General features: G+C 53.7%; 52 protein-coding genes and 4 tRNA genes (2 of these 56 cut by a window edge). 31 read left to right on the plus strand and 25 right to left on the minus strand.

Annotation, left to right across the window (positions count from 1 at the left end):
- The 3 genes from MWU64_RS03340 to MWU64_RS03350 all read left to right on the plus strand — a co-directional run.
- Positions 1-561, plus strand: partial view of a glutamine--tRNA ligase/YqeY domain fusion protein gene (locus tag MWU64_RS03340; protein ID WP_247060951.1) — the 3' end only. The gene continues 1,119 nt to the left of window position 1, outside the view; 561 of the gene's 1,680 nt are visible here — the last part of the coding sequence; the start codon falls outside the window, past its left edge; its stop codon occupies positions 559-561.
- Entirely contained in the window at positions 561-1,946 is a 1,386-nt protein-coding gene (cysS, locus tag MWU64_RS03345) for a cysteine--tRNA ligase (protein WP_247060953.1), read from the plus strand. The genes MWU64_RS03340 and cysS overlap by 1 nt, the downstream gene beginning before the upstream one ends.
- Before the next feature lie 150 nt (positions 1,947-2,096).
- On the plus strand, positions 2,097-4,268 hold the full coding sequence (locus tag MWU64_RS03350) for a malate synthase G (protein ID WP_247060955.1): 2,172 nt from the start codon (positions 2,097-2,099) through the stop codon (positions 4,266-4,268).
- Between the two features lie 94 nt (positions 4,269-4,362).
- Here MWU64_RS03350 and folD read toward each other — a convergent pair whose 3' ends face one another.
- On the minus strand, positions 4,363-5,220 hold the full coding sequence (gene folD / locus MWU64_RS03355; RefSeq protein WP_247060964.1) for a bifunctional methylenetetrahydrofolate dehydrogenase/methenyltetrahydrofolate cyclohydrolase FolD: 858 nt from the start codon (positions 5,218-5,220) through the stop codon (positions 4,363-4,365).
- A gap of 236 nt (positions 5,221-5,456) precedes the next feature.
- Between folD and MWU64_RS03360 the strand changes: the two genes are divergently transcribed.
- From MWU64_RS03360 to MWU64_RS03405, 10 genes are all read left to right on the plus strand, one after another.
- Positions 5,457-5,533: transfer RNA gene (locus tag MWU64_RS03360), tRNA-Pro, on the plus strand.
- A 33-nt stretch (positions 5,534-5,566) separates the two neighbouring features.
- Positions 5,567-5,643 (plus strand) — tRNA-Arg (locus tag MWU64_RS03365).
- A 92-nt stretch (positions 5,644-5,735) separates the two neighbouring features.
- Positions 5,736-5,811: transfer RNA gene (locus MWU64_RS03370), tRNA-His, on the plus strand.
- A gap of 57 nt (positions 5,812-5,868) precedes the next feature.
- Positions 5,869-5,953: transfer RNA gene (locus MWU64_RS03375), tRNA-Leu, on the plus strand.
- Between the two features lie 220 nt (positions 5,954-6,173).
- A complete protein-coding gene (gene tig, locus MWU64_RS03380; RefSeq protein ID WP_247060973.1) occupies positions 6,174-7,478 on the plus strand; it encodes a trigger factor in 1,305 nt (434 codons plus the stop codon).
- 162 nt (positions 7,479-7,640) lie between these two features.
- A complete protein-coding gene (gene clpP, locus MWU64_RS03385) occupies positions 7,641-8,276 on the plus strand; it encodes an ATP-dependent Clp endopeptidase proteolytic subunit ClpP (protein ID WP_247060979.1) in 636 nt (211 codons plus the stop codon).
- Between the two features lie 76 nt (positions 8,277-8,352).
- Positions 8,353-9,636, plus strand: coding sequence for an ATP-dependent Clp protease ATP-binding subunit ClpX (clpX, locus tag MWU64_RS03390; RefSeq protein WP_199006820.1), 1,284 nt, complete (start codon positions 8,353-8,355; stop codon positions 9,634-9,636).
- 172 nt (positions 9,637-9,808) lie between these two features.
- Positions 9,809-12,226 carry an endopeptidase La gene (gene lon / locus MWU64_RS03395; protein WP_247060980.1) on the plus strand — a complete coding sequence of 806 codons (2,418 nt, stop codon included), beginning with the start codon at positions 9,809-9,811 and terminating at the stop codon, positions 12,224-12,226.
- A 237-nt stretch (positions 12,227-12,463) separates the two neighbouring features.
- The gene (locus MWU64_RS03400) at positions 12,464-12,736 is read left to right on the plus strand and encodes an HU family DNA-binding protein (RefSeq protein WP_114333466.1); all 273 of its coding nucleotides are present in this window, start codon (positions 12,464-12,466) and stop codon (positions 12,734-12,736) included.
- Between the two features lie 154 nt (positions 12,737-12,890).
- Positions 12,891-14,738: a SurA N-terminal domain-containing protein gene (locus tag MWU64_RS03405; protein ID WP_247060982.1), complete on the plus strand. Its 1,848-nt coding sequence runs from the start codon at positions 12,891-12,893 to the stop codon at positions 14,736-14,738.
- Between the two features lie 41 nt (positions 14,739-14,779).
- Here MWU64_RS03405 and hexR read toward each other — a convergent pair whose 3' ends face one another.
- Complete coding sequence (gene hexR, locus MWU64_RS03410) at positions 14,780-15,661, minus strand: transcriptional regulator HexR (RefSeq protein ID WP_247060984.1); 882 nt, start codon at positions 15,659-15,661, stop codon at positions 14,780-14,782.
- A 178-nt stretch (positions 15,662-15,839) separates the two neighbouring features.
- On the opposite strand from hexR, the gene zwf reads away from it, so the two are divergent.
- From zwf to MWU64_RS03425, 3 genes are read left to right on the plus strand one after another with little or no spacing between them, the layout of a single operon-like run.
- Entirely contained in the window at positions 15,840-17,312 is a 1,473-nt protein-coding gene (gene zwf / locus MWU64_RS03415; RefSeq protein WP_247060986.1) for a glucose-6-phosphate dehydrogenase, read from the plus strand.
- Entirely contained in the window at positions 17,299-18,018 is a 720-nt protein-coding gene (pgl, locus tag MWU64_RS03420) for a 6-phosphogluconolactonase (protein WP_348645541.1), read from the plus strand. Before zwf ends, pgl begins: the two co-directional genes overlap by 14 nt.
- Positions 18,018-18,677, plus strand: coding sequence for a bifunctional 4-hydroxy-2-oxoglutarate aldolase/2-dehydro-3-deoxy-phosphogluconate aldolase (locus MWU64_RS03425; RefSeq protein WP_247060988.1), 660 nt, complete (start codon positions 18,018-18,020; stop codon positions 18,675-18,677). The genes pgl and MWU64_RS03425 overlap by 1 nt, the downstream gene beginning before the upstream one ends.
- 8 nt (positions 18,678-18,685) lie before the next feature.
- Here MWU64_RS03425 and pyk read toward each other — a convergent pair whose 3' ends face one another.
- A complete protein-coding gene (gene pyk / locus MWU64_RS03430; protein ID WP_247060990.1) occupies positions 18,686-20,134 on the minus strand; it encodes a pyruvate kinase in 1,449 nt (482 codons plus the stop codon).
- 122 nt (positions 20,135-20,256) lie between these two features.
- On the opposite strand from pyk, the gene edd reads away from it, so the two are divergent.
- Positions 20,257-22,083, plus strand: coding sequence for a phosphogluconate dehydratase (gene edd, locus MWU64_RS03435; RefSeq protein ID WP_247060992.1), 1,827 nt, complete (start codon positions 20,257-20,259; stop codon positions 22,081-22,083).
- A gap of 31 nt (positions 22,084-22,114) precedes the next feature.
- The gene (locus MWU64_RS03440; protein ID WP_247060993.1) at positions 22,115-22,723 is read left to right on the plus strand and encodes a uracil-DNA glycosylase family protein; all 609 of its coding nucleotides are present in this window, start codon (positions 22,115-22,117) and stop codon (positions 22,721-22,723) included.
- Here MWU64_RS03440 and phaC read toward each other — a convergent pair.
- Together phaC and MWU64_RS03450 are read right to left on the minus strand one after the other, a co-directional pair.
- On the minus strand, positions 22,720-24,516 hold the full coding sequence (phaC, locus tag MWU64_RS03445; RefSeq protein ID WP_247060995.1) for a class I poly(R)-hydroxyalkanoic acid synthase: 1,797 nt from the start codon (positions 24,514-24,516) through the stop codon (positions 22,720-22,722). The two genes, MWU64_RS03440 and phaC, sit on opposite strands and share 4 nt — an antisense overlap.
- A 76-nt stretch (positions 24,517-24,592) precedes the next feature.
- A complete protein-coding gene (locus MWU64_RS03450) occupies positions 24,593-24,952 on the minus strand; it encodes a phasin family protein (RefSeq protein ID WP_247060997.1) in 360 nt (119 codons plus the stop codon).
- A 314-nt stretch (positions 24,953-25,266) separates the two neighbouring features.
- Here MWU64_RS03450 and MWU64_RS03455 point away from each other — a divergent pair, with 314 nt between their 5' ends.
- Genes MWU64_RS03455 through MWU64_RS03470 form a run of 4 tightly spaced genes read left to right on the plus strand, consistent with a single transcriptional unit; the run spans position 25,267 to position 29,855 of the window.
- A complete protein-coding gene (locus MWU64_RS03455; RefSeq protein ID WP_247060999.1) occupies positions 25,267-26,067 on the plus strand; it encodes a C39 family peptidase in 801 nt (266 codons plus the stop codon).
- 54 nt (positions 26,068-26,121) lie between these two features.
- Complete coding sequence (locus MWU64_RS03460; protein WP_247061001.1) at positions 26,122-27,132, plus strand: transporter; 1,011 nt, start codon at positions 26,122-26,124, stop codon at positions 27,130-27,132.
- Between the two features lie 39 nt (positions 27,133-27,171).
- Complete coding sequence (locus tag MWU64_RS03465; protein WP_247061003.1) at positions 27,172-28,797, plus strand: outer membrane protein transport protein; 1,626 nt, start codon at positions 27,172-27,174, stop codon at positions 28,795-28,797.
- A gap of 20 nt (positions 28,798-28,817) precedes the next feature.
- Entirely contained in the window at positions 28,818-29,855 is a 1,038-nt protein-coding gene (locus MWU64_RS03470; protein WP_247061005.1) for a MalM family protein, read from the plus strand.
- 7 nt (positions 29,856-29,862) lie between these two features.
- On the opposite strand, the gene MWU64_RS03475 is transcribed toward MWU64_RS03470, so the two are convergent.
- From MWU64_RS03475 to MWU64_RS03485, 3 genes are all read right to left on the minus strand, one after another.
- Positions 29,863-30,897 carry a polysaccharide deacetylase family protein gene (locus tag MWU64_RS03475; protein ID WP_247061007.1) on the minus strand — a complete coding sequence of 345 codons (1,035 nt, stop codon included), beginning with the start codon at positions 30,895-30,897 and terminating at the stop codon, positions 29,863-29,865.
- A 34-nt stretch (positions 30,898-30,931) separates the two neighbouring features.
- Positions 30,932-31,531 (minus strand): DNA-J related domain-containing protein, encoded by a 600-nt coding sequence (locus MWU64_RS03480; protein WP_247061009.1) that lies wholly within the window; start codon positions 31,529-31,531, stop codon positions 30,932-30,934.
- Between the two features lie 81 nt (positions 31,532-31,612).
- The gene (locus tag MWU64_RS03485) at positions 31,613-32,290 is read right to left on the minus strand and encodes a TetR/AcrR family transcriptional regulator (protein ID WP_247061011.1); all 678 of its coding nucleotides are present in this window, start codon (positions 32,288-32,290) and stop codon (positions 31,613-31,615) included.
- A gap of 42 nt (positions 32,291-32,332) precedes the next feature.
- Between MWU64_RS03485 and ttcA the strand changes: the two genes are divergently transcribed.
- A complete protein-coding gene (gene ttcA, locus MWU64_RS03490) occupies positions 32,333-33,244 on the plus strand; it encodes a tRNA 2-thiocytidine(32) synthetase TtcA (protein ID WP_247061013.1) in 912 nt (303 codons plus the stop codon).
- A gap of 3 nt (positions 33,245-33,247) precedes the next feature.
- On the opposite strand, the gene MWU64_RS03495 is transcribed toward ttcA, so the two are convergent.
- The 9 genes from MWU64_RS03495 to ccoN all read right to left on the minus strand — a co-directional run bounded on the left by MWU64_RS03495 (position 33,248) and on the right by ccoN (position 41,846).
- A complete protein-coding gene (locus tag MWU64_RS03495; RefSeq protein WP_247061015.1) occupies positions 33,248-33,937 on the minus strand; it encodes a sulfite exporter TauE/SafE family protein in 690 nt (229 codons plus the stop codon).
- 8 nt (positions 33,938-33,945) lie between these two features.
- Positions 33,946-34,182, minus strand: coding sequence for a cbb3-type cytochrome oxidase assembly protein CcoS (gene ccoS, locus MWU64_RS03500; protein WP_247061017.1), 237 nt, complete (start codon positions 34,180-34,182; stop codon positions 33,946-33,948).
- A 9-nt stretch (positions 34,183-34,191) separates the two neighbouring features.
- Positions 34,192-36,600, minus strand: a complete 2,409-nt coding sequence (locus tag MWU64_RS03505) for a heavy metal translocating P-type ATPase (RefSeq protein ID WP_247061019.1) — start codon at positions 36,598-36,600, stop codon at positions 34,192-34,194.
- Positions 36,597-37,112: a FixH family protein gene (locus MWU64_RS03510; RefSeq protein ID WP_247061021.1), complete on the minus strand. Its 516-nt coding sequence runs from the start codon at positions 37,110-37,112 to the stop codon at positions 36,597-36,599. Before MWU64_RS03510 ends, MWU64_RS03505 begins: the two co-directional genes overlap by 4 nt.
- Positions 37,113-37,156: 44 nt before the next feature.
- Positions 37,157-38,584: a cytochrome c oxidase accessory protein CcoG gene (gene ccoG, locus MWU64_RS03515; RefSeq protein ID WP_247061023.1), complete on the minus strand. Its 1,428-nt coding sequence runs from the start codon at positions 38,582-38,584 to the stop codon at positions 37,157-37,159.
- A gap of 130 nt (positions 38,585-38,714) precedes the next feature.
- Positions 38,715-39,605: a cytochrome-c oxidase, cbb3-type subunit III gene (gene ccoP / locus MWU64_RS03520; protein WP_247061025.1), complete on the minus strand. Its 891-nt coding sequence runs from the start codon at positions 39,603-39,605 to the stop codon at positions 38,715-38,717.
- Positions 39,602-39,787, minus strand: coding sequence for a cbb3-type cytochrome c oxidase subunit 3 (locus tag MWU64_RS03525; protein ID WP_247061027.1), 186 nt, complete (start codon positions 39,785-39,787; stop codon positions 39,602-39,604). The genes ccoP and MWU64_RS03525 overlap by 4 nt, the downstream gene beginning before the upstream one ends.
- 4 nt (positions 39,788-39,791) lie before the next feature.
- Complete coding sequence (gene ccoO, locus MWU64_RS03530; protein ID WP_247061044.1) at positions 39,792-40,400, minus strand: cytochrome-c oxidase, cbb3-type subunit II; 609 nt, start codon at positions 40,398-40,400, stop codon at positions 39,792-39,794.
- A 15-nt stretch (positions 40,401-40,415) separates the two neighbouring features.
- Positions 40,416-41,846, minus strand: coding sequence for a cytochrome-c oxidase, cbb3-type subunit I (ccoN, locus tag MWU64_RS03535; RefSeq protein ID WP_247061050.1), 1,431 nt, complete (start codon positions 41,844-41,846; stop codon positions 40,416-40,418).
- A 221-nt stretch (positions 41,847-42,067) separates the two neighbouring features.
- Between ccoN and MWU64_RS03540 the strand changes: the two genes are divergently transcribed.
- Positions 42,068-42,718: an alpha/beta family hydrolase gene (locus MWU64_RS03540; RefSeq protein ID WP_247061052.1), complete on the plus strand. Its 651-nt coding sequence runs from the start codon at positions 42,068-42,070 to the stop codon at positions 42,716-42,718.
- Here MWU64_RS03540 and MWU64_RS03545 read toward each other — a convergent pair.
- The gene (locus tag MWU64_RS03545) at positions 42,703-44,523 is read right to left on the minus strand and encodes a diguanylate cyclase (RefSeq protein ID WP_247061054.1); all 1,821 of its coding nucleotides are present in this window, start codon (positions 44,521-44,523) and stop codon (positions 42,703-42,705) included. The two genes, MWU64_RS03540 and MWU64_RS03545, sit on opposite strands and share 16 nt — an antisense overlap.
- Before the next feature lie 169 nt (positions 44,524-44,692).
- Between MWU64_RS03545 and rlmM the strand changes: the two genes are divergently transcribed.
- Positions 44,693-45,769, plus strand: coding sequence for a 23S rRNA (cytidine(2498)-2'-O)-methyltransferase RlmM (gene rlmM / locus MWU64_RS03550; protein ID WP_247061056.1), 1,077 nt, complete (start codon positions 44,693-44,695; stop codon positions 45,767-45,769).
- 5 nt (positions 45,770-45,774) lie between these two features.
- Here the strand turns inward: rlmM and MWU64_RS03555 are convergent, their stop codons facing one another.
- Complete coding sequence (locus MWU64_RS03555; RefSeq protein WP_247061058.1) at positions 45,775-46,068, minus strand: antibiotic biosynthesis monooxygenase family protein; 294 nt, start codon at positions 46,066-46,068, stop codon at positions 45,775-45,777.
- An 82-nt stretch (positions 46,069-46,150) separates the two neighbouring features.
- On the opposite strand from MWU64_RS03555, the gene tusA reads away from it, so the two are divergent.
- Entirely contained in the window at positions 46,151-46,393 is a 243-nt protein-coding gene (gene tusA / locus MWU64_RS03560) for a sulfurtransferase TusA (protein ID WP_247061060.1), read from the plus strand.
- 15 nt (positions 46,394-46,408) lie between these two features.
- Here the strand turns inward: tusA and dsbD are convergent, their stop codons facing one another.
- The gene (gene dsbD / locus MWU64_RS03565; protein WP_247061062.1) at positions 46,409-48,292 is read right to left on the minus strand and encodes a protein-disulfide reductase DsbD; all 1,884 of its coding nucleotides are present in this window, start codon (positions 48,290-48,292) and stop codon (positions 46,409-46,411) included.
- A gap of 122 nt (positions 48,293-48,414) precedes the next feature.
- Between dsbD and MWU64_RS03570 the strand changes: the two genes are divergently transcribed.
- The 3 genes from MWU64_RS03570 to pdxB are packed head-to-tail and all read left to right on the plus strand — an operon-like array spanning position 48,415 to position 51,477.
- Positions 48,415-49,005: an elongation factor P hydroxylase gene (locus MWU64_RS03570; RefSeq protein ID WP_247061065.1), complete on the plus strand. Its 591-nt coding sequence runs from the start codon at positions 48,415-48,417 to the stop codon at positions 49,003-49,005.
- A complete protein-coding gene (locus MWU64_RS03575) occupies positions 49,002-50,300 on the plus strand; it encodes a DEAD/DEAH box helicase (RefSeq protein ID WP_247061067.1) in 1,299 nt (432 codons plus the stop codon). The genes MWU64_RS03570 and MWU64_RS03575 overlap by 4 nt, the downstream gene beginning before the upstream one ends.
- A gap of 22 nt (positions 50,301-50,322) precedes the next feature.
- Entirely contained in the window at positions 50,323-51,477 is a 1,155-nt protein-coding gene (gene pdxB / locus MWU64_RS03580) for a 4-phosphoerythronate dehydrogenase PdxB (RefSeq protein WP_247061069.1), read from the plus strand.
- Positions 51,478-51,550: 73 nt separating this feature from the next.
- Here pdxB and htpX read toward each other — a convergent pair whose 3' ends face one another.
- The 3 genes from htpX to MWU64_RS03595 all read right to left on the minus strand — a co-directional run bounded on the left by htpX (position 51,551) and on the right by MWU64_RS03595 (position 54,225).
- A complete protein-coding gene (htpX, locus tag MWU64_RS03585; protein ID WP_247061071.1) occupies positions 51,551-52,432 on the minus strand; it encodes a protease HtpX in 882 nt (293 codons plus the stop codon).
- 93 nt (positions 52,433-52,525) lie between these two features.
- Positions 52,526-52,999, minus strand: coding sequence for a hypothetical protein (locus tag MWU64_RS03590; RefSeq protein WP_247061073.1), 474 nt, complete (start codon positions 52,997-52,999; stop codon positions 52,526-52,528).
- 11 nt (positions 53,000-53,010) lie between these two features.
- Positions 53,011-54,225: a pyridoxal phosphate-dependent aminotransferase gene (locus tag MWU64_RS03595; RefSeq protein ID WP_247061075.1), complete on the minus strand. Its 1,215-nt coding sequence runs from the start codon at positions 54,223-54,225 to the stop codon at positions 53,011-53,013.
- Positions 54,226-54,480: 255 nt separating this feature from the next.
- Between MWU64_RS03595 and MWU64_RS03600 the strand changes: the two genes are divergently transcribed.
- The gene (locus MWU64_RS03600; RefSeq protein WP_247061077.1) at positions 54,481-54,966 is read left to right on the plus strand and encodes a glutathione peroxidase; all 486 of its coding nucleotides are present in this window, start codon (positions 54,481-54,483) and stop codon (positions 54,964-54,966) included.
- Positions 54,944-55,432, plus strand: coding sequence for a MarR family transcriptional regulator (locus MWU64_RS03605; RefSeq protein WP_247061079.1), 489 nt, complete (start codon positions 54,944-54,946; stop codon positions 55,430-55,432). Before MWU64_RS03600 ends, MWU64_RS03605 begins: the two co-directional genes overlap by 23 nt.
- On the opposite strand, the gene MWU64_RS03610 is transcribed toward MWU64_RS03605, so the two are convergent.
- Positions 55,386-57,377: an ATP-binding protein gene (locus MWU64_RS03610; RefSeq protein ID WP_247061081.1), complete on the minus strand. Its 1,992-nt coding sequence runs from the start codon at positions 57,375-57,377 to the stop codon at positions 55,386-55,388. The two genes, MWU64_RS03605 and MWU64_RS03610, sit on opposite strands and share 47 nt — an antisense overlap.
- A 39-nt stretch (positions 57,378-57,416) precedes the next feature.
- Positions 57,417-57,671: the 3' portion of a hypothetical protein gene (locus MWU64_RS03615; protein ID WP_247061083.1), read on the minus strand. The gene runs 516 nt beyond the window's last position; only the last 255 of its 771 coding nucleotides appear in the window; the start codon falls outside the window, past its right edge; the stop codon is at positions 57,417-57,419.

Consider the following 57,671-nt stretch of genomic DNA (forward strand, 5'->3'; position numbering starts at 1 on the left):
AATCCGGATATGGGCGAGCGTGAAGTCACCTGGAGCCAAGTGCTGTACATCGACCGTGAAGACTTTGCACAAGAGCCTCCGCGTAAATGGAAGCGTTTGGCTCCGGATCAGGCTGTGCGTCTGCGCGGTGGCTACGTGATGACCTGCAAAGAAGTGATTCGCGACGACAGCGGCGAGATTGTTGAGCTCAAGTGCGAGTACGATCCGAAGACCTTGGGCGTTAACCCGGAAGGCTACAAGCCGAACGGCGTGATTCACTGGGTGTCGGCTGCAGACAGCGTTGAAGTGCGCATTAATCAGTACGACCGCTTGTTCAATCATGAGGCACCCGATAGCGACAAAGAAGGTGACATGATGGATCACATCAACCCGGATTCTCTGGTGGTGCTTGAGGGCGCAAGGGTTGAGAAAAGTTTGGCGACACCGCGCACCGACCTGCCATACCAGTTTGAGCGTGAAGGCTACTTTTTCTGTGATCAGGAACTGACCGAAAGCGCCGGCAAGCCAGTGTTCAACCGCACCGTGACCTTGCGGGATTCCTGGGGCAAGGGAGGTAAATAATGCGCATCTACAACACGCTCACGCAAAAAAAAGAAGAGTTTAAGCCGATCGAGCCGGGCAAGGTGCGCATGTATGTGTGCGGTATGACCGTGTACGACTACTGCCATCTGGGGCATGGGCGTGTGCTGGTGGCGTTCGACGTGATCAGCCGTTACCTGCGTCATCGTGGCTATGATGTGCACTACGTGCGTAACGTTACCGATATCGACGACAAGATTCTGCGCCGCGCTGATGAGAACGGTGAGGTGTATACCGATCTGACCGAGCGCATGATCGATGCGATGCACGAAGACGAAGCACGTTTGGGAGTACAGTCTCCGAACGAAGAGCCGCGCGCCACAGCCTTTATCAGCGAAATTATCTCGATGATTGAAACGCTGATCGAAGGTGGCCACGCTTACGCAGCTGACAATGGCGATGTGTATTTTTCCGTGGAGTCGTTCCCGGATTACGGCAAGCTCAGCAAGAAAAAGCTAGAGGACTTGGTAGCGGGAGCGCGAGTCGGTGTTCAGGAAGCCAAGCGCAGCCCGGCGGACTTTGCGTTGTGGAAGGCCGCGAAAGAAGGTGAGGTGAGCTGGCCTTCGCCTTGGGGCGACGGCCGCCCCGGCTGGCACATCGAGTGTTCCGCCATGTCCACCAAGTGCCTGGGTGATACCTTTGATATACATGGCGGCGGGCCGGATCTGTTGTTCCCGCACCATGAAAACGAAATCGCCCAATCCGAATGTGCCACTGGTCATAAATTTGTGCATACCTGGATGCATGCGGGCGCGATTCGCGTTAACAAAGAGAAGATGTCCAAGTCGTTGGGCAACTTCTTTACCATTCGCGAGATTCTGGAAACCTATCCAGCGGAAGTGGTCCGCTACTTCCTGGTGTCTAGTCATTACCGCAGCCAGGTAGATTACTCCGCAGACAGTCTTGCAGAGGCGAGTCGGACGCTGACGAAGCTCTATCATGCCTTGCGAGGCGTTAAGCCGGCTTCGAGTGATGAGGTTCCGGAAACCGAACACGATCGTCGATTTGCTGAAGTGATGGATGACGATTTCAATACTGCAGGTGCGATTGCGGTACTGCATGCAGTGGCGAATGACATAAATCAACATCGTCGCGAAGGCAATGAAGAAAAGGCGGCGTATAGTGCGGCTGTTCTGGTGCGCCTGGGTGGCGTATTGGGGCTACTCCAGCAAGACCCTGAAGCATTTTTCCAGGCTGATACCGGTAGCGAGTTGAGTGTGGCCGATATTGAAGCCATGATTCAGGCTCGTGCAGAGGCTCGTAAAGCTAAAGACTTCGCGGAAAGTGATCGAATTCGGGATGAGTTGCTGGAGAAGGGCATTGTTCTGGACGACAGTCGCGAAGGAACTTCTTGGCGCCGGGCCTGACGCCCGGAGGTTCGACAAAAGCCGCATTGTTATTTTCGGGAATGACCTTGTAGGGAATTTCACGTACAATGCGGCGCTCGAATAATCATGCCCCTGATAGCTTGGAGCAATCAGGGAGTCGGGAAACACAACCCATTGAGGCAGGTAACGATGACAGAACGCGTTCAAGTTGGCGGCATTCAGGTCGCAAAGAATCTGTATGACTTCGTAAACAACGAAGCCATTCCGGGCACCGGTATTGATGCCGACAAATTCTGGGCCGAGTTCGACAAAATTGTGAACGAGCTGGCGCCGCGCAACCGTGAATTGCTCGCCAAGCGTGATGCCATTCAGGAAAAACTGGACACCTGGAACCGTGACCACAAAGGTCAAAAACTGGATATGGCTGAGTACAAGTCATTCCTGAAAGAAATCGGTTACCTGGTGGATGAGCCAGAAGAATTCAAAATCTCTACATCAAACGTGGATCCTGAAGTTGCCACCATGGCAGGCCCGCAGCTGGTTGTGCCGGTAATGAATGCGCGTTTTGCCCTGAACGCCGCTAACGCACGCTGGGGTAGCTTGTACGATGCGCTGTATGGCACCGATGCACTGTCTGAAGAAGATGGCGCCGAGAAAGGTCGTGGCTATAACCCTGTACGTGGCGCCAAAGTAATCGAGTGGGCTCGTAACCTGTTGGACAGCTCTGCACCTCTGGCGGCTGGTAGTCACAAAGATGCGGCTAAATATTACGTTGATGGCGGCAAGCTGGCGGTTAAGCTGCAAAACGGCGAAGTAACCGGCCTGAAAGACGAGTCTGGTTTTGTTGGTTTCACCGGTGCTGCCGATGAACCGACCGGTCTGCTGCTGGTCAAAAACGGCATGCACTTTGAAATCCAGATCGATGCCAGCCATCCGATCGGAAAAGATGACGGCGCGAACGTTAAAGATGTTCTGATGGAGTCAGCTCTGACCACCATTATGGACTGTGAAGATTCCGTTGCTGCGGTCGATGCTGAAGACAAGGTAGTGGCCTACAAGAACTGGTTGGGCCTGATGAAGGGTGACCTCGAAGAGTCATTCGAAAAAGGCGGCAAGCAGGTTACTCGTCGCATGAATCCTGATCGCGCCTACACGGCGGCTGATGGTGGTGACCTGACACTGAAGGGTCGCAGCATGATGTTCGTGCGTAACGTTGGTCATCTGATGACTAACCCCGCCATCTTGCTGAACGACGGCAGCGAAGTTCCTGAAGGTCTGATGGATGGTTTCGTTACCTCATTGATCGCTATCCACGATCTGAAGGGTACTGGTCAGTTCCAGAACAGCACCAAGGGTTCTGTATACATTGTTAAGCCGAAAATGCACGGTCCTGAAGAAGTTGCGTTCACCAACGAATTCTTCGGTCGCGTAGAAGATGCTCTCGGATTGCCTCGTTTCACTCTGAAAGTGGGCATCATGGACGAAGAGCGTCGCACCACGGTTAACCTGAAAGCCTGTATCCATGCTGCTAAAGAGCGCACGGTATTCATTAACACTGGCTTCCTGGATCGCACCGGTGATGAAATGCACACCTCCATGGAGCTGGGTCCTTTCATCCGCAAGGGTGAGATGAAGCAGGCTGCCTGGATTGGTGCCTACGAGCAGTGGAACGTTGATATCGGTCTGGAAGCGGGTCTTTCCGGTGTAGCTCAGATTGGTAAAGGTATGTGGGCTATGCCTGACCTGATGGCAGGTATGCTGGAGCAGAAGATCGGTCATCCGAAGTCTGGTGCGAATACCGCATGGGTTCCTTCTCCGACTGCCGCTACTCTGCACGCGACTCATTACCACCAGGTGAACGTTTTTGATGTTCAGAAAGAGTTGGCTAGCCGTCAGCGCGCAGCTCTGGAAGATATCCTGACCGTGCCGGTTATGGAAGATCCGTCTTCGCTGACCGCTGAGGACATTCAGCAGGAGCTGGACAACAACGCGCAAGGCATCCTGGGTTATGTGGTTCGTTGGATCGATAGCGGTGTTGGTTGCTCCAAGGTGCCAGACATCAATGATGTTGGTCTGATGGAAGACCGTGCAACTCTGCGTATCTCTTCTCAGCTGCTAACAAACTGGTTGTACCATGGTATCTGCACGGAAGAGCAGATCCTGGAAACCATGAAGCGTATGGCTGCTGTTGTTGATCGTCAGAACGCCAATGATCCGTCTTACCAGAACATGGCGCCAGGCTTCGATGGCATTGCCTTCCAGGCTGCTTTGGATCTGGTTCTGAAGGGTCGTGAGCAGCCGAACGGCTACACCGAGCCTTTGCTGCACGCTTACCGTCTGAAGGCGAAAGCCAGCCAGTAATCAGGCAGTAGATATGAAAAACCCCGCTTTTGCGGGGTTTTTTTTGGCTGCCGGTTGGTGGCAGTGAGGCTTGAAAAGAGGTTTGGGTGACGTATCAGTCAGCGTGCAGTACGTCGGCTGCGTACAGAGTGTTCTCAAGTAGCTTGGCGATGGTCATCGGGCCTACGCCACCGGGAACGGGGGTGATGTACGCGGCGCGTTCTGAGGCCGCCTGAAAGTCAACGTCGCCGCACAAAGAGCCGTTTTCCATTCGGTTGATGCCAACATCGATAACCGTCGCGCCCGGTTTTACCCATTCACCCTTGATGATGCCCGGCTTGCCAACGGCCGCGACCAGAATGTCGGCTTCACCAACAAACTTCTCAAGGTTTTCTGTAAAGCGGTGGCAAACGGTTGCCGTTGCTCCCTTAAGCAGAAGTTCCATGCTCATTGGTCGTCCGACGATGTTGGATGCACCCACTATAACGGCGTGTTGGCCTTTGTAGGGGGTGCCGATGGAGTCGAGCAGGGTAATGACTCCGGCGGGTGTGCACGGGCGCAGGGTCGGTTTGCGCTGCATCAGGCGGCCAATGTTAAAAGGGTGGAAGCCATCTACATCTTTGTCTGGGCGAATCTTTACCAGAATCGGGTCTGCGTCCAGGTGCGAGGGCAGGGGGAGTTGCACGAGAATGCCGTCAATGGCCGGGTTCTCGTTCAATTCGTCTACCAGTGCTTCTAGTGCCTCTTGCGAGGTGTCTTCGGGCAAGTCGTAAGACAATGACATGATGCCCGCTTGTTCGCAGGCTTTGCGTTTGTTGCCCACATAAACGTGTGAGGCGGGGTCATTGCCGACCAGAATGACCGCCAAACCAGGGGCTCTGAGCCCCTTCTGCTTGCGGGCTTCGACGCCGACAGCAACCTGCTGTCGAACCTGTGCGGCAATTTCTTTTCCTTTAATCAGTGTGGCGCTCATGTTTCCATCTTGTAGGTTGGGCATGAATAATGGTCTAATAACGAAGGTGAGGCATTGTCTCATGGTTCAGCATTCTCGCCAACGTAAGTCGGTGGCGTAAATGCTCCTCATAAGAGGGTCATGAGAAGGCGTTTTTAGAATTATCTGAATGATTTTCAAATTCTTTGTTGACGGATGCGAAACTCGAAGGTAATATGCGCGCCAACTTTGCTGAAGCACTTGTTGTTCAGTCTTATCGGGGTATAGCGCAGTCTGGTAGCGCGCCTGCTTTGGGAGCAGGATGTCGGGAGTTCGAATCTCTCTACCCCGACCATTTTTCTGAATATTCAGGTGGGCGAAAGGTCAAGCGCCCGTAGCTCAGCTGGATAGAGCATCCGCCTTCTAAGCGGATGGTCGCAGGTTCGAGTCCTGCCGGGCGCGCCATTAGGCTCTAAGTTCGGTCTGCACCGGGCTCGTCAAACCAGCAAAGTTAGAGTTAGACAGATTAAAGTGCCATCGGGCACTTTTTTAATGTGGTGGACGTAGCTCAGTTGGTAGAGCTCAGGATTGTGACTCCTGCGGTCGAGGGTTCGAACCCCTTCGTCCACCCCACTTTTATCTGTTTGCTTGTTTCCGATGGCCTGAGTCCTTCAGGTGTATATCGGGTATGCGAGAGTGGCGGAATTGGTAGACGCACTGGATTTAGGTTCCAGCGGGGCGACCCGTGAGAGTTCAAGTCTCTCCTCTCGCACCATCCTTCTTGGATTTTCTGTTTAAAACCCCTCTGTTTTACGTTTCTTGCTGAAATCATGCTGTTAAACCGTCATTCTGGTCGGCGCAGTGATTCTCTCGGCAGGGTAAACCGTGATAAACTACCGGCTTTTAATTTTGCGTCCCGCTAGAGTGCTTCGCTCTTATCGGGATTTGGTTTTAATTTTCATTCACATACAGAATCTGTAATTCGAGGATCTTCCATGCAAGTGTCTGTTGAAACGACCTCTAACATCGAACGTCGCATGACGATTGGTGTGCCCGCCCAGGAAATTGACCAGGCGGTTCAGAAACGCCTACAGGAAACCGCTCGCACTGTTCGCTTGAACGGTTTCCGTCCAGGCAAGGTGCCCATGAGCGTGGTTAAGCGTCGTTTCGGTGACAGCATCCGTCAGGAAATCGTTGGCGAAGTAATGCGCGACAACTACATTAAGGCGCTGCAGGAGCAGGACATCAATCCAGCGGGATGGCCTCAGTTTGAGCCGAAAACCATGGAAGAGGGCAAAGACCTCGAATTCGTGGCCGTGTTTGAAGTGCTGCCGGAAATCGAACTGGGCGACCTGAGCAAGATCAAAGTTGAAAAGCCTGTCGCTGAAGTAGCTGACAAAGACATCGACACCATGATCGATAACCTGCGTCGTCAGCAGGCTCCTATGAAAGAAGTTAAGCGCAAGTCCAAGAATAAGGACGTTGTGACCATCGACTTCAAGGGCACTATCGACGGTGAAGAGTTTGAAGGTGGCGCCGCTGAAGGCCACCGTCTGACTCTGGGTTCTGGTCAGATGATCCCGGGCTTCGAGAAGGCGATCGTTGGCGGTAAGACCGGCGAAGAGTTCGATATCGAAGTGACCTTCCCCGAGGACTACCACAACGAAGATCTGGCGGGTAAGCCGGCTACCTTCGCTATCAAGGTTCATAAAGTAGAAGAGCCTCAGCTGCCAGAGCTGAACGCCGAGTTCTTCCAGAAGTTTGGTATCGAAGCCGAAGACGAAGCCGGATTCCGTGAAGAAGTTAAAAAGAACATGGAGCGCGAGTTGAAGCAAGCCGTATCCAACAAGGTCAAGAATGACGTTGTTGAAGGTCTGCTGGAAACAACCGAGCTGGACGTTCCCTCTTCTTTGGTTGATCAGGAAATCGATCGTCTGCGCCAGGAAGCCGTTCAGCGCTTTGGTGGTCAGGTAGACTTCCAGCAGTTGCCGAAGGAAATCTTTGAAGAGCAGGCTCAGCGTCGCGTTAAGACTGGTCTGTTGTTCCAGGAAGTGGTTAAAGCTAACGATCTGAAAGCCGACGCGGCGAAAGTAGATGAAAAGATTCAGGAAATCGCGTCTACTTATGAGCAGCCAGAAGAAGTCGTTGCTCACTTTAACAGCAACCAGGAGCAGAAGACTCAGGTAGAGTCGGTTGTTCTGGAAGAGGCGGTTGTTGATTTGGTGCTGGAGCAGGCCAAAGTGAAAGAAAAGAAAATGAAGTACGAAGAAGCCGTCAAAGCTGGCCAGGCCCAGCGCTGATCGCTCGGGCATAGCCCGAGTCGCTTTCTGGAAACAGCCGGTGTATCCGGCTGTTTTCATCTGGGCTCACTGCTGGCAAAGTATAAGGGTATCTTGGCTTTATATTTCGGATATCCTGCAGCAGGAGTCCTTGCCCAATGTCTTTAAGGAGTTCAGGCACACATGACGCAAAAACCGTTTGATGGTCCAACAATGATAACGAGCGCCGGTCTGGTGCCGATGGTAATCGAACAGACGGCACGCGGAGAGCGGTCCTTCGACATTTATTCGCGCCTTCTGAAAGAGCGGGTAATATTTCTTGTCGGTCAAGTAGAAGATCACATGGCCAATCTGGTCGTAGCTCAGTTGTTGTTCCTGGAGTCCGAAAACCCGGATAAGGATATTCATCTGTACATCAACAGCCCAGGCGGCTCAGTGACCGCGGGTATGTCGATTTACGATACCATGCAGTTTATCAAGCCGGATGTAGCTACCTTGTGCATTGGCCAGGCGGCCAGCATGGGTGCCTTTCTTCTTGCCGGCGGCGCTGAAGGCAAGCGTGCGTGCCTACCAAACTCCCGCGTCATGATCCATCAACCACTGGGTGGGTATCAGGGCCAGGCGACGGATATCGAAATTCACACTCGTGAAATTCTGAAGATCCGCAACACCCTGAATACGATTTTGGCGCACCATACCGGCCAAGACCTGGAAACCATTGCCCGCGACACCGATCGCGACAACTTTATGGACCCTGGTCAGGCGAAAGAGTACGGGCTAATCGATACAGTACTTGATAAGCGCGTACCGAATAACTAATACTGAAAGTCATCGCATCACCCTTGGCCTGCGTATTTAAAGTTTCGGCAGGCCAACGAAGAACAGAGGTATTTCAATGGCAGATGAAAGAAACGGCAGAGGCGACGATAACGGCAAGTTGCTTTACTGCTCGTTTTGCGGAAAGAGCCAGCATGAAGTCCGTAAGCTCATCGCAGGGCCCTCGGTTTTCATCTGCGACGAGTGTGTGGATCTGTGCAACGACATTATTCGCGAAGAAATCCAGGAGAATGCCCAGGAGGAAGCGAGTGATCGCCTTCCCGTGCCGGCAGAGATCCGGGATACGCTGAACGAATATGTGATTGGGCAAGATCGCGCCAAGATCGTTCTGGCTGTTGCCGTCTACAACCACTACAAGCGCTTGCGTTACGGCGAAGGTAAAAGCGATGTTGAGCTGGGCAAGAGTAACATTCTGCTGATTGGTCCGACCGGTAGCGGTAAGACCTTGTTGGCTGAAACTCTGGCTCGTACATTGAATGTACCTTTCACTATTGCGGATGCAACCACCCTGACCGAAGCCGGTTATGTTGGCGAGGATGTTGAAAACATCATCCAGAAGCTGCTGCAAAAGTGTGACTACGACGTAGAAAAGGCTCAGCGCGGGATTGTTTACATCGACGAAATCGACAAGATTTCCCGGAAGTCCGATAACCCGTCGATCACCCGAGACGTGTCGGGTGAGGGCGTGCAGCAGGCGTTGCTGAAGCTGATTGAAGGTACGGTTGCTTCGGTGCCTCCCCAGGGCGGACGAAAGCATCCTCAGCAGGAGTTTCTGCAGGTAGATACCGGAAATATCCTGTTTATCTGTGGTGGCGCTTTTGCCGGACTGGAAAAGGTGATTCAGGAGCGCTCCGAGCGTAGCTCGATTGGTTTTTCCGCTACCGTGAAGAGCCAGGACGACAGTAAGAGCGCCGGCGATATCATTCAGGACGTAGAAACGGAAGATCTGGTTAAGTTCGGTCTGATTCCGGAGTTTGTGGGTCGTTTGCCTGTTGTGGCGACACTCACAGAGCTGGACGAAGACGCGCTGGTTCAGATTCTGACGGAACCCAAGAACGCCTTGACCAAACAGTACCAGAAGCTGTTTGATCTTGAGGGTGTTGAACTGGATTTCCGCGAAGATGCGCTGCGCGCGGTTGCCCGTCAGGCCATGTCTCGCAAAACAGGTGCACGAGGGTTGCGCTCTATTATGGAAGCGACCTTGTTGGATACCATGTATCAGATTCCGTCTGAAACCGACGTGTCGAAAGTGGTGGTCGATGAGAGCGTGATCAACGGTGAATCAGAGCCGTTCAAGATCTACGCGAACAGCGATCATGCCAAGGCAGCATCCGAAGACTGACTTTCGCGACTGACGAAAGATCGGTTACCTGGAAAGGGGCGTTCAACGCCCCTTTTTCATGGCTGTTGATAAATAGCCCGCCAAGAATTTTACCCCGCATAAAGATTGCAATTTTCGTCTGCGCCCCAATGATGGGTGATATGCTGAATAAAATGCTTTCAGAGGATTCTCTATGACCCTTATATCCGAAGAAACTGTGCAAGAATATCCGCTGCTTCCGCTTCGCGATGTGGTGGTGTTTCCGCACATGGTGGTGCCACTGTTTGTAGGACGCGAGAAGTCCATTCAGGCACTCGAAGCCGCGATGGAGGGTAGCAAAGAGATTTTGTTGGTTGCACAGAAAGATGCAGCCACAGACGAGCCAGGCTCGGCCGACGTGTTCGAAATGGGCACCTTGGCCACCGTGCTACAGATGCTGCGCTTGCCGGACGGTACCGTTAAGGTGCTGGTCGAAGGTAATGCCCGCGCCAGTATTTCCGGCATCGAAGAAGGTGATTACCTCACCGCCGGCGCCGTGTTGATGGACGAAGATCAATTGCCTGAGCGCGAGCAGAGCGTATTGATCAAGACCCTGCAGGGTGAGTTCGAGAAATATGTGAAACTCTCCAAAAAAGTGCCGTCTGAAGTCTCTAATTCCCTGACCGGTATTAACGAGATTGATCGCTTGGTGGACACCATGGCGGCTCATCTCGATATGCAGATTCCTGAAAAGCAGGAGCTTCTGGAAGCGCTTGATGTTCGGAAGCGAGTTGATTTGTTGCTGGGCAAACTGGACAGCGAAACCGATTTAATTGAAGTTGAAAAGCGCATCCGTGGCCGCGTGAAAAAGCAGATGGAGCGGAGCCAGCGCGAGTATTACCTGAACGAGCAAATGAAGGCTATCCAGAAAGAGATGGGTCAGCTCGGTGAAGGGAACAACGACTTCGAAGAACTCGAGCAAAAGCTGGAAGAAGCCGGGTTGCCCGAAGAAGCTCGCAAAAAGACCGAGGCCGAGCTGAACAAATTGAAGATGATGTCGCCCATGTCTGCCGAAGCAACGGTGGTTCGCGGCTACATCGACTGGATGCTGGCGGTGCCCTGGAAAAAGCGTAGCCGGGTTCGCCACGATCTCGAGAAAGCCCGTGAGATTCTGGACAAAGACCACTATGGTCTGGACGAAGTCAAAAAGCGGATTCTTGAATATCTGGCGGTTCAAAGCCGCGTCAAGAAGGTAAAAGGGCCAGTCTTGTGTTTGGTGGGGCCTCCCGGTGTCGGTAAGACCTCTCTCGGTCAGTCCATTGCCAAAGCAACCAACCGTAAGTACACCCGGATGGCGTTGGGTGGTGTTCGCGATGAAGCCGAGATTCGCGGGCACCGCAAAACCTATATTGGTGCGTTGCCGGGTAAATTGCTGCAGAAGCTTTCGAAGGTTGGCGTGAAGAACCCGCTGTTCCTGTTCGACGAGATCGACAAGATGGGGATGGATCATCGCGGTGATCCGGCTTCCGCGCTGCTGGAAGTACTGGATCCCGAGCAGAACCACACCTTTAACGACCATTACCTTGAAGTGGATTACGACCTTTCCGATGTCATGTTCGTGTGCACCTCGAACTCTATGGACATACCGCCGGCGTTGCTGGACCGGATGGAGATCATCCGTATCCCGGGCTATACCGAGGATGAAAAGGTCAATATCGCGCTCCGTTACCTGTTGCCCAAGCAGATTGTGGCAAACGGCCTGCGTAAGAATGAGCTGGAGATGCCCGAAGAAACCTTACGGGATCTGATTCGGTACTACACGCGAGAAGCAGGGGTTCGTGGGTTGGAGCGTGAAATCGCTAAAATCTGCCGTAAGGTCGTCCGTGAGCACGTAGAAAGCAGCGACAAAGCTTCAGTGACCATTACCCCGGATATGTTGGAAGACTACTCGGGAGTCAAGAAATTCAAGTACGGTCTAGCTGAAGAGAGTAACCAGATTGGCCAGGTTACCGGTTTGGCATGGACTCAGGTTGGCGGTGAATTACTGACGATCGAGTGTGCATTAACCCCGGGCAAAGGTCGGGTTGTGAAGACCGGCTCGCTGGGTGATGTGATGCAAGAGTCCATCCAAACGGCTTTGACGGTGGTCAGAAGTCGTGCAACCGGGCTTGGTGTTGCCGACGATTTTCATGAAAAACACGACTTGCACGTACACGTACCGGAAGGCGCAACGCCAAAAGATGGTCCGAGTGCGGGTATCGGGATGTGCACAGCGCTTGTTTCTTCACTCACGAAAATTCCGGTTCGTGGGGACGTTGCGATGACCGGTGAGATCACCCTGAGAGGCCGTGTACTGCCGATTGGCGGGCTGAAAGAGAAGCTCTTGGCGGCCCATCGAGGGGGCATCAAGACCGTTCTGATTCCAGACGAAAATGTCCGTGATCTCAAAGAGATACCGGAGAATATAAAGGAATCGCTCGAAATCAAGCCGGTTAAATGGATAGACGAAGTGCTCGATATCGCGCTGGCTTATCCTCCCGAGCCGAGAGCAGAGAAGGGCGACGAAAACACGTCTTCTGCCAAGAGCGGCGACGATTCCAATGATGCTGCAGAGCGCATAAATACACATTAAACACTGGATGAGTTGTTGACATGCCGGAGAGCCCATTGGTATAACTGTTTCGCCGTGAAGCAGCCAATACCAAGGGCTCCCGCGCAGTATGTGCCTATTCCAAACACCGGTTAATCGCCGCAAGGAATAATAATAGTGAAGAATGGAATTCTCCGACCGCTTATGCGATAGTCGTGAGCGTCCGCGAAAAACAAACCAACCTATAACATCTTCAACCTGACATCGAAGGGGTTTAGTGTGAACAAGTCCGAACTGATTGATGCAATTGCAGAATCCGCAGATATTTCCAAAGCTGCAGCTGGCCGTGCGCTGGATGCTATGACAAACACCATCACTGGTGCTCTGAAGAATGACGATCAGGTTACTCTGATTGGCTTTGGTACCTTCTCTGTGAAAGAGCGTGCCGCTCGTACCGGTCGCAACCCGCAGACTGGCGCTGAGATCAAAATTCCGGCCTCTAAAGTGCCTGGATTCAAGGCAGGCAAGGCCCTGAAAGACGCTGTTAAGTAATAGCTCTTTCTCTGGCAGCTTCCGCTGGCGGGAGTTGCCATAAGAATTCAAGGCGCATTCCGATCAGGGTGCGCCTTTTTACGTTAAAGGCAGCCGGGGCTACAGCTCACACAATAATCACCAGCACGACCTTGAACAGGGATTCAGAACTAACATGCTTCAAGATATTCGGGATAACGCCCAGAGTACCATCGCCAAGGTAATCGTTGGCCTTTTGATTGTTTCCCTTTCCATCTGGGGAATGGATGCCATTATTGGCGGTTTTTCCGGTGAGCCCGAAGTGGCTACGGTGAATGGCACCGACATCACCGAACGGGAGTTTCTCCGGACCGTTCAGCTGGAAACCCAACAGCGCCTGATGCAAATGGAAAATCCGGATCCGTCCTTGATCGATGAAGATCAGCTGCGTACGGACGTTCTGGAATCGCTTATTCAAGAGGCTGTCCTGACCCAAGATGCGCAAAATCAGGGGCTAGAGCTATCCGATGCCGACATCGATGCCTTGATCACTCAGATGCCACAGTTTCAGGTGGACGGCAAATACAGCCCTGAAAGATTCGCGGCGACCGTTCGTAATCTGGGCATGGGCGTTGCCGAATTCCGCGCCAGCATGCACAAAAGCTATGTGACCAACCAGATTCGCGCGGCGATTGCTCAAACTGCATTGGCAGCGCCTGAAAGCGCGGCTCAGCTCTTGGCGATTCAAAACCAGACCCGGGATTTCCGTGTACTGTCGTTGTCCAAAGACGAAGTTGTTGATCAGGTGTCTGTGACGGATGAAGAGGTTGAAGCCTACTACGACGAGAATAAGGCTCAATTCCAGGAGCCGGAAAACGTTGATGCCGTATACCTGACGCTGTCTCAGGCGACGTTGGCAGAAACCGTTGACGTGAGTGAAGAAGAGTTGCGCGCCGAGTATGACTCACAGGCGGAGCAGTTCGCTCGGGAAGAGCGTAAGGCGGCGCATATCCTGATTGAAGCAGGCGCTGAATCGGAAGAAACCCTGGCGACCATTCAGTCTCGATTGGATGCTGGCGAGTCCTTCGGCGAACTTGCTAAAGAGTTTTCGGTCGATACCGTCTCTGGTCGTGACGGGGGTGACTTGGGTTACGCCGGCCGCGGCGTATACGACGAAGCCTTTGAAGAGGCATTGTTTGCACTGCAAAAGGGTGAGATTTCTGAACCCGTCGAAACCAGTTTTGGTATTCATTTGATTCGCCTGAACGATGTTCGTCGTTCCGACGTACCTTCGTTCGAGGAGTTGGAAGGACAGCTGCGTAACGAATTGGCTCGGGCGAAAGCGGAAGAGCGCTATGTTGAGGTTCGTGCAGAACTGGCGGATGCGGCTTATGCAGCGGATGACCTCGCGGGGCCGGCCAGCGAATTGGGGCTGGAGCTGCGTGAGGTACAGAATGTTACCCGTGACGGAGGTGCTGCGCCCTTTGATCATTCCGGGCTGGTGCGCCAGTTGTTCTCTGAAGATGTCTTGGAGGACGGGTACAACACCGAGCTGATCGACGTGGGCGACAATGTATCCGTTGTAGCGCGAGTTAAAACCCACCATGAAGCCCGTCAGCTTGAATTGGCCGAGGTGCGCGACGACATTGAAGCGACCCTTGAAGTAATGGCCACTCGAGAAGCGCTGCAAGCGAAAGCGAACGAACTGGTGGCTGATGTTGAATCCGGGGAAAGTGTAGCGGAAGGCCGCTGGAAGCAGTTTGAAGCCCAGGGCCGTGGCGCTGCCGGTGATCTGAGCCAGCTGGTATTGCGCAAGGCGTTCACCATGCCGCGCCCTGATGGCGAGCAGCCATCGGTGGATGCTGTTGTAGGACTGGCGGAAGCGCATATCATCGCGCTTGATGCGGTCAACGAAGGTGACGTTGATCGGGAGGACCCCGAGTTCCAGCAAGTTCAGCAATTCCTGACTCAACTGGAAGGTCAGCGCGAATATGGGGTGTATCAGCAGTATCTGAGAGAAACCGCCGAGATCGAGCGCAACTAATCGAACTCGTTCAGGAAAAAGGGTGCTTCGGCACCCTTTTTTTATGCGTTGGGAGCGAGCGGAAAGCGTGTGGCTTTCAGGCTCTCTTTCACTTTCTTAAGATGATTGAGGAAATCAGGGCCCCGCTTCAAGGTAACACCGGTCGCAAGGATGTCGATCACGGTCAAATGGATAATGCGAGAAGACATGGGCATATACACTTCAGTGTCTTCCGGCGATGTCACCCCGAGAACGGTGGTGCACACCTCGGCCAAGGGCGAATCAGGATTGGTGATTCCGATTACTGTCGCACCATTGCTGCGGGCCAGTTCGGCTGACTCGACCGACTCCCGGGTTCGGCCAGTATAGGAAATCACCACAATGGTATCGCCCACACCCGCTCCCGCAGCAATCATTCGCTGCATCAGAGCATCTTCGTAGGCCGACACCGGCGTGTTAAACCGGAAAAATTTATGTTGTGCATCCATCGCAACCGAAGCAGAGCCGCCCATGCCGAAGAAGATAATCTGTTTTGCCTGAATCAGGTAATCCACGACCGTTGCGATGGATTCGGGGTCTAGCGCCTGTCTGGCTTTATCGAGGCTGGCGATGGTGCTAAGCATGATTTTGTCCGAATACTCGGCCGCGTTGTCATCAGGCTTGATGTTCTCGCCTACATAGGGGGTGCCAGTGGCGATACTCTGAGCCAATCGTATTTTGAAATCAGGGAACCCGGTGGCTGAGAAGCCGCGGCAAAAGCGGTTGACCGTGGGTTCGCTGACATCTGCCGCCCGGGCCAGGGCCGCAATACTGTAACGGGTGGCGGCGCTGGGGTCGCGAAGGATCGCACCAGCGACTTTGCGCTCGGATTTGTTGAGGTTTTCCAGGCGGCTCTGGATTTCTTCCAGCAAGTTCTCTTCTCTACGGACCGCACTGACTGCCATACGGAATGCTCCCTGTCTGCACGCAATAATTGTGGTGATTGGCCATTATACCTGCCTTGAAATGAAATCTGAGTAGTAAAAACGTCATGTATGGCTTTGCGCCTTGGATTCCGCAATAGGCGATGTCATTATTTAGCTAAATTTACGACAATGACGTGCCTTCAAGATGGGGAGTTGAATGTCTGAGCCGCTGCCAGCCTCGTGTGATCTTATGCTTTTCGGGGCTATGGGGAACCTAGCCCGGAAGAAACTCTTTCCTGCACTCTATCAGCTTGATCGAGCCGGATTGTTGGCCGATAACAGTCGGATTCTGGCAATCGCCCGTCGTGATATCAGTGTTGCCCGAATGAGAGAAGAGCTGGCTTCAAACCTGAAGGCAGAGCTTGCCAGCCAAGAATTTGAACAGGCGATTGCCGAACGGTTTGTGGCACGTGTGGATTATCAGGTGCTTGATTTCACCGATACTGCTGGTTTCGCCGATTTAAACCGTTGGCGAAACACCGATAATCAGCTGATTGTTTACATGGCAACGCCGCCGTCTATGTACGGCGTGATCGCGCGCAATTTGAAAGATCAAAGCTGTTGCACAGACAGAACCCGTGTTGTGGTGGAAAAGCCCATTGGGCAGGACCTGGCATCATCTAAAGTGATCAATGATGCATTAGCCGAGGTGTATGACGAGAGCCAACTGTTTCGTATAGACCATTATCTAGGCAAAGAGACGGTACAGAATCTGATTGCCTTGCGTTTTGCGAACAATCTGTTTGCGTCACAGTGGGACCAAAACCATATTTCCCACGTTGAGATTACGGTGGCTGAAAGTACGGGCATCGACGGGCGATGGGGGTATTTTGATAAAGCAGGGCAGGTTCGGGATATGATTCAGAACCACTTGTTGCAGCTGCTCTGCCTGATCGCCATGGACCCGCCTGCGGATTTGTCGGCTGACAGTATTCGTGACGAGAAGGTGAAAATCCTGAAAGCGCTCAAGCGGATTTCACCTGAGATGATGGAGCAATACGTGGTGCGCGGTCAGTACGCGGCGGGCGCCAGTCATGGCAAGGTAGTGCCGGGTTATCTGGAGGAAGAGGGCGCGGACAAAACCAGCCTGACGGAAACCTTTGTTGCGCTGAAAGTTGAAATCGACAATTGGCGTTGGTCGGGCGTGCCGTTCTATATCCGCACCGGCAAACGCATGCCTGAAAAAATGGCTCAGATTATTATTCACTTCAAACCGGCTCCTCACTATATCTTTGATCCTGATCAGAAGCATTTGGCGAACAACAAACTCATTATTCGGCTTCAGCCCGACGAAGGTATGGCGCTCAAGATTCTTACCAAAGAACACGGTTTGGATAAGGGGATGCGGTTGCGGCAAGGGCCGCTGGAACTGACGTTTTCGGAAACCTTTGGTGCAGAACGCATCCCGGATGCTTACGAGCGGTTGTTGTGGGAAGTCATGCGGGGCAGCCAGTACCTGTTCGTACGGCGTGATGAAGTGGAACATGCCTGGCGTTGGGTGGATCATATTATTCAAAACTGGCGTGATTTGGGCGAACCGCCAAAACGCTACGCCGCGGGTACATGGGGGCCCGTGGCGTCTATCGCGTTGATCACTCGAGACGGAAGGAGTTGGTATGAAGATGCCTGAACTGCAACTGCCGGAGGGAGTGAAGGTACATTCGGCGCAGTCGCCGGAGGCCATTGCGCAAATGCTCGCGGAGCGTGTCGCTGAGTGTTTGCGCCGTCGCCTAGCCGAAGGGCCCACGGCGACTCTGGTGGTTTCAGGAGGATCAACACCGCTGCCATTTTTTCGCGTGTTACGGGACAAACCTTTGGAGTGGGAAAGGGTAAAAGTCGCGTTGGCTGACGAACGCTGGGTGCCGGAAAGCGAACCCGCCAGCAATACGGCATTGGTTAAAAACGAATTGTTGCAAGGTGCTGCTGCCAAGGCCCGCTACGTATTATTTAACGTTTCGAACAAAGACGCCGTTGATGCTGTATCGGAGCTGGAGGCGGATGCCGCAGAGCTAACCTTGCCGGTGGATGTGCTGGTTCTGGGTATGGGAAGCGACGGGCATACGGCATCGCTGTTCCCGGATGCGCCGGAGTTGGCGCGAGCTATGAAGCCTTCTGAGGGCCAGCGAGTCATGGTGATGACACCGCCTTCACAGGTGCACCAGCGAGTAACCCTGACACTGCCAGTGCTGGTGCAAGCCCGTTTTAAAGCACTTCATCTGAAAGGACAAGATAAAATCACCACTTTGGCTCGAGCCGTTGAAGCGCCGGACGATTGGTCGGCGATGCCTATTCGGGCTTTTCTGCAAGCCGGATTGCACGTTTACTGGAGCCCGTGATGCCAAAACTTTCGAACGACCATAAGCTGGAAATTGAGAAGGTATTGACCCGGTCGCCGCTGATACCGGTGATCACCATTGATCGTTTGGCCGATGCAGTACCTTTATGCAAAGCGTTGTATGACGGTGGGCTTGGCGTTCTTGAGATCACTCTGCGCACGGAGTTTGGTGTGGCGGCTATCCGGGAAGTTCGCAAGGCGCTGCCGGATGCACTGGTAGGTGCCGGATCTGTGACCAGCATTTCACAATATCGCGAGGTTGAGCTGGCCGGTGCCCAGTTCGTAATCACTCCTGGCGTTACCGAAGCGGTTCTGGAGTTCGGGGTAACCTCGGAAGCGCCTTTGTTACCGGGTATTTCAACGGCTTCAGAACTGATGATGGGGCATATTCACGGCTATCGCCATTTTAAATTCTTTCCTGCGGAAGTGTCCGGCGGAGTGGCAGCGCTAAAAGCTTTGGCCGGGCCGTTTCCCGACGTTCAGTTTTGCCCCACGGGTGGCATTCAGCAGCATACGGCGGCTGACTACCTGACACTGAAGAATGTTGCCGCCGTAGGTGGTAGCTGGCTGACACCGGCGGACAAAATCGTGGCAAAAGACTGGGCCGCGATTACGGACATCGCGCGCGCCAGTCTTCTTGATGCCAGGCAACAAAGGTAGCTATCAGATCAGTGGATGTTGGCGCCGACCTGAACGATTTTCATGGTATTGGTGCCGCCATGAGCATTCACAAAATCACCGTTTGTAATGACCACCAGGTCACCCTGTTTGACGTAGTCACGTTTGGCTAACTCATCCAGTGCCAGGTTCTTCACCTGTTCTTTCTCGTGATTAGCCGAATCAAATGGAACCGTTTGGACACCGCGGTAAAGCGCTACTTTGTGTTGGGTCGAATGGTGCCGAGAGAACGCAAAGATGGGTAGGGCTGATTTGATGCGCGACATCAGGCGCGGTGTCGAGCCGGTTTCCGTCAGGCAGATAATCGCCGTCACGCCTTGCAAATGGTTTGCCGCGTACATGGCGGATAAGGCAATAGCTTCATCAACGGCTTCCATGCTCTCGTTAATGCGGTGCTTTGACTGACGCATCGACGGATGGCGCTCGGCACCTTTACAGATTCTCACCATGGCCTCAACAGCCTCAGTAGGGTAGTCACCCACTGCAGTTTCGGCTGACAGCATCACCGCATCGGTGTAGTCCATCACCGCGTTGGCCACGTCGGAGACTTCAGCACGCGTTGGCATGGGGTTGGTAATCATGGACTCCATCATCTGGGTGGCCGTAATAACGACACGGTCTAGTACGCGGGCTCGGGCAATAATGTGCTTCTGAACCGCTACTAATTCCGCATCGCCGATTTCCACGGCTAGATCACCGCGGGCGACCATAACGGCATCCGATGCCTTGATGACAGCATCTAAAGCTTCGGTGTCGTGAGCCAGTTCTGCGCGTTCGATCTTCGCCACCAAGCCAGCATCTGAGCCGGCTTCTTTTAAAAGTCGGCGAGCGATGTGCATGTCTTCTTCGGTGCGCACGAAAGAAACGGCAACGTAATCCGCACCCAGGCTCGCGGCGGTTACGATGTCTTGTTTGTCTTTTTCCGTAAGTGCGTCAGCGGATAGCCCGCCGCCCCGTTTGTTTAGTCCTTTGTTGTTGGACAACGGGCCGCCGATAAGAACCGTGGATGTGATGCTGTGGTCATCGACGGCGGTCACTTCCATCTCGATACGGCCATCGTCCAGCACCAGAATGTCACCGGGAGTGACATCGTTGATCAGCTCTTCGTAATCGATACCTACGGACGATTCCGTGCCTGCGTCTTTATCCATTGTGGCATCAAGCACAAATGTTTGACCGGGCTTGAGCGTGACTTTGTTGTTGCTGAAGCGTGCAATTCTGAGTTTGGGCCCTTGAAGATCGGCCAGCAAAGCAACGAAGCGACCTTGTGCCGCGGCGGTTTCACGCACATTTTTCGCCCGCTCGATGTGTTCCTGCGCACTGCCGTGAGAAAAGTTCAGGCGAGTGACATCCACGCCGGCCGCAATGATGCCAGCCAGCGCTTCTTTGCTGTCAGTGGCGGGACCAAGAGTGGCTACGATTTTTGTGCGCCGGAGCATAGAGCGTGTCCTTTTGATGTGTCGAAAACGGAGAGTGTAATGAGTATGGTTAATTGAATCTGAACAAGAGTCTTTAAGGAAGTACACTTACGTCGTGTGTTTAACGATTTGGGAGTCATACCATGCAGCCTGTTGTTTCCAAGGTTACCAGCCGGATTATCGAACGAAGCCGGGCAACACGGCAGGCGTATCTGGCCAGAATGCGGGCTCTGAGGGAGCAGGGGCCTCAGCGCGGGACCTTGTCTTGCAGTAATCTGGCTCACGGTTTTGCCGCGTGCCAGCCCGGCGATAAAGATCAGCTCAAGCTGATGAACCGGGCCAATGTGGCGATTGTCTCGGCTTACAACGACATGCTTTCTGCGCATCAACCCTATCAACGTTTTCCGGACATTATTCGCGAAGCGGCGCATGGCATGGGCTCTGTTGCGCAGTTTGCCGGTGGTACGCCGGCGATGTGTGACGGGGTTACCCAAGGGCAGCCCGGTATGGATTTGAGCCTGTTTTCACGCGACACCATTGCTATGAGTACGGCGGTGGCTTTAAGCCACAACATGTTCGATGCCGTCACCTTACTGGGTATATGTGACAAAATTGTGCCAGGCCTGCTTATTGGTGCGTTGAGCTTTGGCCATTTGCCCGCGGTCTTGATACCGTCCGGGCCGATGCCTTCCGGGTTGCCCAATAAAGAGAAACAGCGGGTTCGTCAGTTATTTGCCGAAGGTAAGATCGGGCAGGATGAACTGCTTGAGGCCGAGAGCCAGTCTTACCATAGCCCGGGCACCTGTACCTTTTACGGAACCGCTAACAGTAACCAGCTGCTGGTGGAGGTGATGGGCCTGCATTTGCCCGGTTCCGCTTTTGTTCATCCGAACACGCCTCTGCGTGATGCGTTAACACGCGCCGCGACTGAACAGGTGATTCGCTTGTCTCAGCCCCAGGGCGGTCAACTCGGTTTGGCAGATATGGTCGATGAAAAGTCGATCGTGAACGCTCTGGTTGCCTTGCTGGTTACCGGAGGCTCGACCAATCACACCATTCATTGGGTCGCGATTGCCCGGGCCGCGGGTATTCTGATCGATTGGAACGACTACGCTGAGCTTTCTTCGATCGTGCCGTCTATGACTCGTATTTATCCGAACGGGCAAGAAGATATCAATGCCTTCCATGAGGCGGGTGGAACGCCTTATCTGATTCAGGCATTACTCAACGCCGGGCTGTTTCACGAAGACGTCAACACCGTTATGGGACCCGGGTTGGCCCAGTATGCACGTATGCCGGAAATGGGCGGGCAGGGGCTGCAATGGCATCCGGCGGCTCATGAGAGTTTGCAGCCAAGCGTGTTAAGTTCGGTTGAACAGCCGTTTGCGCCCGACGGAGGGCTGAAGGTCCTCGACGGTAATCTTGGCCGGGGCATTATTAAGGTGTCTGCGGTTGCAGCGGAGCATCACTGTGTAGAGGCACCAGCGGTTGTGTTCGAGGATCAGGACGACTTAAAGGCTGCTTTCGAGGCGGGAGAGCTTGACCGGGACTGCGTCGTCGTTGTCCGGTTTCAGGGGCCGAGAGCCAATGGCATGCCGGAACTTCACAAGTTAACCCCTTACCTGGGTGTTCTTCAGGATCGCGGCTTCCGGGTTGGGCTGGTGACGGATGGCCGTATGTCGGGTGCTTCGGGCAAGGTTCCTGCCGCCATCCATGTGTATCCCGAAGCTTTGGAAGGTGGGCCTCTGGCAAAAATTCAGAACGGTGATGTCATTCGTTTGGATGCCGTTAACGGGCAGTTGTCGGTGTTGCTGGATGGTACCCGCCTGAATGCGCGGGAGTCAGCCAATCGTGACCTTACTCGACAGCGCCAGGACTACGGCCGTGAACTGTTTGGGTGGATGCGGCAAGGGGTCAGTAATCCGGAGCAAGGTGCCAGTGTTTTTTGGGCAGCCGAAGGCCATGGTTAGTGAATTGGATGGATGAAAGCCGGGAGAACTGATGGTGGTGTCAGATAGTCAGGAACTCGATAAGCTCAGTTTTGAACAGTTAGTCATGCGAGTGCGGGCTTGTACCTTATGCCGTGACAAGTTGCCCCATGAGCCAAGGCCGGTTGTTCAGCTCTCCGAGTCATCCCGTATTCTTATTGTGGGTCAGGCGCCGGGTAGAAAAGTGCACGAAACGGGGATTCCCTTTAACGATCCCAGCGGGGACAGGTTACGCCGGTGGATGGGAGTAGATAGAGCGACGTTCTACGATGACACCAGAATGGCCATTCTCCCGATGGGGTTCTGTTTTCCGGGCACCGGAAAGTCCGGGGATTTGCCACCTATTCCAGAATGCGCGGATACCTGGCGCGAGGCATTACTGGCCCGGCTTAAGCGAGTTGAATTAACATTGGTGATCGGTCAGTACGCGCACGCTTGGCACTTGCCGGATAGCCGGCGCTCGGTTACCGAAAACGTAAGAGCATGGCGTGAATATTGGCCGCGGCTGTTACCGACACCTCACCCAAGCCCCCGAAACAACTTATGGTTTCGGAGGAATCCCTGGTTTGAGGAGGAGATGCTGCCGCGGCTGCAAGAGCGGGTTGCCGATATTCTCGGTTAAACCACGTCTCCCGCTTTGACTTTTACGTAGCTGCCGGGAGCGTCCTCGATCGCCTTCAGTTCCCCGTTGCCGGGTATCCGGGCGGGCACCTGCGCGCCTTCGTGTTTCTTAATCCACTCACGCCAGTGTGGCCACCAAGAGCCATTATGGGCTTCGGCGGTGTCAAACCAGTCATCCGGGTTATCCGGCAGGGTGTTGTTGGTCCAGTAGCCGTATTTCTCCTTGTAGGGGGGATTGATGACTCCCGCGATATGGCCGGACCCGGAAACCACAAAGCGCACATCGCCACCATAAACTTTGGCACCTTCGTAGGTACCTTTCCATTTGGCGATGTGATCCTGACGCGCCGACAGGAAGAACGACGGAACCTTGATCTCCCTTAGGTCGATTGCTTCACCGCAGATGGTCATTGCGTTCGGTTCAACCAAGCGGTTATTCAGGTACATTTCGCGCAGGTAGTAGCTGTGCATGCGATAGGGCAGATTGGTGCCATCCTGATTCCAATACAGCAAGTCGAACGCTTTTGGTTTTATGCCCTTCAAATAGTTGTTGGTCCAGTACGACCAGAACAGGTCATTCTCCCGCAGCAAGTTGAAGGTGAACGCCATGGCCCGGCCATCAAGATAGCCTTTCTTCTCCATGGCACGCTCGATACCGCGCAGGGAATGGTCGTTGATGAACACACCGATGCCGCCCGGGTCGGAGAAGTCCATCAGAGTGGTCAGATAGGTGGTGCTGACAATCGGCTTGAGTTTCTTCTTGGCCAGCACGGCCATGGTTGTGCCCAGCAGCGTGCCTCCGATGCAGTAGCCGATGGCGTTCATTTTATCTTCGCCGGTGGCCTGTTTCACTGCCTCTATGGCAGCTAATGGGCCTGACTCGACATAGTCATCCCAACCCAGGTTTTTATGCTCGGGGCCCGGGTTTCGCCACGAAACAATAAACACGGTTTGACCCTGGTCGACGAGCCAGCGAATAAAAGAATTCTGCTCGGACATGTCCAGAATATAGAATTTGTTGATCCACGGTGGAACGATGAGGATTGGTCGCTTGGCAACGGTTTCAGTGGTTGGGGTGTACTGAATCAGCTGCATGAGTTCGTTTTGATAGACCACCTTGCCGGGCGTTGCTGCCAGGTTTTTGCCTATCTCGAATGCGGTGCGATCGGTCATCCCTACGTTGAACAGTGCCGGATTCTGGCGAATATCCTCGACCAGGTTACGGGCACCATCGATCAGATTCATGCCTTTACGCTCCCACGTGATGCGCAGCACTTCAGGGTTGCTAAGCGGGTAGTTCGCGGGCGAAAGTGCACTGGTTAACTGGCGGGCATAAAACATCAGTTGATCCCGGCTGGGAGCTGGCAATCCTTCGATATTTTCCACCCAGTCCAGAAACGCTTGGGAATTGATCAAGTAGGCTTGCTGTAACACATCGAACGGCAGGTGTTTGTGCCAGTCCTCCGCAAGAAAACGTCGATCATCCGGGGCAGGTTTGGCGACAGGGGCTTCTTTTTTCCCGCGGACACGATTAAGTGTGTAACGGGCAAGAGCAAGGTGTTTCTTCGCGAGATCCATCTCGGCACTGGCGAATCTGAGAGGGTGTAGCAGAAGGTCCTCAGCCATTGCGCGATACGCATCTGACATTTCGGACAGGGTCGATAGTTTGGCGTAGTCCATCAAACCCGCGTCACCTAGTAACGTTTCTATTTGCTGCTGACTGTCGCGAATTCGTGGTTCGAAAGTTTTTAAAAGCTGGCTTGCCGTCTTACCGAAATAATCCATACCAAGCATTGGGGCCTCCGTTCGCTTGATAACAAATAACCGGAATGAAACAGATCATTCCGGCCTTCATTTGCGTTAACGGTAATCAGGCTGCGTTCTTGTTGCTGCCAGATGTCTTTGTCGGTGCTTTTGGTTCGGCTGATGGCTGGCTTGTTTCAGTCTCGAAAATGCTCTGCATGCGCTCGCGAGTGTCACTGAAATAATTCTGCCAGGCTTTCCAGTCATTGGTGAGCTGGTCATTCAGTGATTTAAGCGTTTCCGCTTGGTTGGCGGTTAGAGCTTTCAAATCATCCAGATTACGCACTTCGGCTGCCTGCTGGGCCTGATCCATCGCAACGTCGGCGTAACGGCGCAACGTTTCCATTTGTATTTCAGCCGCTTTACCAAACTGGTTGATCAGTGTTTCGTTAAGGCGAGATGCTTTTTCGAGTAGATCCGTGTTCATAAAGTACAACTCCGGTTTGTAAGGTATCTTCTTTAGAGGTTATTTTTTTATCGTCGCCGGCGCCTGATGACACTGGTATGACAATACGCATTATCCCTTACCTTCTTTGGCGAGTCGTTTAGCTTTTAGTCGACGCCCGGGCCGGATCGAATCGACGGCTCTTGAACCAGTTCTCACTCCCACCCTGACTGGCCTCCGCTGCAGCGGCAGATTTGAGGCACAGTTATCTTTAAGCCCCTCCCGATTTCGGTATCTTACCGTTACATGATGTAACCACTAAGTTGCATACCTAATAAAAACAGGGACTTTCCAAAATGCTGCTGGTGTTGGCCGGGTCTATCCTGACGTTCGCAATGGTGCAGGAAGCTACCGAAGTAGAACCGTTTGATCGGGGCACCGTTGTGCTTGAGCACAAGGTGAATTCCAGCCCCGTAGAGCATCGCACCGATGTTCGCGTTGAGCCGTTGGTCGAACAAACCTTCCGAAACATCGTTCGCCAAGCCTACGACTACAGTTGCGGCAGCGCAGCACTCACCACCGTGTTGAATAATTATCTGGGACGAACGCTTTCAGAGCGCCAGGTCATGGAGGGATTGCTTCATTACGGCGAAAGTGAGCGGATTGTCGAGCGCCGTGCTTTCTCCATGCTGGATATGAAAAAACTGGTGACAGCTCTTGGTTATCCTTCGGGCGGATTTCGTGCCGGTATCGAGGACCTGATGGAGCTCGACCATCCCGCTATCGTTCCCATTCAGCACGCCGGTTTTAAACACTTTGTTGTTCTTCGAACCATACGGGATGGGCGGGTGTACCTAGCCGATCCGGCCGTAGGCAATATTTCGTTTACCTTGGCGCAATTTGAAGAGAAGTGGGACGACAATGTGCTGTTCATTGTATTTCCGGGGAGTGATAAGCCTCTGGACAATCTGGAGCTGAAAGAGGAAGACCTCCGGTTCGTGGATGACCAGACCATGACCCTGCTCGCTCAGCATCAACTTCCGGCCTTTCATGAAGCCACGGAGCGCAGGCTGCAGAACCTGCTGGAACGTCAGAAAAATAATCCCGACGGCAGTGTGGAAAACACTCGAAAACAACTTCACTACCGTCGTAACTAATTTTCCGGTTAACCACCGGGACAGGAATAAAATCAATAAGAGTAGGGAGTCAGGATGAATCGTTGGTTAGTGCGAGGCTTTTTCCTTGTTTCCACGGCGGGTCTGCTTCCGGGTATGGCGCTGAGCCAAGAGGGAAGTGTGGATCAGGCGCGGGAAGCGCTGTCGCGTCAGGATGGGGATGAGGATTCCAGTCGTCAGTTGGAGGAAGTGTTCCAAGCGGCGGAAAAAAACTACTCCTTGCAGAAGAAGGGTACTCATTCACTCAATTACTCCTTTGATTATTCGTATACCGGCGACCAGCGGCTTGATCTCGCTATTACGAATGGCTCGGTGCGTAATCTGGATGTGGTGCCCTCCGCCACACACAGTTTCACCAATTCCTTTTCGTATGATTATGGACTACTGAACAATTTAACGATTGGTGCCCGGCTTCCACTGGTGGTCAAATACGACACCGAAGATGAATTGAACGTTTACGACATGGGGGATATTTCCTTCACCGGGCGCTGGCAGCCGTTTGCGTACGTGCCGGGTAAAATGTCGACGACGTTTTTTGGCACCTTAAGCACCAAAACCGGCGTTAGCCCCTACGAGATTGATATTAAGGAACAGCTTTCCACCGGCAGCGGTTACTACTCCGTTGGTGGTGGTGTGAGTATGTCGAAGGTTTTGGATCCGGTGGTTGTTTTTGGTTCTCTGAGTGCGACATACAACATCACTGCCGATGATCTGGAGCAAGTGCGGGGTGGCCGCTTGCTTACCGAAGTTGAACCCGGTTTCGGGCTCTCTGGTTCGGCCGGTTTCGCGTACTCATTGTCGTACGATATTTCGTTGAGTGTGTCGGCTCAGGTCAGTTACAGCGACGAGACCATCCTGACGTTCTCGAACGGCGACCAAGCCGCGGCACAAGATCAGATGACCGGGTTCCTGAGCATGTCGCTCGGTACGCGTGTCAGCGACATGACCATCGTGAATACCAGTCTCGGCATTGGGTTAACCGAAGATGCACCAGACTTTTCCCTGGGTGTATCCCTGCCCATTAATTTCTCCGGCCTCAAAGAGTGATTGGCGCGGTAGATATTCTAAGGGAAGGGGATGTATTCCATGGGACAACCTAGCTACAAACAGCACGTTTTGGCGGCCTTGGTGGCGACCGGTCTTTCGTGTGGTGCGCAGGCGCAGATGACGCAAAACCTGACGATTCACCCTAAAGCGCTCGCGTTGGGCAACGCCGTGACCGCTGATCCTCCAGGCATCATGTCGATTCACTACAACCCGGCCGGTTTGACGAAGCTGGACGACCGCCAGTTGGAAGTGAATATTCTTAGCATCTATCTGGATATTGATGCAGATTTCATCGCGGATGAAGAGTACGAGATATTTGGTATTAAAGGGCTGGAGACTGATCCCTTAACAGGGAAGCAGCGTGACCCAGTCGCTAATAGCCACAGTCATAGCAACAACGTCGCTCTTTACGTACCGGGATACGGTGTTCTGCGCCTACCACCGGGTCCGGCCGTTGCGCCATCAGCGGGGATCAGTATCAAATCGCCTGGGTCGAAGCTGACCTTTGCTAACGCTTTTTTTATGCCAATGGCAGCGGGTTTTTACCGGGACAAGGAAGATCCGGGTCGATACCAGCCTCAAGCAACAGCGCTGCAAAGAACGACCTACCTCTCGCCATCGGTGGGTTACGAGATTAACGATGAATGGTCGGTGGGTGCCGGTATCCATTTGTCACATTTTGGTTTGGCGGCAGATCAGTACATGCGAGCGCCAAACATGCTGCTGGGCGTGGCTGAAGTGCTGCAGGATGCCTTCAACTGCGAAAGCGGCGATGAGCCCCTGCAGCCTTGGCTGGCACTGTGTGGCGGTAATATCGGGCCGTTTGACGATATCGGGGCTCTGAGTCTGAACATGCAGGAGAGTATTTCGCCTACCTATGCCTTGGGTGTGATGTGGGAGCCCACCGATTGGTTCCGTTGGGGCGCAAGCTATACCTCCGAAGCCGACATGAACCTGAAAGGCCAGTTCGAGATTCAGTACACCGATGATTGGGCGGGGTTTTGGCAGGGGTTGAATGGCTCGGTGCTGGGGGCGATCACGTCCGCCATCCTTAGTCTGCCGTCTGGTGCACCTCGTGAGGCGGGTAACGTGTCGATGGACCTTGTGTATCCGCAGCACTTTCAAACCGGAATCAGCGTAGATGTACACCCCAAACTAACCTTGAATGCAGACATAGGCTGGACCGATTTTGCCCAGTGGGACGCGTTTAATCTGCGCTTCGACCGGGATCTTGAATTCCTGAATGCAGCGAGAATTCTGTCTCCCGATAATGCGACACCAAACACCTTGAAGCTTCCTCTTGGTTTCAAAAGCCAGTGGAACTGGGCGTTTGGCATGGAGTTTCATGCCTCGTCACGTCTGGATCTTAGGGCCGGAGTGGAAATCCGAGACTCAGTCATTCCGGATGACCAGCGCTCAATCATGGCGCCCTTCGGTGGTGCGAATCTGTACAGCATTGGCATGGGCTACCGCTGGGACAAAGACACTGAAATCGACATGAATCTGTCGTACTTGCAATCGATAGAGACAATTCCGGCGGATTCCAGCTGTAACGTAAACTGTGACAATATAACTAACATCATCTACAACCCCTATGCTGGTATGGATATCAAAACCTCGTTGCGGGTTGTTATGGCCGGTCTAAGCTTCAGAACCAAGTTCTGAGTCAACTGCGGAGTTTGCCAATGATAAGGGCTCGCGCAAAAACGTTATCTCTGTTGTTCGCAGCAGTATCGGTTCTTGCCGGTTGCCAGTTTGGCGGTGGGGGGGCTCAGGTTGCCGAGCGCGAAGGTTACTTTACCTGGGTGGATGAGCAGGGACGGGTACGTTACACCCGCATTCCTGAATCGGAGGCATCTAAAGAGACCCCGAAAACAGCTGAGCCTCAGGACACGGCGGTCGACGACCCATTCCTGGCCAGCACACCACCAAACGATGGTGATTTTACCGCTGAAAACTATCCGGATGGTGAGGCGCTGGCAGACAAAGGGTTTGTTCGTGATGGCCAGAGGCAGCCGTATTTCACATGGCTCGATGCCGAGGGGAATGTCCGTGTCAGCTACTACACACCCGATTTAAAGGACCGGCACGCCGGTTCCCGGTCCAGTCCGATCAATCTAACCCCTGCTTCGGTCCTTCTGCCATCGCAATCCGTGGGCGAAGTGGAACCCGTGGATGGTTACGATCCGAACGCTTTTGCGATACTGGGTATTGAGCAAAAGCCGACCAGTGAGTTTGACGAATTTGTCCGGTATTGCTGTGACGATTTGGCAAACAAGAACTACCAAAACTGGGTCGAAGGGAGTGAATTCGGGGTGCAGATGGATGGATATGCCGCTCGCCATCGGTTCAGTTCTGGTGAATCCCCTTACCAGTTAATTGCCTTGCCATTGTCGGTGGCGAAGTCGGACTTTGTGATGCGGCTCCGTGCTTACGATCACCGCGGTGTTTTTGTTCCGAGTCTGGCCTTTCTTGATCGGAATTTTCAGGTGATGAGAGTGGTTACCGATCTGGTAATGGACTATACCCCGGAGAACTGGCACCGCCGAGGGTATCTTGAAGCCTGGGTTCCTGCGTTCCCGGGCCAGGGCGAACGGTGGCTGGTTGTCTTTACCCGATCCCAGGACGCGAACGCGCAGACGGTTATCTCCACCGATTCCGGGCCCAAAGCTATTCCTCATACCAAATCAGGCGAACTGGGTATCGCAACCTTTGAAAACTGAGGTCTGGTCAATCTTCCGGAGCCTCCAGATTCAGCCATGGTTGTGATAGCCAGTAGTAACTGCCGTCACCGGCCGGGTGAGTGCAGTTGTAGCGGAAACGGCGTGCGTTAAGGGCCTTTGGTGCCTGAATGGTTACTGTATCGGCATTAGCGCTGAAGTTGATTCTGCCCAAGCCGGAGGCAAAACAAGTGAGCCGGGATGCTGAAAGCGGAGCCTCCAGCTTCAGTGTTAACGACGGTGGGTTGTTGGAGACAACGCCATCTGGCAGACGGCTGGCATCAACGGGAAAGGCTTTGCTCAGCAGCTTGTCCTTTAAGCTGTTGAGTTGGCCGTAGGCATTGGCCATTGGAAATCGGGGGAGCCTTGTGTCGTGAGAGTGGCGCCCAATGGCTCCGGATTGCTGGCCAAACCCCAGCCAACCTCTCTCGTCCAGCTTCTGTTCAAGCGCTTCGTCATATTCACCGTAAGGGTAGGCGAATAGGTTTTCCCTGAACCCCAGTTGCTTTTCCAAGGTGTTCTGGGCAACGTCGAGGCTGCGGTTGGTTCGTTTGTGCCAGTCGGCTTCGGCTTCTCCGCGTCTTCGCGCCAAGTGTCCGTGGTCTACGCTGTGGTTGGCAATGGTGACCCAGTCTTTACTGCTCAGTTCTTTTAGCTCTGCCCAGGTCATATAACCCTGACCACCAACCGCGTCGGTGTTTACGAAGATGGTATAGGGTATCTGTTGTTGATCCAGTATCGGTGCCGCAACGTTGTAGACGGATTCGTAGGCGTCATCAAAGGTAATCGCAACTTGATTGCTTTGCGGCGCGTTACCGGAGAGTGCCGCACGAGTTGCCGGCCCCAATGAGACCACGTCTAGCCCCAAATCGGAAATCATTTGCAGCTGCGCCTCAAAAAGAGAGCGTGATGTGCTGGTTGCCGGTGGCGTGCTGTCGGCCACATGGTGATATTGAAGCACCACCAAGTCGGCTTGGGCTGTGTAGGGAAGAGCCATCATCAAGGACAGAGCGGGCAAGAACATCAGTTTTCTGAAATTGATCATGAGCAGGGCATTCCAATTGACGCGAGGGGGTACGTTACGAATAGTGCGCTTTCAGGACTGCGAACGCATCGTTCAGGTGCTGCACTTGCACAGTACTGCCACCGCGATCGGGGTGGACTTTCATCATCAGCTTTCTGAAGCGACGCTTGGCAGTGTCGAAGGTTGGCGGTACTGACTCAAACCCGAGAACCTCGGCAGCCGAGGCTACCGACGCGCTATTCGGTTTTTGCACTATTGTACCTGTCCAGAAGCGATCCATCATGTCAGCAATTTCAGTGTTGGACAGATAGTATTGTTTCAGGTCCATGTAAAATTCCCGCAGTGAATCTTTGGCCCCCGGCAAGGAGGTATTGCCTGATGAACTGGCCGGGCAAAGGCGAATCTGGAGTGGCGATAGCTGTATGTGTTCCCCCGCGGGGAACAGTTCGTCATTGAGACGATACAGTGCGTGAAACAGCAGAAAGTGTACGGGGTAGAGTTGTTCGGTGCGGCTAAAATCGACGGACCCGATCACTTGCCAACGCTCACTTTGAAGCGTTTTGATCAAAGCCAGTTCGCTAAGCCCTGACGGCCCCGCTGCCCGAAGCTCGTGCTCAGCCGCTATCATCAGATGCTCAACCTGTTGATTTAACACGTTGAACTCGTCGTGGGTGTTTCTGTCGATTGGGCGGGCTGTAGGGTCAGTTGTCATGCTCGCATGGTATGTCAGTCAGCTTTAGCTTGGAAGGGTGCCGAGCGCAGGTAACCCGCCAAGGAACAGGTCGGTGGAGAACTTCGCGGCACGTTCCGCCTCATTTTGAATGCCGTTCGGACAGGTTCGCGCCTTTCGTGCTACGAGCAGGCTCATGTCATAGGCAACCCCGAAGAACGTGGCACACAGATATTCCGGGTCGGTTTCAGGCAGGAGTCCGCTCTCTATTGCGGTGCGAACATCCTGCTCCAGCGATAGCAGGGTCAGGCCGAGGATGTCAGAACCAAAAAGATTCCTCAGCGCCCGTTGGTTCTGATGGGCCAATTCATAGATTATCGGATCTTTGGCGGTGGCCAAATAGAGCGCGTGGTAGGTGGAGTAAATCAGTTCTTTGGTTGAGCTCGCTGAATTTCGGCGGTTCGACATATTGTCGTTAAGGGAGGCCAGAAAATCGGTCAGCAACGCGGCAAAAATATCTTGTTTGCTCGAAAAGTAGTTGTAGAAGGTGCCCGAGGCTAGGCTCGTCTTGCGCACAATGTCACGAATAGAGGTATTGTCATAGCCGTTTTCCTGAAAACAATCTCTGGCGGCTACCAGGATGGCTCGACGGTTACGAAGCCGATTAAGTGCGCGTTTACCCGTAGTTTCCGGCTTTGAGTTCAACATATCCATGTTGCTGTCCTGTCCCTGAATGTTTGTCATGCGTATAATTCCGGGCTCACTTACCTCGTGAGCGTAGAACTGATGTCTGAAGCAATGTCTGTCAAATCTGATCCCCAACCGGCTTCCGAGCAAGAACGCCTCCGCAAAGTGGAGCTGAATAAACTCCAGAAACGCTTGCGCCGAGAGGTCGGGCAGGCCATTGCTGAGTATTCGATGATAGAGGCCGGCGACAAAGTTATGTGTTGCTTGTCCGGAGGCAAAGATTCCTACGCGATGCTGGACATACTGCTCAATCTTCAGAAGAGCGCTCCGGTCAACTTCGAAATCATTGCCGTTAATCTCGACCAAAAGCAGCCCGGTTTTCCGGAAGAGGTGCTCCCAGCCTATCTGGATGCGCTTGGGGTCGAGTACCACATCATTGAGAAAGACACCTATAGCATTGTTAAGGAAAAAGTCCCGGAAGGGAAGACTACCTGTGGTTTGTGTTCGCGCCTGCGCCGCGGAATTCTTTATAACTTTGCCGAAGAGCATGGGGTGACAAAAATAGCCCTTGGCCATCACCGGGACGATATACTGGAAACCTTGTTTCTGAACATGTTCTACGGCGGCAAGCTAAAGTCGATGCCGCCTGTTCTGCATAGCGATGATGGCCGCAATACTGTGATCAGGCCTTTGGCTTTTTGCCGGGAAAAAGACATCGCACGGTATGGTGAGCTTCGCGAATACCCCATTATTCCCTGCAACCTGTGCGGCTCTCAGGAAAATCTGCAGCGTCAGGTGATCAAAGACATGCTGCAAACCTGGGACAAGCAGCATCCGGGGCGCCTTGAGACCATGTTCCGTGCGGTGTGTAACGTGGAGCCTTCTCATCTTGCTGACCCGAATTTGTACGATTTCAAGGAAGGAAAGCGTTTGGGGGGCAAGCGCCAGGCTGTAGTGCAGAGTGCAGAGCCCGAGCCGGACTTTGGGCGCTTGGATGTACTGAATCTCTAGTCTTTAGAGGTTCAGTAACGCCTGAACAGGCAGCGTCCATAATCCAAACAGAATCAACAGGAGTCCGCTGATTTTGCGTACGCCCTGATGACTTTTGATGCCCCGGATCCACTGTGCTGCGTATCCGGTTGCCAGCATCGAGGGCAGGGTGCCCAGACCAAAAAAGAACATGGTGAGTGCCGCACTGGGCACGGTAGGCTGAAGTGCAGCCCAGCCCAGTGTGCTATAAACCAAGCCGCAGGGCAGCCAGCCCCACAAAGAACCCAGCGCCAGTGCTTGGCCCGCGTTATTGACAGGAAGAAACCGTTTGGTGAGTGGAGACAAGGCTCGCCATACCGGTGCGCCCGCGCGTTCGATATAGCGAATCCCTTGCCACCACTGACCCATCGACAACCCCATGAAGATCAATAGTGCTCCGGCGAGCGTCATAAGCAGCAGGCCTGCCCAGGCCCATTGGCCGGCCGCCTGGGTGCTCAGCAGAGCTATGCCCGCTGCAATCAGTGAATAGCTGCCAATACGGCCGAAGTTGAACGCCAGTAACATCAAGGTCTGGCGAAACCGGAAACCGCGGCCGACTGGCAACGCCATAGAGAGAGAGGCGCTTATGCCCCCGCACATGCCCAGACAATGAGTACTTCCAAGAAGGCCAATCGCAAAAGCGCTGGAATAGCTGAGGTAGAGTTCGGGTTGCATGATCAGGGTTAGCCTGAGCGTTTGGTTTCGTTGCCGGACCCGCTTTCGCTTTGCTTATCTTTTGAGGATGCTTTCGAAGGGCGCGCCTCTGTGGGGATCATGTCTTTATCGTCGTCGTGCAGGATCCGGTGCGCGGGCCCGTCCAGATCGTCATATTGACCGCTTTTTACCGCCCACGAAAACAGCAGGATACCCAAAGCAACCAGCATCAGCATCAGGGGAATCAGAAGCATGACAATGTTCATTGTAAACTCCTAGGTGTTACGTCGAGCTCGGCTAAGTCGAAGCGCATTCAGAACGACGATGAGTGAGCTGAGAGACATGCCAATCGCGGCAAGCCATGGTGGCACGAGCCCGGCCGCAGCCAAGGGCAACGCTGAGACGTTATAGCCGAACGCCCAAATCATGTTCTGGCGGATGATATGGCGGGTTTTCTGGCTTGTATGGATGGCCTCAACAAGTTGATAAAGCTGGCCGTTCAACAACACCGCATCGGCCTTCAGCTGTGTCAGATCAGCGGCGGTACCCATAGCAACTGAAATGCCCGCACCGGCCATTGACGGCAAATCATTCAAACCGTCTCCTACCATCATAACACGGTGGCCTTCCTGGCTCAGCTTGTTCAGAACCTCGAGCTTTTGTTCGGGTGATGCTTCGCCGATGGCTCGGGAAATTCCGAGCTCCGATGCGACCTGTTGGACGTGTCCCGATCGGTCACCGCTGAGCAGAACGGTTTCAATACCCATGCTCTGCAGCTTGCGGATTGCCTTGGTGGCATCGTCTCGAATTCGGTCGTCTAACTGGAAGCTGGCCAGCCAGTGAGAGGTTGTCGCTAGCCAAATTTCCATACCACTTGCCGTACCAGCGTCCGGTTCGGGCGCGTTCGTGTGGCTGGCAACAAACGCTTTGTGACCGATAAAGACTGCCTCGCCCTCAAATTCTCCGGACAAGCCACCGCCCAGATGGTTAGTGACGTTGGTCACCGGCAGCGACGACATACTATGAAACACTTTTGCGATTGGATGCTCAGACTGCTTTTCCAGGCCGGCGGCGATTCTCAGACACGTCGCTTCGTCAAGCGGGCCGAAAACAGCTTGGCTGGTTAGTGTAAGTTCTCCACGGGTGAGGGTGCCGGTTTTGTCGAACACAACGGTATCGATTGCGTTCATCGATTCCAGTGTGTGGCCTCGGGTGGGAAGGAATCCGAGTTTTCTCAAACGCACGGTGGCAGAGGTGATGGCGGTAGGTGTCGCCAACGAGAGCGCGCAAGGGCAAGTGGCCACCAGAACCGATAGGGTAATATCAAAGGCATTGTCGGCACCAGCCAACCACCAGCCGATCCAGACGACCGGCGCGAGTATCAGAACCCGGCCAACAAATTTGCCGGCAATCCGGTCAGCCATTCGGGCGACCGGTGGCTTCTCGGATTGGACCCTGTCCAGCACCCGAAGAATGCCTGACAAGCGTGTCTGCGCACCGGCGCGAGTTACCCGAATGTCCAGCGGATTTTCGCCGTTGACGGTGCCGGCATGAACCGTATCGCCGGGTGAACGGGTTTCTGGTAGATATTCACCGGTCAGTGCCGCTTCGTTCAGCGTGGATTGGCCGGAAAGGATGACTCCGTCGGCAGGCAGGGTTTCACCCGGTCGGACCCGGACAACATCATTCGCTTTGATCTGGTGTGCAGGAACAATCTCCGCTTCGCCGTCAGTGACCAATGCGGCAACCGCCGGCTGGAACCCGGCCAGAGCGTTGCCACTCAGCCCGGCGCGATAACGGGCCTGTACTTCGATGTAGCGGCCGAGAAGCAAGAAGAAGGCGAACATACATACTGACTCGAAGTAGACCTCTTCTCCGCCGAATACAGTCACCCAGGTGCTTGCTGCGTAAGCCAGTCCTATCGCGATTGCGACCGGCACATCCATGGTCAGGTGTCGTGAGATGAGGTCGCGTCGAGCATTCCGGAAGAACGGTCGGGCGCTGTAAAACACCACCGGCGTGGCCACGAGAAAGCCAAACCATCGGAACATATTGATGAATTCGGGAGACAGCTCGCTGATGATCTCGAAATACAGTGGGAAAGCCAGCATCATGCTTTGCATGGTGGCAATACCGGCCACGGCAAGGCGAATAAGCATTGAACGATTTTCAGCTTTGAGTGCTTGCTCCGCAGCATCCGCTTGGTAGGGGCGTGCGGTGTAGCCCAGTTCGTAGATGGCGGTCAGCAGCTCACTCAAGTGAGCTTGTTCGGGCGACCACACCAAGCGGGCACGCTGAGTGGTATGGTTTACGGTAAAGCTCTGCACACCGGGTTGGTGCTTCATGTGATTTTCAATCAACCAGATGCACGCTGCGCAGGTGATTTCTCCGATCAGCAACTGTGCTTCTTGCCCGGCCTTGACGGGTGCCACAAACGACTGCTGTACCAGCGGGTGGTCCAGTTCGCGCAAACGCAGAAGTTCGGATTCGCTGAGCTCTCTTGGCGTGCTGGCAGGTTTCGTGCGGATGTCGTAAAAGTTCGTCAGGCCTTCCTGATGGATGGTCTGGCATACTGCTTTACAGCCCTGGCAACAAAAATGCTGCTCTTGATCGTCAAGTTTCAGGGTAATCGCCGGATTACCCTCGGCAAGCTCGCCACAATGGAAGCAAGTGGTGGGGGTCACTCTTGAACGTTAGCCTTTGCTTTAATGGTGATAGGCTGCTCGGCGGGAAACCAGAGCTCACCTTTGACGCGCCAGTCGTTGTCGGGGCCTTTCACGTCGTAATACCAGCGGCCTTCGAGGTCTTCGAGCGTTCGCCCGGAATATTCACCTGCCGCCAAGCGATTAAATTGCACCACGCTATCTTTATCTTCAATCGTAGGGTGATAAAGGTGAAGAACCAGATACGGAAACTCAGCAGGACCGTCCTTCGTGTTCAAGGTAAGCGTGGCTTTGCGGTTAGCCAGCTGCAGTTGCCCTGATACCTGCATTTCGGACGCTTTCTGATCTCGAGCAATGGCCATGTTGATGCCACGGCCTTCCTTCGAGTAATCGTCCGTGACCATGGCGGTATCCAGATTCACGGAAACCGCGAGCATGGTCAGCCCAAAGGTGATGGACGCAAGCGGAAAAATAGTCAAAAACCAGAACCATGGCTGGCGGTACCAAGGCGCTACGGGGGTGTTGTCATTCATAATGCCATTCGTCTCAAATTAAATATTAATGCCGTGCGTAACGATTAACGTGGCCTTGGACCTACAAATCGGCTTTCAGTTTCAAGCTGAAGTGACGGATCGGTTTTCGACACGGCACGGAAGCTGATCGTGTTGTTGGTTTGCTCAATCGACTCGGGAATCACGTCAACCACGGTCGGTAATGACAGGTTCTCACCGCTTTTTATCTTTACACTGGTTTGCGTCAGTATGCGGATGCCTTCCATGCCATCTACGGACAGCTCGAACGTTTGCGGGACTTCCGTCATATTCTGAAGTTTCAGGGTGAAGGAGTTCTCCACCCGGCCTTCGCCATTGAACTTAAAGAGCGCACCGCGATCCCGTATTACCTCGAGTTTGGCTGGCACACGCGTGCCGATAATGTAACCCACTGCGCCAATCATCACCGCCAACAGAAGGCCGTAGCCAAACGTTCGGGGTCGAAGCAGTTTCGAGGGCTTTCCTTCGAGTTCGTTTTCCGTGGTATAGCGGATCAAGCCTTTCGGATAATCCATCTTTTCCATGATTTCGTCGCAGGCATCGATGCAAAGAGCGCAACCAATGCATTCGTACTGAAGGCCGTCTCGAATATCGATTCCGGTAGGGCAAACCTGAACGCACTGTTCGCAGTCAATGCAGTCCCCCAGGCCCAACTCGGCAGGTTCTACGCCTTTTTTACGCTTGCCTCGAGGCTCGCCTCGGTTCGGATCGTAGGATACGATGCGAGTATTCTCATCGAACATGACCGACTGGAATCGCGCGTAAGGGCACATGTACAGGCACACCTGCTCCCGCATCCAGCCGGCGTTCAGGTAAGTTGCTACAGTAAAGAAGCCGACCCAGAAATAGGCCCAGCCATTTGCCTGCAGCGTGAACATGTCCACGATCAGTTCGCGGATGGGATAAAAGTAACCAATGAACGTGATGCCGGTTGCCAGCGCGACGAGAAACCAGAGTGTGTGCTTGATCGTTTTTTTCGTGATCTTCCCGGCCGAATTGGGAGCTTTGTCGAGCTTGATCCGCTTATTGCGATTGCCTTCGACTTTCTCCTCAATCCACATGAAAATGAACGTCCATACGGTTTGTGGGCAGGTGTAGCCGCACCAAACGCGTCCGAACAATGTGGTTATGAAAAACAGCCCAAATGCCGAGATAATAAGCATCGCAGACAGCAAAAAGAAATCCTTCGGGTAGAAGGTCATGCCGTAAAGATGGAACTCCCGGGCAGGGAGATCGAAATGGATCAGTGGCTGGCCGTCCAGGGTCAGCCAGGCAAACAGAAAGTACATTCCCATGAGCGCCACAAGGCTAACGTTGCGGATTCGCTGGAACACACCTTTGACTTCTTTTACGTAGATCTTTTCACGGCTTTCGTAAAGATCGTAGGTTCCGGGATTCTTATTGTTGTCGGAAGGGTTAGGATCTACCTGCTTTACAGGAATCTGCTTGCTCATGGATACCTCCCGGTATATAAACGTGCTGGGAGCGGGCCTCGGAGGGTCTGCGGATCTTTTCAAGCCTGTACCCGCAGGGCAGATACAGGGTTGAAAAGACCAGGCCGGGGGTTAACCGGCCGGGTTTGATTCAGTTTGACAAGCTGTAAACGTAAGCTGCCAGGATATGAATCTGGTCATCTGTCAGACGGCCCTGCTGAGCCGGCATCTGATTCTGACGACCGTTGACAACGGTTTCTTTAATCCACTCGTAAGTAGAGCCATAGAGCCAAATGTTGTCAGTCAGGTTGGGGGCGCCTACCGCCTGCATACCGGTGCCGTCAGCACCGTGGCATGCCGTACACGCTTGTGCGAACACAGCGGCACCGGCTTCGGCAGCTTCAGCGGCCTTTTCACGACCACTGAAACTCAAAACGTAGTTAACTACTTGGTCAACCTGCTCATTGGTCATGTTAGGCATAACCCCTTTGGGGGTCATATTGCCTTGGCGGCCCTGCGCGATTGAGTGCAAAATTTGCTCAGGTTCACCGCCCCACAACCAGTCATCATCCGTCAGGTTAGGGAAGCCCACCTGGCCGCGAGCTGCGGTGCCGTGGCACACAGAGCAGTTGTTTGCGAACAAACGCTGACCGATTTTCATGGCGTCTTCGTTCTGAGCGAGCTCAGGAATTGCTGTTTCGCCAAACTGCGCGTAGATCGGGCCATATTTCTCGTCGGCTTCCTGTACTTCGGCTTCCCACTGGTTAGTGGAAGTCCAGCCCAGAAGGCCTTCGTAGTTGCCGAGGCCTGGATACAGGGCTAAGTAGCCCAAAGAGAAAATGCACGTTCCCAAGAACAGATAGAACCACCACTTGGGTAGTGGGTTGTCGTACTCTTCGATGCCATCGTAAGAGTGACCGGTCGTATTTTCGGTTTCGGTATTGTTGGTCTGGCCTTTGCGGGTTGCCAAAAGCAGCCATGCGCAGCCGAATATGGTACCGAGCACAAGAACGATGACCCAAACGCTCCAAAAGGTACTCATTGTTTCTTCTCCGTTTTTTCCTGTTCGAGCGTACGCTTATCCACTTCGTCATCATCGAAGGGCAGGTGTGCCGCCTCTTCATTGGCTTTCTTGCGGTGGGCGCTGTACGCCCACCAGATGATGCCGAAGAACGCTGCCATTACTATAAGAGAGTGGATTCCACGTAACTCATTAATATCCATGGGATCACCGTTTCTCTGAAAGCACGGTGCCTAACTGCTGCAGGTACGCGACCAATGCTTCAATTTCAAATTTACCTTTCAGCTCATCAGCTGCACCGGCAATTTGTTCGTCGGTATAAGGGACGCCAAGCGTCTGCAAGGTTGTCATGCGAGCCGCGATAGAACCGTGGTCTGCACGGTTCTCGAAGAGCCATGGAAACGCCGGCATATTGGACTCGGGCACCACGCTGCGAGGGTCAAACAGGTGCTGGCGCTGCCAGGCATCTGAGTAACGGCCACCAACACGGGCAAGGTCCGGTCCGGTACGTTTGGAACCCCATAGGAACGGACGGTCGTAAACGAACTCGCCCGCAACGGAGTAGTGACCATAACGCTCAGTTTCCGCACGGAAAGGACGGATCTGCTGGGTATGGCACACGTGGCAGCCTTCACGGATATAGATATCCCGGCCTTCAAGCTCCAGTGCAGAAAGGGGTTCAAGGCCTTCGATAGGCTCGTTGACTTCTTTCTGGAAAAACAGGGGAACAACTTCGGCAAGAAAACCACCACTGATGGTCAAGACGATCAAAACGATCATCAGACCAAGGTTTTTCTCGATTGTTTCGTGTCTCATTATGTCAATCTCCCCTTAGGCTGCCTGCACGGCCGCATTGTTTTCTGCGACAGCTTCTTTCTGACGTATGGTCATGTGCACGTTATACGCCATGATTAGCATGCCAGTCAGGAAGGTTGCACCACCGATGAAGCGAACCAGGTAGCCTGGGTAAGAAGCTTCAAGCGCCTCTACAAAGCTGTAGGTTAGGGTGCCGTCTTCGTTGACAGCACGCCACATCAGACCCTGCATGATGCCGTTAACCCACATTGCGGCGATATACAAAACGGTACCAACAGTCGCAAGCCAAAAGTGAACGTTGATCAACGACGTGCTGTACATTTCTTTCAAGCCCCAGAGTTTCGGGATCAAATGATAGATTGAACCAATACTGATCATGGCAACCCAGCCCAGCGCGCCGGCGTGAACGTGGCCGATGGTCCAGTCAGTGTTGTGAGACAGTGCGTTGACGGTTTTGATAGCCATCATCGGACCTTCGAAGGTGGACATCCCGTAGAACGACAGAGAAACCACCAGGAAGCGAAGAATGGGATCAGTGCGCAGCTTATGCCAAGCGCCAGACAAGGTCATCATGCCGTTGATCATGCCGCCCCAGGAAGGTGCGAGAAGGATCAGGGACATGACCATACCGGCAGTTTGCGCCCAATCCGGAAGCGCAGAGTAATGCAGGTGATGGCCGCCGGCCCACACGTAGGTGGCGATCAGGGCCCAGAAGTGGACGATAGAAAGGCGGTAGGAATATACCGGCCGATCAGCCTGTTTTGGTACGAAGTAGTACATCATGCCAAGGAAACCGGCAGTCAAATAGAAGCCTACAGCGTTGTGACCGTACCACCACTGCATCATCGCATCGGTAACACCCGCATAGGCAGAATACGATTTGAAAGCGGTTGCTGGCAGAGCCAGATTGTTAAATATATGGAGCATGGCTACGGTCAAGATAAATCCGCCATAGAACCAGTTGGCCACATAGATGTGAGGTGTGCTGCGCTTAGTGATCGTACCGAAGAATACCAGGGCGTAAACTACCCAAACGATGGTAATGGCGATGTCGATCGGCCATTCAAGTTCAGCGTATTCTTTGGTGGAAGTCAGCCCCATCGGTAAGGTGATAACGGCTGAAAGAAGAATGGCTTGCCAGCCCCAGAAAGTGAAAGCGGCGAGGCCGTCGGAAATCAGACGTGCCTGACAAGTTCGCTGAACAACATAGTACGATGTCGCGAACAGGGCACTACCACCAAAACCGAAGATAACGGCGTTGGTGTGCAGCGGCCGCAGACGGCCGAAATGCGTGAAGGGTAGATCGAGGTTGAGAGATGGCCAAACCAGCTGTGCTGCAATCAGCACACCCAGAGCCATGCCAACAATACCCCACACTAACGTCATGATGGCGAACTGTCTCACCACCTTGTAGTTGTATGTCAGGTTTGCGTTTACTGTGCTCATAGCCTTACCAATGGGTTCAGGATGGGGAAATTATGCGGTCGCAAGTATGGAGAAACCATGACCCCTTTGCAATGACTCAAGTCAACTACTGACATTCGTCAAATCTGCAAGAATCGGCAACGTTGCCAGTGGGTTGGCTTAGATTCTTGATACGTAAAAGGGGCTTACAGGTTTTTCTCAAGGCCCATATGATACCGCTTGATAACACTAAGGTGAATGTTGTGGTCCGAATTACTAATAAAAGCTATCCGAAAGGCGCGGAAACCGTTCTGGTTCTTGCGCACGGCGCAGGGGCGCCCGCGGATTCCCCCTTTATGGAACAGTTGGCTGAAGAGTTGGAGGGGCAGGGGGTTGCCTGTGTTCGTTTTGAGTTCCCTTACATGGAAAAGCGTCGGGAAGACGGGAAGAAACGGCCCCCTGACAGGGCGCCGGTTTTGCTTGAGGCTTTCAGAGAGCAGATTCAACAGGTTCGAGCGGAGGTGGGTGCCCGGTGCCGACTTGCCATCGGAGGCAAATCGATGGGAGGGCGCATGGCGTCGCTGGTTGCCAGCGAGGGTGATGCTCAGGTGGACGCAGTGGTTTGTTTTGGCTATCCCTTTCACCCCCCGGGTAAGCTTGATCGTTGGCGTATTGATCATTTGCCCAACGTGACCTGCCCGCTTTTGGTGGTGCAGGGCACGCGCGACCCGTTTGGCAAACCGGAAGAGATTGCTGCGCAGGGTAATATAGAAGGCATAACACGGTTTTGCTGGCTGGACGGTGGCAACCACGATTTCGCCACCTTAGTAAAGCACCCGTTAGATCAGTCTGATCTGATTCGCGAAGCAGCAAAGATTACCCGCCAATTTTTGGATGATTATGCCGGGGTTTGAGGCACTGCCCGGGCGCGGGTAAGTGTGTCCCGCCCGCGGTGCTTCGAGGTATAGAGCGCTTCATCGGCACTTTGAAACAATTCTTGGGCATTTTCGTGGCCGACGAACTCCGCAATGCCCGCGCTCATGGTGACCGTGACTGTTTCACCGGTTGGCGCATTCATACGTTGGGTGCGGATGGTTTCGAGAATACCGGTACATATGCGGACTGCGCCGTCGGTATCCGTATCGGGCAGCAGCAGAGCAAACTCTTCGCCGCCGAATCGCACCGCAACATCACGGGGGCGTTTTACACGTTCTGCCAGAATGTCGGCGATCAGCCGTAGGCAAGTGTCGCCGAAGTCGTGCCCCCAAGTGTCGTTAATGCGTTTGAAGTGGTCTGCATCAAGCAGTGCAAGGGTCAATGGTTTCCCGGTTCTTTGGGCTTCGAGGCAAAGTTCGGGGAGTAGGCTGTCCATGTGCCTTCGGTTATGCAAGCCGGTGAGGGCATCTTTAAGGCTCAAGGCTTCAAACTTTCGATTCGCCTGCTCAAGCCGATACATGGCGGTACGTAACTGCGAGGTACGTTCGTGAACTTTTATTTCCAGCTCACTGCGGGCTTGATGTTCAACATTTAATAGCTTTTCGTTCAACAGTCGCCAACGTTGTACCAGTGCGTAGTTTATAAGGACAACTTGCGCGCCAACCACGGCCTGCATCATCACTTCTCGCGCCAGGTAGTCTCCCAGGTACCCGAAAGCAGCGGAGGCATAAAACAGGGCGCCCACGACCATCACCGCCCAGGCCGCCAAGTACCAAAATGCCGGCTGATACCCCTGACGCCAGCGAAGCGTTGCAACAACGGTCAGAATTCCGATGACGGTCAGGACAAAAACCGTGTTGATCAGAATGGATTTGGTATAAGGCATCACCAAAGTCAGTGCAAGTAACCCAGCACCGATCCACGCCAGTGTATGCAGTGCTTTACCGGATAGCGTGCGCCGCGGAACCTCCAGAAAAGACCAGCCGAACAGTGTCATGGCCAGACCAATCAGCGCGAGCAGGAAAGGGATCGAAAGATTCGACAGTTGAGAGTTCTCCGGCCAGAAATACTGGTTCGCAAAGCCGCCCATGGCAAACAGGAACATGGCCATTGAGGCCGTGTTGAAAGCATTGAGAAGGTAATAGCGGGTGCCAGAGCTGACATATAGCAGAAGGTTGAAGATCGCGAGTATGACCAGTGCACCGTAAAACAGCCCATGAATCAGCGTCAGGTGGTTGCTTTCCTCAATGGCTTGTTCAGGTGTGACCAAACTTAGTGGGATATTGAGGGCGCCACTGCTGTGAACTCGTATATAAATCGTGGCGGCTTCGTCGGCCGCCAGTGTAACGGGGAGCAGGTAATAGCGGTAGTCTATGCCCCGGCTTGCAAAAGGTGTGTGATCTCCTGTGATTAAATCCGGTGCTGGGTCATGCCCTTTTTGGGTTTCACGTTTTAGCCAAAACGTGATCTCGTCAAGTAATGGGTAATTGAGCTTCAAGTACCAGAGGGATTGCCGGGTACTCGTGTTTTTTAGTGTGAGCTTGATCCAGTAGGTAGCTTGAGTGTGACTAAAGACCAAGTCGTGCCCACCGGCAGGTCGCCACGTTAACGCGCCGGGAAGTTTGTCCGGGGCCGTGGCCAGGTGAGCAGGTTCGCCCGGGTTGGTGACGGCATAACAGAGATAGTGGTTAATGGTTTGGCGCGCATCAGCATGGTTGGCCACAAGTGTTGGGCATTGGCTTTGGGCGAGGGCATCGGAGGCCACGAATAGACTGGCCAACATAAGGAAACTTGAAAGTATCCAGAACCGTGTGCCGAGCATCGTAGGCGTTATCTGTTTAAAATGAGGGTTAACTGTAGCGCGAGTAATCAAGTATCACTGTTAAGCAGGTTAAATTTCATCCCTGTCGGTGTGTCAGAAATCCGGCATAAACTGAATACGTAGGTAATGAATGCAGCAGGTAATGTTGATATGCCGGCCCGGCTTTGAGGCGGAAGCCGGGCAGGAACTGATGGATCAGGCCGCAGAGAAGGGTGTTTTCGGGTACTTCCAGCCTGAGCGGAATTCCGGTCAGGTACGTTTTACGATCGCGGGCAGCGAATCCGCCGAGGCGCTGATGGCTCGGCTGCCCATGAACCAGCTGGTATTTTCTCGTGATTGGTTTGCCGTGGTGGGCGAATGTGAGTTGCCAGCGAAGGATCGAGTGGGAGCGATCGTGGGGTTTCTCCGGGAGCACGATTGGACGGGCGTTGATTGCGCTCGCGTAGAGGTACGATTGCCCGAAAATAATGATGATAAAGACCTTGGCAACTTTGCCCGTAAATGGGTTGCTCCCTTATCTCGGGGACTGCGCGAAGCCGGCTTGTTGATGGCCGATTCGAAAGCGCGAGCCAACGTTCGTTTGGAGGTGCTGCTTAACGACTTTGGTACCGCGGTAGTGGGCTTTAGCCTCGAAGGTAATCGCTCGCCTTTTCCTGACGGCATTCTTCGTTTGCGCCTGCCTGCCTCGGCACCGAGCCGCTCAGCTCTGAAGCTGGAAGAAGCCTGGAAAGTGTTTTTGCCGAAAGAGCGCTGGCTGGATTATCTGGGGGGTGGTAAAAAAGCCGTCGATCTTGGCGCAGCGCCAGGCGGTTGGACTTGGCAGTTAGTACAACAGGGCATGCTGGTGTCTGCAGTCGATAACGGGCCAATGAACCCGGAATTGATGGCTAGCGGGCATGTTGAACATGTGGTAGCCGATGGTTATAGCTGGCAGCCGAAGCGTGCCGTAGACTGGATGGTGTGTGACATCATTGATAAACCGCAGCGTACGGCAAAGTTGGCGGTTGATTGGCTAGGTAGCAGACTTTGCCGGTACACCGTATTCAATCTGAAGCTACCTATGAAAAAGCGTTACGAAGAATGGCTGACCTGCCGGGATATGATTATCCGAGGGTTGGAAGAAGCGGGCCTTAACTGCACGTTAAAGGCCCGGCACCTGTATCATGACCGCGAAGAAATCACGTGTTTTATTGAGCGGCATGAATAGAGTTTTCAAGGCATAGGGCTTTGATACAGAACGGTGATATGCTCGTCCTGATCCATCATGGGCACCAGCTCAGACATCAGGTCTTTGCGCTCTTCGGAATTGTACCAGCGGTCCCAATCCATCTCTGAGCGCCAGTTGGCCAGAGTAATGCGGTGGTTAGGATCTTTGCTGTCGACCAGAGTTTCGCCCGAGACGAAGCCGGGAGCACTGACCGCCTGCTGCAGCACCTTTCGGGCGCGATCTTCGTAAGCGGCTTCAAGTGTCTCGGCAATGTGGCGTTCAATTAAAACCCGAATCATGTAAGTCTCCCGTTTTTTCGTTGCTATAAACAATAATTTAGCACCGAATCCTTAAAATCACGAGAACCAGAGGAAGTCAGATTTGGAGGACCAGAATTTTCACGCGGAATTGGATACCCGGGGCTTGTTTTGTCCCGAACCGGTGATGATGTTGCACACGCGCATCGCCGATGTGGAGGTTGGGCAGATATTAAAAGTGATTGCGACCGACCCCTCGACCACTCGGGATATCCCTCGTTTTTGCCAGTTTCTGGGGCATGAGCTTCTCGAGCATGGCGAGCAGGGCGGGGAGTTCGTCTATCTGATCAAGCGATGTGACGCCTGATCAGATATGTGGTTGTTAACCTTGATGTGCTGAGCTTAGCTGGCCGAGGTGATTGAGGAATTCCTGTTTGTCCATCTCGCCCAGAACGCGGGCTTCGGCCATTTCTTCCCCTTTGCCGTCATAAAACAGAATAGACGGGGGGCCGAATAAGCCAAGCTCATCAAGAAGTGCTTGTTGGGCTGGCGTGTTGTCGGTCATGTCGATTTGCAGCAAAGTGAAAGGCCGCAAAGCCTGAATCACGTCGGGTTGATTGAATACATTGCGCTCCATCACTTTGCAGGAAATGCACCAGTCTGCGTAGAAATCCAGCATCACGGGTTGGCCTGCTGTCTGGGCCTGTCTCAGTAACGAACGAATCTGTTCGGGATCTTCGACGCGATCAAAGTTGGCGTGGGCTTGCGTGGCACCCTGGCTGACCCCGGCCGTAGCGGTGAAGGGGGCCAGAGGGCGGAGGGGATCCGTGGCGCCACTGACCGCGCCTGCCAGTAATGCCAAACCGTAGGCAAACAGTACCAATCCGACGCCTTTTCGGGTGCGCCCCCAGCCAGCCTTTGCCGCATCGAATGCGCCCAGTTGAACGGCTGTAACAGTGATCAGCAAGCCCCATAGCGTAAGCCCGGCCCAAGCAGGAATCATTCTCTCGATCAGCCAGATCGCAACGGCCAGTAACATCACGCCGTAGAAATGTTTAACGGTCGTCATCCAGCGGCCAGACGTGGGCAGGAGTTTGCGGCCACCCACGGCCACGAGTATTAACGGCACGCCCATGCCTAAGCCGAGTGACAGTAGGGCAACCCCGCCGATGACAGCGTCCTGGGTGGTCGAGATGTACAGCAGACTGCCCGCCAGAGGGGCAGAGACGCACGGCGAAACCACCAAGGCCGAAAGGGCGCCGATTCCGAAGATGCCCAATACGCGTCCACCTGTCAGCCGTTGGCTGGCATCATTGAGTGTTTCCCGGATAAACCGGGGCAATTGGATCTCGAACAGGTCGAACATGGATAGTGCAAACACCACAAACAAAGTGGCAAACACTCCCAGTACCCAAGGGGACTGAAGTTGGGCTTGCAGGTTAAAACTGGCGCCCAGTAAACCGGTGATAACCCCGGCCGCTGCGTAGGTAATCGCCATGCCGAGCACGTAGCTGCCGGACAGCAGAAGCGCGTGCGCCGTGGTGCGGGTGTTTTGGCCCGATACCATGCTGGAAATGATCGGCACCATGGGGAGCACGCAAGGGGTGAAGGTCAAACCTAAACCCAACAAAAAGAACAGGCCTGCGATCATTCCTATGGATTGACTGGATAAAAAGTCTGCAAGTCCACTGGCGCTGCGGGTGTCCGTGCTCGCTTCGGATGGCGCAGTGCTCTTTGAGGGCGGCGTGTTGACGGCGGATTGAGAGTTGCCGGAGCCAGGGTAATAAAGAACGTCGTGATTTTGTGGCGGGTAACACAGGCCTGCTTCGGCGCAGCCCTGAAATGATACCTGCAAGTTGGCTTCGGTAACCCCCTCAGGCAAAGACATCGGGTAGCGAACCTCGACAGGGTCGAAGAATACCGTCATCTCTCCGAAAAATTCGTCGTTGGTCAGAGTGCCTGGCAATGAATACTGTGGTTCGCCAACGGTGACACCATCGGTCAAGGGGGTCACGGTAATACGGCTTTTGTATAAATAATGCTCAGGCGCGATGTCCCACGACAACACAAGCTCGCCCCCGTCAGACGTATAGTTAAAGGGCAGAGCTTGCTCCACAGGCAAAAAATCGCTGTTCGAAGTGTTAAAGAAAGAGCTTCCTGCCGCGTGTGCTGTGGCGGTAACAAAAAAGCTGAATAGTGCGAAAACAGCAACAGCGGACAGCACTTTGGGTGACATAAAGCGCTGAGCTCGTGGGGACACTGTCATGGCGGTTCTAATATCCTGTGTCATCAATGCATGTAGAGGTTACGTCCGGGGGGATTGACCAGGCGGCCTGTCAGAAGTTCCCGCTGGTATTGCCTGCTTTAAAGTCGCACAATAGCGAACCAATGAATCACAATCCAGACGATCTTATCATGCTGTTTAATGACCTGTTCCGGGAAACGCACCGGACTGTGCTGGTCAAAGGCAGTGACGAACCAGAGTATCTGCCAGCCAGCGAACCTGACGGGCTCGCCAGGGTTGTGTTTGCCCATGGTTTTTTTGCCAGTGCGCTACACGAAATTGCGCATTGGTGTCTGGCCGGTGCGCATCGCCGTACACTCCATGACTACGGTTACTGGTATTGCCCCGATGGGCGTACGCCCGAGCAACAGCAAGCATTTGAAAGCGTTGAAATAAAGCCTCAAGCCATTGAGTGGCTGTTTTCGCTGGCCGCCGGGTCACGTTTCCATATCAGCGTGGACAATCTGGCAGGCAATGGCGCAGCTAACGATCAGGCCTTCCGCGCTAACGTACGCAAACAGGCTAAACACTATCTCGAACACGGTTTGCCTGAGCGCGCGCAAGCATTTTTCGAAACCCTGAAAGATTTCTACAAAACTTCGGCCCGTTTTATGCAGAGCTGGAACCTCGACCAGGTTCGCATCGCACCAGCGGGCATGGAGACTGATCAAACAAGGACATCCGAAATTTTATGACGATTGAGACAAAAGACACCAGTAAATTGCGTTTCAGTGATTTGAACCTGGATCAGAAATTGCTCGATGCCATCAGTAAAATTGGCTTCGAATATTGCACGCCCATTCAAGCCGAAACACTGCCCTGGACGCTGGCCTGTGAAGACCTGATTGGTCAGGCGCAAACCGGTACGGGAAAAACCGCGGCGTTTTTGATTACCGCAATCCAGACACTTCTGGAGACGCCAGTAAAAGAGTCGGACCGTTATGCGTCTGAGCCGCGAGTGCTTGCATTGGCGCCGACCCGTGAACTGGCCATGCAAATCGCCAAGGATGCAGAGCATCTGTGCCAGTACACCGGCCACAACGTGGTCACGGTGGTGGGCGGCATGAATTACGATAAACAGCGAGAGCAACTACAGAACGAAGTGGTTGATATTCTGGTTGCGACACCGGGGCGTTTGATCGATTTCCTTGGCTCACAGGATGTGTACCTCGATCAGCTCGACATCCTGATTCTGGATGAGGCTGACCGCATGCTGGATATGGGCTTTATCCCCGATGTAAAGCGCATTATCCGCAAGTGCACGCCCAAGGATGAGCGCCAAACGTTGTTGTTCAGCGCTACCTTTAATCAGGATGTTTTGAATCTGGCCTCTATGTGGACCCAAAACGCCGAGTTCGTCGAAATAGAGCCTGAGCAAAAAACTGCTGAACGGGTAGAGCAGACCGTTTATTTGATCTCTGACGATGAAAAACTGCCAGTGCTGGTGAACTACCTCAAGCGTCCGGAAGTGGAAAAGGCTATTGTCTTTGCCAACCGTCGTGATCAGTGCCGGGATCTCGAAGAGGATCTCAAGAATCAGGGGGTTAAAGTCTCGTTGATGTCGGGTGAAATCGCACAGAACAAACGCCTTAAGACCTTGGATCAATTCAAGAAAGGCGATATTCAGGTGTTGGTAGCAACCGATGTAGCGGGTCGTGGTATCCACGTAAACGGCGTGACCCATGTGTTCAATTACAACCTGCCGGAAAATGCGGAGGACTATGTTCACCGTATCGGGCGGACCGGCCGGGCGGGGCAGACCGGTGTATCCATCAGTTTTGCCGGTGAAGACGATGCGTATGCACTGCCGTCTATCGAAACCTACATCAGTCAGAAGCTGAAAACCGCGATACCGGAAGAGGACTTGATGGTTGCGATGGAGCATCCACCCATCACCCGTAAGCGGGGAGGCCGAAGGCCTCAAGGCAACCGTAGCAGCGGCGGACGCAGTACCGGAGGGCGTGGCCCTCAGCGCACTCGTCGCAACTGATTAGCGTGATAAGGAGCGGGTTATGTTGATCGTTGCTGATGAGAATATTCCGTTATTGGACTCATTTTTCGGGGATATCGGCGAGATCCGCCGGGTAACCGGACGGGGGCTGACCCGGAACGAAGTTAAAGATGCGGATGTACTGTTGGTTCGTTCGGTGACTCGTGTGAATCGCGAGTTGCTGGAAGGGACTCGCGTGCGTTTCGTGGGCACAGCAACGATTGGTACAGATCATGTCGATGTGGAGTGGCTCAAAGCGCACGGCATTGGTTTCTCGGCGGCCCCGGGCTGCAATGCGGGAAGCGTTGCCGAGTACGTTCTGGCAGTCATTTCATTGTTGGCTGATCAACGGGATCTGAGCGATTGGTCCACTCTGAGTGTTGGTATCGTGGGCGCTGGAAACGTCGGTGGTGAGCTTGCCAGAATGCTGGAGCGCCTTGATTTCGAGGTGAAGTTGTGCGATCCGCCACGACAGGATGCCGAACCAGAGAACGCCGATGATTTTGTCAGCTTGTCAGAGGCACTGACTTGCGATGTGGTGACCTTCCACACCCCGTTGACCCGAACCGGCGATCACCCGACTTATCACATGGTGTCCGAGCAGCAACTTGCCACGCTGCATGCCGGCCAGCTGCTCATCAATGCCGGGCGAGGCGAGGTTATTGACGGTACGGCTTTGGTGCGCCGGCTGGAACAGCCTGACGCGCCGGTTGTCGTGCTGGATGTCTGGGAGAATGAGCCCGCGATTGACCCTGAGCTGGTTAATAAAGTGTGGCTGGCAACACCGCACATTGCCGGCTACAGCCTGGAAGGGAAAATGCAGGGTACCGAAATGGTGTACCAGGCTTTGTGTCGATTCTTGGGCCTGCCGGTGCGCAAAAAGGCCGGGCAATTTTTGCCTGAACCCGCCTTGAGCAAGATGACGTTTACCCGTAATGCTATTGAAGATGAGGCGCTGCGCCTTGCGCTCGGAGCCTGCTACGATCCGAGAAAGGATGATCTGCGGTTAAGGCGTGCAATGAAAGAATCGTCGGATAAGCGGGCAGAAGCTTTCGACCGGTTGCGCCGGGATTATCCGGTGCGCCGCGAGTGCTCGAGTCTGAAGATCCAATTGAAGGGCAGCAGCAAATCGCTGCAGGATCGGTTCAGGGCGATGGGTTTCAAGCTTAAAATCTGATGAAAGATCCCGATTGTAAACAAGAAGGGGGCGCTGGTGCGCCCCCTTCTTGTTTTAAGCATCTGTTCCGGTGTTAAAGGGAAGCTTTTTGCAAAGCGGCAATACGATCTTCCAGTGGCGGGTGAGTCATAAACAAGGCTGCCAGGCCCGAGCGTGAGCCGCGGTTGATGCCGAAGGCTTGTAGCGTGTCCGGCATTTGATCCGGAACCTCGCTTTCTTGTTTCAGGCGAGCCAAAGCGTTGATCATGGCGCCTCGGCCGGCTAATTGCGCGCCGGCAATATCGGCACGAAATTCCCGGCGGCGAGAGAACCAGAATACAATGGTGCTCGCCAGAATGCCTAGCAGGATTTCGGCCACGAAGCTGACGATGAAAAAGCCCATGCCGTGGCCATCTTCGTTTTTAAACACAACGCGGTCCACGAATGAGCCGATCACCCGTGACGCGAAAATCACGAAGGTGTTTACAACACCTTGGATCAACGACAGCGTGACCATATCACCGTTTGCCACATGGCCAATCTCATGGCCTAGCACGGCACGAATTTCATCTTGGTTGAATCGATGGAGCAGGCCTTCGCTGACCGCCACGAGAGCATCGTTTTTGTTCCAGCCCGTAGCAAACGCGTTGGACTGAGAAGCAGGAAAAATCGCCACTTCGGGCATGCCGATGCCTGCTTTCTGAGCGAGTTCTGCAACCGTTTCCATCAACCAACGCTCGGCAGGGGTTCGGGGGGATTCAATAACCCGGGCTTTGGTGCTCCACTTGGCCATTGGCTTAGAGATCAGCAGGGAAATAAAGGAGCCCGCAAAGCCGAACACCGCTGCGAAAATCAGCAGCGAACTGTAGTTGATACCCTGATGGGCCAGATAGCTGTCAACCCCGAGCAAACGCAGGGTAAAACTTGCTACCAGAATAACGGCCAGGTTAGTGGCCAGAAACAACAAAATGCGCATAGAGTTTTCCTGTTTAAGATTACGCCAAACGTCGTTTTCTATCTGACCGATATATAAGGGTTGGGTTCACGTCTTCAAGAGGCTGAAGGCGATTTAATGCACCGTTTGAACGTCTCGGTCGAGGAAAAACGTCGCCTGCACAATCTGGCTGATCTGGCTTGAACTGCCGCTCTTCAGAGCCGTTCGCAGAAGGTGGATATAGGTTGAGCGGTCCCGCTCGACAGAGGTGGGCAGTTGGTAATCGCCCGGGATTGGATCAAACTTCGCGGTCAATGCCTGCGGTGCCGGCGCACTCAGGCGTGTGAATGCGCTCCGGGACAACACCGCTTGATCAAGAGCTTCCTGCCGGATGGTGTCCACATAGCGGAGAAAACCCTCCTCAGACAGCCAGAGTAACGCGCCAAAGCAGGCCATGTGCCGTTTGCTGTGCAGCCCGAAATCATCCGGGTCGTCCGGGCCCGCTATGTCCTCCACGAACAAGCTGATGCGCCGCGGGAAGGCGGCGTACAACTGGGCCAGAGCGATGGCAACGTCTTTGTAAAACTCTTCTACGTGTATATCGGCCATGATTGCCCCGATTACTGCCGGTAATGTTCCAGGAAGTTGCCCAAGCGTCCCATGGCATCGGCCAGCGCTTCTTTGCGCGGCAGGAACACGACGCGCAGATGCTGGTGATCATCAACGTTAAACGCCGAGCCTTGTACCAGAAGAATCTTTTCCTGCAAGAGCAGGTCCAGAACCAGTTTCTCGTCGTTATGGATCGGGAAATGTTTCGGGTCCAGCCTTGGAAACAGGTAAAGCGCACCCTGAGGTTTTACGCAGCTGACGCCGGGTATGTCGTTCAGCATGCGCCATGCGGTGTCCCGCTGTTCGTAAAGGCGGCCGCCAGGGGCGACAAGATCGTTAATAGACTGGTAACCCCCCAAGGCTGTCTGAATGGCAAGTTGCGCAGGTACGTTGGCGCACAGGCGCATGTTGGACAGCATTTCGATGCCTTCGATCAGATCTTTGGCTCGGTGTTTGGCGCCACTGATGATCATCCAGCCTGCGCGGTAGCCCGCGGCCCGGTAGTTTTTGGACAAACCGTTGTAGGTGAAAAACAGCACGTCGTCCGCCAGGGACGCGGTGGACGTGTGCACGGTGCCGTCGTAGAGGATCTTATCGTAGATCTCGTCCGACAGTATGATCAGGTTGTGCTTTCGGGCCAGTTCGATTACCTGATGCAACAACTCGACGGAATAGACAGCGCCGGTCGGATTATTCGGGTTGATCAATACAATGGCTTTGGTGCGCGGAGTGATCTTCTTTTTGATGTCGTCGATGTCCGGGAACCAGTTCTGCTGTTCGTCGCAGCGATAGTGTACCGGCTTGCCGCTGGACAGAGTTACCGCAGCTGTCCACAGTGGATAATCCGGGGCCGGGATGAGTACTTCGTCACCGGTGTTGAGCAGCGCCTGCATGGACATAACAATCAGCTCGCTGACGCCATTGCCCAGATAAATGTCATCAATATCAACTTTAGCGATACCGCGCTGCTGACAGTAGTGCATGACCGCTTTGCGAGCCGAAAACAGGCCTTTTGATTCAACATAACCCTGCGCCTGAGGCATGTTGTAAATCACGTCCTGTTGGATTTCTTCCGGAACGTCGAGTTCGAACGCCGCCGGGTTACCGATGTTCAGCTTAAGAACGCGGTGCCCCTCTTCTTCCAGCCTGCGCGCCTCCCGAAGAACCACGCCGCGGATTTCGTAACACACATTGTCGAGCTTGGCGGATTTAGAGAAGTTATGCATGGCGTGCAGAGGTCCTTAACTTAGCAGTCTGGAAGAGTTATACGGGATAACACAAGCATCCTATTCTAGCGGAGGGAGGGGCAGGGGTAACAGGGGCAAATGTGTTCAATTGTGGCGAAATCGGGAGAGTTTACGGCCGAATGTTGAAGTAAAAGTTCGGAGGTACGGTATGTGTCTTCCATTCAGTAATGGTTTTCTCCAATTAAATTGTGCACAATGTAATTCGAGCGATTCATACTTAAAGGAACAAAAGAGATGGCGAACGAATCGATTTATGATTTCAGTGCGAAGGATGTCAAAGGCAACGACGTCGCGATGGCCAACTACAAGGGCAAGGTGTTGTTGATCGTAAACACGGCATCCAAATGCGGTTTCACGCCGCAATTTGACGGCCTGCAGGAACTGCATAGCGAACTCGGAGCCAAAGGTTTCGAGGTTCTTGGTTTCCCCTGCAACCAGTTTATGAATCAAGACCCGGGTAGTAATGAATCCATCAGCGAGTTTTGTTCGCTGAATTACGGTGTCGATTTTCCGATGTTCGCGAAGATTGATGTGAACGGCGACGACACCCACCCTCTGTATCGTTTTCTGAAAAAAGAAGCGAAAGGCTTGATGGGCAGCGAGAAAGTGAAATGGAACTTTACCAAGTTTCTGGTCAATAAGGACGGTCAAGTGGTGCGACGCTATGCGCCAACGGTTAAGCCAGCGGACATCCGGAATGACATCGAAAAGTTGCTCTGAATCTCACCGGGCCGACCAGCTTCTGGCTTTGGACAACCAACTGTGTTTTGCGCTGTACGCGGCCAATAGGGCGGTTACCGCCCGATACCGGCCGCTGCTGAAAGAGCTGGGGCTGACCTATCCTCAATACTTGGTAATGTTGGTGCTTTGGCAGCAGGACCAGATTGGCCAATCATCAACGGTGTCGCAGATCGGTGAGAGGTTGCGACTGGATTCCGGTACCTTGACACCGTTGTTGAAAAGGTTGGAAGAGCGCTCCTTGTTGACGCGTACGCGCGGAACCGATGATGAGCGAGTGGTGAAGGTCGCGCTGACGAGCGCTGGGCGGTTGTTGCGCGCCGAGGCAGCATTTGTTCCCGGGCGCTTGTTATGTGGTCTTGATGTGGACCCGGCACGGCTAGCCTCGTTGAGGGGCGAACTCAGGGATCTTCTTGAGGTTCTGGAGGGGAAGGAGCCCAGCGCATAATAGCTGCTTTCAGCTCTTCGCGATTATAGGGTTTAGTGATGTAGTCGTTCATGCCAGAGGCAAAGCATTCCTCTTTGTCTCCTTGCATAACGTTGGCGGTTACCGCGATTATTGGCAGGTCCTTCCAGTGAGGGTTGCGCCGTATCTCACGAGTGGCTTCGTAGCCATCCATTACGGGCATTTGGCAGTCCATAAGCACAATATCGTAGCTTTCGCGTTTGAGGGCCTCAATCGCGCGCTGTCCGTTTTCCGCGTTGTCCACCTTGTGACCCAGACGCCGAAGAATGGCGCTCGCCACCAACTGGTTTACATGATTGTCTTCTACCAGAAGAATCTTCAGCACGGTTAGTGGTGCGGACGGTTTTTCCTCTGGCTGTGACGCTTCCTGGATCGGTTCATCGTGGACCGGCAAGGGCAGCGTAACCGTAAAGTGCGTGCCTTTACCGGGCGTGGAATCGACCTCGATCCTGCCGTTCATTCGGTCAACCAGCTGTCGGCAAAGTGTAAGGCCTAGTCCAGTGCCACCGTAAAGGCGCGTGGTGTCGGTATCGGCTTGAGAGAACGGCGAAAAGATCTTGTGCAAGCCCTGCCGCGACATCCCGATGCCGGTATCGATGACTTCGATGCGAAGCTTTCCGGATGAATAGCTGGCCCTGACCTTAACCTTGCCTTGGTCGGTAAACTTGATGGCGTTACTCAGCAGATTGTTGAGTACCTGGCGAGTCCGCGTCGGGTCACCCAGAAAGTATTCGGGTAAGTCGCTGTCGATCTCGTTGACCAAGGCAATACGCTTGCGGCGGGCTTGCTGTGCGTGCAGCGTTGTGCATTCACTGATCAACTCCCGCGCTGAAAACGGAATAATCTCAAGGCTCAGTTTTCCGGCTTCAACTTTCGATATATCCAGGATGTCATTGAGAAGGTCCAGCAGGTTTTCGCCTGCCTTTGAGGCAATTTCGATGCGGCTCTTTTGCCGGGGATCGGCTTCGTCTTCTAAGGCCAGTCCAAGCATGCCGAGCATGCCGTTAAGCGGTGTGCGTATTTCATGACTCATGCTAGCGAGAAAGTTGGCACGGGCACGGGCTCTGCGTACGGCGTCTTCTTTCGCTTTGACAAGGGCCCGGTTGCCCCGTTGAAGTGCCGTGTTTTTCTCTGAAATTTCACGAGTTCGCTCGTCGACTTCATTTTCCAGATGCGTCGAATAGTTCTTCATGGTCCGCTCTGCAGAGCGGAGCTTGGCAACGCTGGCCTCCATGTTTTGCAGGTGGTCGTTGATGATCCCGACCATTGAACCAATCTCGTCTTGTTCATGGTTCTGTGGGACTGGGAGCCGGACTTTCTCTGGCGACCGGTTGTTTGCCTGCCCCAAGGCTCTGATCAACCCCATCATCGGGCGGGTCAATACAACGTAAAAAATGATCAGTAGTGCCAGCGTCAGCACCAGGCTTTTCAGCAAACCGATTAGAAGCGTGTTGCCCGCCCGCTTCAGAAACTGGAGGCCATAGTGGTAGGTGTCGATGGTGAGAACCAGGCGGCCAAGGAACAGATCTTTAAGTTGGGGAACCTGCAGCGTTTCGGAAAATGTGCGGCTTTGCCCGAACAGTGAATCACTGATCCAGCGATACGGCGAGCTGACACTTGGAGTGCTGGAGGCGGCCATTGTTTTGTGGTCGCTGTCAATAATTCGGGCATCGATCGTGGCCGGGTGCAGTAATAATCCGTCCAACAGTTCTTCCGCAAGACGGACATCAATGTTGTAGGCAATCTGTGACGCAGGACTGCGGCTGATCTCAAGCAGGGCGTGAACCTCCTGGTCCATCGCATCCAGAGCATTGGAGTAGTCCAGGGCAATTTGGATCAGGTTCAACAGCAGCCCTAACGCCATGGCAACCAGAACGGTATCCCGGGTGAGGCGATATGAAAGCCGTTGTTTGAACCTGTTGAACACGGTGAGGGGTAGTCCTTATTTTGTGTTTAAGCCTTCGGGTTAATCGTCGAAGTCTTTTCGTTTTTTCCAGGACTCTTCATCTTGTAACATGTCGTCCCATTCCTGATCGAGTTTCGTGCCGTGCTCCGCAACGGTGTCTTCATCGTGCAAACTCGCTTCTAGCTCTTTGATTCGCGTACGGAAGCTTTTCACCGCTTTTAATGCCAGCGGGTTGTCCTTTGATTTATTCATTTCCATGCTGGCCGAATGGTAGGCGTGAATGGCTTTGCGAATTTCGTTATGGCGAATGTGGTC

This window comes from Marinobacter sp. S0848L, assembly GCF_023016065.1.
In the GTDB taxonomy this organism is placed as follows: domain Bacteria; phylum Pseudomonadota; class Gammaproteobacteria; order Pseudomonadales; family Oleiphilaceae; genus Marinobacter.

Coding starts and splice junctions, on each gene's coding strand:
- MWU64_RS03350 (WP_247060955.1), top strand. CDS start 2,097: ATGACAGAACGCGTTCAAGTTGGCGGCATTCAGGTCGCAAAGAATCTG.
- MWU64_RS03525 (WP_247061027.1), bottom strand. CDS start 39,787: ATGGATATTAATGAGTTACGTGGAATCCACTCTCTTATAGTAATGGCA.
- MWU64_RS03595 (WP_247061075.1), bottom strand. CDS start 54,225: ATGCATAACTTCTCTAAATCCGCCAAGCTCGACAATGTGTGTTACGAA.
- MWU64_RS03450 (WP_247060997.1), bottom strand. CDS start 24,952: ATGAACACGGATCTACTCGAAAAAGCATCTCGCCTTAACGAAACACTG.
- MWU64_RS03465 (WP_247061003.1), top strand. CDS start 27,172: ATGGGACAACCTAGCTACAAACAGCACGTTTTGGCGGCCTTGGTGGCG.
- rlmM (WP_247061056.1), top strand. CDS start 44,693: ATGCAGCAGGTAATGTTGATATGCCGGCCCGGCTTTGAGGCGGAAGCC.
- MWU64_RS03460 (WP_247061001.1), top strand. CDS start 26,122: ATGAATCGTTGGTTAGTGCGAGGCTTTTTCCTTGTTTCCACGGCGGGT.
- MWU64_RS03475 (WP_247061007.1), bottom strand. CDS start 30,897: ATGATCAATTTCAGAAAACTGATGTTCTTGCCCGCTCTGTCCTTGATG.
- clpP (WP_247060979.1), top strand. CDS start 7,641: ATGACGCAAAAACCGTTTGATGGTCCAACAATGATAACGAGCGCCGGT.
- tig (WP_247060973.1), top strand. CDS start 6,174: ATGCAAGTGTCTGTTGAAACGACCTCTAACATCGAACGTCGCATGACG.
- zwf (WP_247060986.1), top strand. CDS start 15,840: ATGTCTGAGCCGCTGCCAGCCTCGTGTGATCTTATGCTTTTCGGGGCT.
- htpX (WP_247061071.1), bottom strand. CDS start 52,432: ATGCGCATTTTGTTGTTTCTGGCCACTAACCTGGCCGTTATTCTGGTA.
- MWU64_RS03570 (WP_247061065.1), top strand. CDS start 48,415: ATGAATCACAATCCAGACGATCTTATCATGCTGTTTAATGACCTGTTC.
- MWU64_RS03425 (WP_247060988.1), top strand. CDS start 18,018: ATGCCAAAACTTTCGAACGACCATAAGCTGGAAATTGAGAAGGTATTG.
- edd (WP_247060992.1), top strand. CDS start 20,257: ATGCAGCCTGTTGTTTCCAAGGTTACCAGCCGGATTATCGAACGAAGC.
- folD (WP_247060964.1), bottom strand. CDS start 5,220: ATGAGCGCCACACTGATTAAAGGAAAAGAAATTGCCGCACAGGTTCGA.
- ccoN (WP_247061050.1), bottom strand. CDS start 41,846: ATGAGCACAGTAAACGCAAACCTGACATACAACTACAAGGTGGTGAGA.
- dsbD (WP_247061062.1), bottom strand. CDS start 48,292: ATGACAGTGTCCCCACGAGCTCAGCGCTTTATGTCACCCAAAGTGCTG.
- ccoO (WP_247061044.1), bottom strand. CDS start 40,400: ATGAGACACGAAACAATCGAGAAAAACCTTGGTCTGATGATCGTTTTG.
- ccoP (WP_247061025.1), bottom strand. CDS start 39,605: ATGAGTACCTTTTGGAGCGTTTGGGTCATCGTTCTTGTGCTCGGTACC.
- cysS (WP_247060953.1), top strand. CDS start 561: ATGCGCATCTACAACACGCTCACGCAAAAAAAAGAAGAGTTTAAGCCG.
- phaC (WP_247060995.1), bottom strand. CDS start 24,516: ATGCTTGGTATGGATTATTTCGGTAAGACGGCAAGCCAGCTTTTAAAA.
- ccoS (WP_247061017.1), bottom strand. CDS start 34,182: ATGAACATTGTCATGCTTCTGATTCCCCTGATGCTGATGCTGGTTGCT.
- lon (WP_247060980.1), top strand. CDS start 9,809: ATGACCCTTATATCCGAAGAAACTGTGCAAGAATATCCGCTGCTTCCG.
- MWU64_RS03405 (WP_247060982.1), top strand. CDS start 12,891: ATGCTTCAAGATATTCGGGATAACGCCCAGAGTACCATCGCCAAGGTA.
- pyk (WP_247060990.1), bottom strand. CDS start 20,134: ATGCTCCGGCGCACAAAAATCGTAGCCACTCTTGGTCCCGCCACTGAC.
- MWU64_RS03575 (WP_247061067.1), top strand. CDS start 49,002: ATGACGATTGAGACAAAAGACACCAGTAAATTGCGTTTCAGTGATTTG.
- MWU64_RS03470 (WP_247061005.1), top strand. CDS start 28,818: ATGATAAGGGCTCGCGCAAAAACGTTATCTCTGTTGTTCGCAGCAGTA.
- pgl (WP_348645541.1), top strand. CDS start 17,299: ATGAAGATGCCTGAACTGCAACTGCCGGAGGGAGTGAAGGTACATTCG.
- MWU64_RS03590 (WP_247061073.1), bottom strand. CDS start 52,999: ATGGCCGATATACACGTAGAAGAGTTTTACAAAGACGTTGCCATCGCT.
- MWU64_RS03510 (WP_247061021.1), bottom strand. CDS start 37,112: ATGAATGACAACACCCCCGTAGCGCCTTGGTACCGCCAGCCATGGTTC.
- MWU64_RS03440 (WP_247060993.1), top strand. CDS start 22,115: ATGGTGGTGTCAGATAGTCAGGAACTCGATAAGCTCAGTTTTGAACAG.
- ttcA (WP_247061013.1), top strand. CDS start 32,333: ATGTCTGAAGCAATGTCTGTCAAATCTGATCCCCAACCGGCTTCCGAG.
- MWU64_RS03545 (WP_247061054.1), bottom strand. CDS start 44,523: ATGTTGGCCAGTCTATTCGTGGCCTCCGATGCCCTCGCCCAAAGCCAA.
- MWU64_RS03455 (WP_247060999.1), top strand. CDS start 25,267: ATGCTGCTGGTGTTGGCCGGGTCTATCCTGACGTTCGCAATGGTGCAG.
- pdxB (WP_247061069.1), top strand. CDS start 50,323: ATGTTGATCGTTGCTGATGAGAATATTCCGTTATTGGACTCATTTTTC.
- MWU64_RS03495 (WP_247061015.1), bottom strand. CDS start 33,937: ATGCAACCCGAACTCTACCTCAGCTATTCCAGCGCTTTTGCGATTGGC.
- hexR (WP_247060984.1), bottom strand. CDS start 15,661: ATGGCAGTCAGTGCGGTCCGTAGAGAAGAGAACTTGCTGGAAGAAATC.
- MWU64_RS03555 (WP_247061058.1), bottom strand. CDS start 46,068: ATGATTCGGGTTTTAATTGAACGCCACATTGCCGAGACACTTGAAGCC.
- ccoG (WP_247061023.1), bottom strand. CDS start 38,584: ATGAGCAAGCAGATTCCTGTAAAGCAGGTAGATCCTAACCCTTCCGAC.
- MWU64_RS03600 (WP_247061077.1), top strand. CDS start 54,481: ATGGCGAACGAATCGATTTATGATTTCAGTGCGAAGGATGTCAAAGGC.
- MWU64_RS03605 (WP_247061079.1), top strand. CDS start 54,944: ATGACATCGAAAAGTTGCTCTGAATCTCACCGGGCCGACCAGCTTCTG.
- clpX (WP_199006820.1), top strand. CDS start 8,353: ATGGCAGATGAAAGAAACGGCAGAGGCGACGATAACGGCAAGTTGCTT.
- MWU64_RS03485 (WP_247061011.1), bottom strand. CDS start 32,290: ATGACAAACATTCAGGGACAGGACAGCAACATGGATATGTTGAACTCA.